Annotated in this window: 55 protein-coding genes (2 of these 55 cut by a window edge); 26 read left to right on the top strand and 29 right to left on the bottom strand. The window is 39.3% G+C overall.

What is annotated here, in order from left to right; all coding sequences use genetic code 11:
- Together J8L73_RS09360 and J8L73_RS09355 are read left to right on the top strand one after the other, a co-directional pair.
- Positions 1–93, top strand: the 3' portion of a protein-coding gene (locus J8L73_RS09360; protein WP_211016506.1) for a hypothetical protein. 969 nt of this gene lie to the left of the window's left edge; only the last 93 of its 1,062 coding nucleotides appear in the window; the start codon falls outside the window, past its left edge; its stop codon occupies positions 91–93.
- A 51-nt stretch (positions 94–144) separates the two neighbouring features.
- Positions 145–1,209, top strand: a complete 1,065-nt coding sequence (locus tag J8L73_RS09355) for a hypothetical protein (RefSeq protein WP_211016504.1) — start codon at positions 145–147, stop codon at positions 1,207–1,209.
- 35 nt (positions 1,210–1,244) lie between these two features.
- On the opposite strand, the gene ttcA is transcribed toward J8L73_RS09355, so the two are convergent.
- The 11 genes from ttcA to ccoN form a co-directional block, all read right to left on the bottom strand.
- On the bottom strand, positions 1,245–2,159 hold the full coding sequence (gene ttcA / locus J8L73_RS09350) for a tRNA 2-thiocytidine(32) synthetase TtcA (protein ID WP_211016502.1): 915 nt from the start codon (positions 2,157–2,159) through the stop codon (positions 1,245–1,247).
- A 103-nt stretch (positions 2,160–2,262) separates the two neighbouring features.
- Positions 2,263–3,189, bottom strand: coding sequence for a universal stress protein UspE (uspE, locus tag J8L73_RS09345; RefSeq protein ID WP_211016500.1), 927 nt, complete (start codon positions 3,187–3,189; stop codon positions 2,263–2,265).
- Positions 3,190–3,295: 106 nt separating this feature from the next.
- Complete coding sequence (locus tag J8L73_RS09340) at positions 3,296–4,033, bottom strand: FNR family transcription factor (RefSeq protein WP_211016498.1); 738 nt, start codon at positions 4,031–4,033, stop codon at positions 3,296–3,298.
- A gap of 68 nt (positions 4,034–4,101) precedes the next feature.
- On the bottom strand, positions 4,102–4,773 hold the full coding sequence (locus J8L73_RS09335) for a sulfite exporter TauE/SafE family protein (protein WP_211000476.1): 672 nt from the start codon (positions 4,771–4,773) through the stop codon (positions 4,102–4,104).
- Positions 4,766–4,933: a cbb3-type cytochrome oxidase assembly protein CcoS gene (gene ccoS, locus J8L73_RS09330; protein ID WP_002963071.1), complete on the bottom strand. Its 168-nt coding sequence runs from the start codon at positions 4,931–4,933 to the stop codon at positions 4,766–4,768. Before ccoS ends, J8L73_RS09335 begins: the two co-directional genes overlap by 8 nt.
- On the bottom strand, positions 4,930–7,305 hold the full coding sequence (locus J8L73_RS09325) for a heavy metal translocating P-type ATPase (protein ID WP_211016495.1): 2,376 nt from the start codon (positions 7,303–7,305) through the stop codon (positions 4,930–4,932). Before J8L73_RS09325 ends, ccoS begins: the two co-directional genes overlap by 4 nt.
- An 8-nt stretch (positions 7,306–7,313) precedes the next feature.
- The gene (locus J8L73_RS09320) at positions 7,314–7,805 is read right to left on the bottom strand and encodes a FixH family protein (protein ID WP_211000478.1); all 492 of its coding nucleotides are present in this window, start codon (positions 7,803–7,805) and stop codon (positions 7,314–7,316) included.
- Positions 7,806–7,946: 141 nt separating this feature from the next.
- Positions 7,947–8,981 carry a cytochrome-c oxidase, cbb3-type subunit III gene (gene ccoP, locus J8L73_RS09315; protein ID WP_211000479.1) on the bottom strand — a complete coding sequence of 345 codons (1,035 nt, stop codon included), beginning with the start codon at positions 8,979–8,981 and terminating at the stop codon, positions 7,947–7,949.
- Entirely contained in the window at positions 8,978–9,163 is a 186-nt protein-coding gene (locus tag J8L73_RS09310) for a CcoQ/FixQ family Cbb3-type cytochrome c oxidase assembly chaperone (RefSeq protein WP_004588824.1), read from the bottom strand. Before J8L73_RS09310 ends, ccoP begins: the two co-directional genes overlap by 4 nt.
- Before the next feature lie 6 nt (positions 9,164–9,169).
- Positions 9,170–9,844, bottom strand: coding sequence for a cytochrome-c oxidase, cbb3-type subunit II (gene ccoO, locus J8L73_RS09305; protein ID WP_058549800.1), 675 nt, complete (start codon positions 9,842–9,844; stop codon positions 9,170–9,172).
- 12 nt (positions 9,845–9,856) lie between these two features.
- Positions 9,857–11,290 (bottom strand): cytochrome-c oxidase, cbb3-type subunit I, encoded by a 1,434-nt coding sequence (gene ccoN / locus J8L73_RS09300; RefSeq protein ID WP_058549680.1) that lies wholly within the window; start codon positions 11,288–11,290, stop codon positions 9,857–9,859.
- Between the two features lie 341 nt (positions 11,291–11,631).
- Between ccoN and J8L73_RS09295 the strand changes: the two genes are divergently transcribed.
- From J8L73_RS09295 to J8L73_RS09285, 3 genes are all read left to right on the top strand, one after another.
- Positions 11,632–12,057 carry a hypothetical protein gene (locus J8L73_RS09295; RefSeq protein WP_211000480.1) on the top strand — a complete coding sequence of 142 codons (426 nt, stop codon included), beginning with the start codon at positions 11,632–11,634 and terminating at the stop codon, positions 12,055–12,057.
- Positions 12,058–12,635: 578 nt separating this feature from the next.
- Positions 12,636–15,323, top strand: a complete 2,688-nt coding sequence (locus tag J8L73_RS09290) for a TonB-dependent receptor (protein WP_211016493.1) — start codon at positions 12,636–12,638, stop codon at positions 15,321–15,323.
- Between the two features lie 104 nt (positions 15,324–15,427).
- Positions 15,428–16,780 carry a hypothetical protein gene (locus J8L73_RS09285; RefSeq protein ID WP_211000482.1) on the top strand — a complete coding sequence of 451 codons (1,353 nt, stop codon included), beginning with the start codon at positions 15,428–15,430 and terminating at the stop codon, positions 16,778–16,780.
- A gap of 71 nt (positions 16,781–16,851) precedes the next feature.
- Here J8L73_RS09285 and J8L73_RS09280 read toward each other — a convergent pair whose 3' ends face one another.
- From J8L73_RS09280 to J8L73_RS09245, 8 genes are all read right to left on the bottom strand, one after another.
- The gene (locus J8L73_RS09280; RefSeq protein ID WP_211016491.1) at positions 16,852–17,103 is read right to left on the bottom strand and encodes a DUF3862 domain-containing protein; all 252 of its coding nucleotides are present in this window, start codon (positions 17,101–17,103) and stop codon (positions 16,852–16,854) included.
- A gap of 19 nt (positions 17,104–17,122) precedes the next feature.
- A complete protein-coding gene (locus J8L73_RS09275) occupies positions 17,123–17,959 on the bottom strand; it encodes a peptidoglycan binding protein CsiV (protein WP_211016483.1) in 837 nt (278 codons plus the stop codon).
- Positions 17,959–21,432 (bottom strand): transcription-repair coupling factor, encoded by a 3,474-nt coding sequence (gene mfd / locus J8L73_RS09270; RefSeq protein ID WP_211016481.1) that lies wholly within the window; start codon positions 21,430–21,432, stop codon positions 17,959–17,961. Before mfd ends, J8L73_RS09275 begins: the two co-directional genes overlap by 1 nt.
- A gap of 70 nt (positions 21,433–21,502) precedes the next feature.
- Complete coding sequence (locus tag J8L73_RS09265) at positions 21,503–22,396, bottom strand: carbon-nitrogen hydrolase (protein ID WP_211016479.1); 894 nt, start codon at positions 22,394–22,396, stop codon at positions 21,503–21,505.
- Complete coding sequence (locus J8L73_RS09260; protein WP_211016477.1) at positions 22,393–23,448, bottom strand: agmatine deiminase family protein; 1,056 nt, start codon at positions 23,446–23,448, stop codon at positions 22,393–22,395. The genes J8L73_RS09265 and J8L73_RS09260 overlap by 4 nt, the downstream gene beginning before the upstream one ends.
- Before the next feature lie 57 nt (positions 23,449–23,505).
- Positions 23,506–24,114, bottom strand: a complete 609-nt coding sequence (locus J8L73_RS09255; protein ID WP_211016475.1) for a PilZ domain-containing protein — start codon at positions 24,112–24,114, stop codon at positions 23,506–23,508.
- Between the two features lie 367 nt (positions 24,115–24,481).
- Positions 24,482–25,249: a haloacid dehalogenase type II gene (locus J8L73_RS09250; RefSeq protein WP_211000489.1), complete on the bottom strand. Its 768-nt coding sequence runs from the start codon at positions 25,247–25,249 to the stop codon at positions 24,482–24,484.
- The gene (locus J8L73_RS09245; RefSeq protein WP_211000490.1) at positions 25,249–25,899 is read right to left on the bottom strand and encodes a peroxiredoxin-like family protein; all 651 of its coding nucleotides are present in this window, start codon (positions 25,897–25,899) and stop codon (positions 25,249–25,251) included. Before J8L73_RS09245 ends, J8L73_RS09250 begins: the two co-directional genes overlap by 1 nt.
- Positions 25,900–26,020: 121 nt before the next feature.
- On the opposite strand from J8L73_RS09245, the gene J8L73_RS09240 reads away from it, so the two are divergent.
- Entirely contained in the window at positions 26,021–26,908 is an 888-nt protein-coding gene (locus tag J8L73_RS09240) for a LysR family transcriptional regulator (protein WP_211000491.1), read from the top strand.
- Here J8L73_RS09240 and J8L73_RS09235 read toward each other — a convergent pair.
- The gene (locus J8L73_RS09235) at positions 26,888–27,403 is read right to left on the bottom strand and encodes a DUF2937 family protein (RefSeq protein ID WP_211000492.1); all 516 of its coding nucleotides are present in this window, start codon (positions 27,401–27,403) and stop codon (positions 26,888–26,890) included. The genes J8L73_RS09240 and J8L73_RS09235 overlap by 21 nt on opposite strands.
- 108 nt (positions 27,404–27,511) lie before the next feature.
- Between J8L73_RS09235 and J8L73_RS09230 the strand changes: the two genes are divergently transcribed.
- The 3 genes from J8L73_RS09230 to J8L73_RS09220 are packed head-to-tail and all read left to right on the top strand — an operon-like array spanning position 27,512 to position 32,199.
- Complete coding sequence (locus J8L73_RS09230) at positions 27,512–28,078, top strand: RNA polymerase sigma factor (RefSeq protein ID WP_211016473.1); 567 nt, start codon at positions 27,512–27,514, stop codon at positions 28,076–28,078.
- Entirely contained in the window at positions 28,075–29,154 is a 1,080-nt protein-coding gene (locus J8L73_RS09225) for a FecR domain-containing protein (protein WP_211016471.1), read from the top strand. Before J8L73_RS09230 ends, J8L73_RS09225 begins: the two co-directional genes overlap by 4 nt.
- A gap of 9 nt (positions 29,155–29,163) precedes the next feature.
- Entirely contained in the window at positions 29,164–32,199 is a 3,036-nt protein-coding gene (locus J8L73_RS09220; RefSeq protein ID WP_247659611.1) for a TonB-dependent receptor, read from the top strand.
- Between the two features lie 221 nt (positions 32,200–32,420).
- On the opposite strand, the gene J8L73_RS19300 is transcribed toward J8L73_RS09220, so the two are convergent.
- The 7 genes from J8L73_RS19300 to J8L73_RS09185 form a co-directional block, all read right to left on the bottom strand.
- Entirely contained in the window at positions 32,421–32,669 is a 249-nt protein-coding gene (locus J8L73_RS19300; protein ID WP_247659610.1) for a biopolymer transporter ExbD, read from the bottom strand.
- 357 nt (positions 32,670–33,026) lie between these two features.
- Entirely contained in the window at positions 33,027–33,470 is a 444-nt protein-coding gene (locus J8L73_RS09210) for a PA2169 family four-helix-bundle protein (protein WP_211000495.1), read from the bottom strand.
- Between the two features lie 178 nt (positions 33,471–33,648).
- Positions 33,649–34,587: a LysR family transcriptional regulator gene (locus J8L73_RS09205; protein WP_211000496.1), complete on the bottom strand. Its 939-nt coding sequence runs from the start codon at positions 34,585–34,587 to the stop codon at positions 33,649–33,651.
- 19 nt (positions 34,588–34,606) lie between these two features.
- The gene (gene aceK / locus J8L73_RS09200; protein WP_211016469.1) at positions 34,607–36,325 is read right to left on the bottom strand and encodes a bifunctional isocitrate dehydrogenase kinase/phosphatase; all 1,719 of its coding nucleotides are present in this window, start codon (positions 36,323–36,325) and stop codon (positions 34,607–34,609) included.
- Between the two features lie 196 nt (positions 36,326–36,521).
- The gene (locus J8L73_RS09195; protein WP_247659609.1) at positions 36,522–36,989 is read right to left on the bottom strand and encodes a DUF4124 domain-containing protein; all 468 of its coding nucleotides are present in this window, start codon (positions 36,987–36,989) and stop codon (positions 36,522–36,524) included.
- Between the two features lie 98 nt (positions 36,990–37,087).
- Complete coding sequence (locus J8L73_RS09190; protein ID WP_211016465.1) at positions 37,088–38,584, bottom strand: DUF3413 domain-containing protein; 1,497 nt, start codon at positions 38,582–38,584, stop codon at positions 37,088–37,090.
- 5 nt (positions 38,585–38,589) lie between these two features.
- Positions 38,590–38,802, bottom strand: a complete 213-nt coding sequence (locus J8L73_RS09185; RefSeq protein ID WP_002961475.1) for a DUF1414 domain-containing protein — start codon at positions 38,800–38,802, stop codon at positions 38,590–38,592.
- Between the two features lie 62 nt (positions 38,803–38,864).
- On the opposite strand from J8L73_RS09185, the gene yejK reads away from it, so the two are divergent.
- The gene (gene yejK / locus J8L73_RS09180) at positions 38,865–39,881 is read left to right on the top strand and encodes a nucleoid-associated protein YejK (protein WP_211016463.1); all 1,017 of its coding nucleotides are present in this window, start codon (positions 38,865–38,867) and stop codon (positions 39,879–39,881) included.
- A 443-nt stretch (positions 39,882–40,324) separates the two neighbouring features.
- On the opposite strand, the gene rne is transcribed toward yejK, so the two are convergent.
- Entirely contained in the window at positions 40,325–43,606 is a 3,282-nt protein-coding gene (gene rne, locus J8L73_RS09175; RefSeq protein WP_211016461.1) for a ribonuclease E, read from the bottom strand.
- Positions 43,607–44,379: 773 nt separating this feature from the next.
- Here rne and rluC point away from each other — a divergent pair.
- Together rluC and J8L73_RS09165 are read left to right on the top strand one after the other, a co-directional pair.
- Positions 44,380–45,339, top strand: coding sequence for a 23S rRNA pseudouridine(955/2504/2580) synthase RluC (gene rluC / locus J8L73_RS09170; protein ID WP_058549705.1), 960 nt, complete (start codon positions 44,380–44,382; stop codon positions 45,337–45,339).
- Entirely contained in the window at positions 45,336–46,001 is a 666-nt protein-coding gene (locus J8L73_RS09165) for an HAD-IA family hydrolase (protein ID WP_211016459.1), read from the top strand. The genes rluC and J8L73_RS09165 overlap by 4 nt, the downstream gene beginning before the upstream one ends.
- A gap of 1 nt (position 46,002) precedes the next feature.
- On the opposite strand, the gene J8L73_RS09160 is transcribed toward J8L73_RS09165, so the two are convergent.
- Positions 46,003–46,608 carry a nucleoside triphosphate pyrophosphatase gene (locus tag J8L73_RS09160; RefSeq protein ID WP_211016457.1) on the bottom strand — a complete coding sequence of 202 codons (606 nt, stop codon included), beginning with the start codon at positions 46,606–46,608 and terminating at the stop codon, positions 46,003–46,005.
- Positions 46,609–46,739: 131 nt separating this feature from the next.
- Here J8L73_RS09160 and yceD point away from each other — a divergent pair, with 131 nt between their 5' ends.
- The 14 genes from yceD to J8L73_RS09090 all read left to right on the top strand — a co-directional run.
- Positions 46,740–47,264 carry a 23S rRNA accumulation protein YceD gene (gene yceD, locus J8L73_RS09155; protein WP_058549707.1) on the top strand — a complete coding sequence of 175 codons (525 nt, stop codon included), beginning with the start codon at positions 46,740–46,742 and terminating at the stop codon, positions 47,262–47,264.
- A gap of 9 nt (positions 47,265–47,273) precedes the next feature.
- Complete coding sequence (gene rpmF / locus J8L73_RS09150) at positions 47,274–47,444, top strand: 50S ribosomal protein L32 (RefSeq protein ID WP_008109865.1); 171 nt, start codon at positions 47,274–47,276, stop codon at positions 47,442–47,444.
- 12 nt (positions 47,445–47,456) lie between these two features.
- Positions 47,457–48,494 carry a phosphate acyltransferase PlsX gene (plsX, locus tag J8L73_RS09145; RefSeq protein WP_211000504.1) on the top strand — a complete coding sequence of 346 codons (1,038 nt, stop codon included), beginning with the start codon at positions 47,457–47,459 and terminating at the stop codon, positions 48,492–48,494.
- Positions 48,495–48,548: 54 nt separating this feature from the next.
- Positions 48,549–49,475, top strand: coding sequence for an ACP S-malonyltransferase (fabD, locus tag J8L73_RS09140; protein ID WP_211016455.1), 927 nt, complete (start codon positions 48,549–48,551; stop codon positions 49,473–49,475).
- A gap of 11 nt (positions 49,476–49,486) precedes the next feature.
- On the top strand, positions 49,487–50,233 hold the full coding sequence (gene fabG, locus J8L73_RS09135; RefSeq protein ID WP_211016453.1) for a 3-oxoacyl-ACP reductase FabG: 747 nt from the start codon (positions 49,487–49,489) through the stop codon (positions 50,231–50,233).
- A gap of 250 nt (positions 50,234–50,483) precedes the next feature.
- Positions 50,484–50,720, top strand: a complete 237-nt coding sequence (gene acpP / locus J8L73_RS09130; protein WP_002962377.1) for an acyl carrier protein — start codon at positions 50,484–50,486, stop codon at positions 50,718–50,720.
- A gap of 270 nt (positions 50,721–50,990) precedes the next feature.
- Positions 50,991–52,229, top strand: coding sequence for a beta-ketoacyl-ACP synthase II (fabF, locus tag J8L73_RS09125; RefSeq protein WP_211016451.1), 1,239 nt, complete (start codon positions 50,991–50,993; stop codon positions 52,227–52,229).
- Positions 52,230–52,287: 58 nt separating this feature from the next.
- Positions 52,288–53,103 carry an aminodeoxychorismate lyase gene (pabC, locus tag J8L73_RS09120; RefSeq protein WP_211016449.1) on the top strand — a complete coding sequence of 272 codons (816 nt, stop codon included), beginning with the start codon at positions 52,288–52,290 and terminating at the stop codon, positions 53,101–53,103.
- Positions 53,097–54,083 carry an endolytic transglycosylase MltG gene (gene mltG, locus J8L73_RS09115; RefSeq protein ID WP_211000508.1) on the top strand — a complete coding sequence of 329 codons (987 nt, stop codon included), beginning with the start codon at positions 53,097–53,099 and terminating at the stop codon, positions 54,081–54,083. The genes pabC and mltG overlap by 7 nt, the downstream gene beginning before the upstream one ends.
- Before the next feature lie 7 nt (positions 54,084–54,090).
- Complete coding sequence (gene tmk / locus J8L73_RS09110) at positions 54,091–54,717, top strand: dTMP kinase (protein WP_211016447.1); 627 nt, start codon at positions 54,091–54,093, stop codon at positions 54,715–54,717.
- Position 54,718: 1 nt separating this feature from the next.
- Positions 54,719–55,633 (top strand): DNA polymerase III subunit delta', encoded by a 915-nt coding sequence (locus J8L73_RS09105; protein WP_211016445.1) that lies wholly within the window; start codon positions 54,719–54,721, stop codon positions 55,631–55,633.
- Positions 55,634–55,641: 8 nt separating this feature from the next.
- Positions 55,642–55,968, top strand: coding sequence for a PilZ domain-containing protein (locus tag J8L73_RS09100; RefSeq protein ID WP_058549716.1), 327 nt, complete (start codon positions 55,642–55,644; stop codon positions 55,966–55,968).
- 97 nt (positions 55,969–56,065) lie between these two features.
- Positions 56,066–56,845, top strand: coding sequence for a YchF/TatD family DNA exonuclease (locus J8L73_RS09095; protein ID WP_138683901.1), 780 nt, complete (start codon positions 56,066–56,068; stop codon positions 56,843–56,845).
- Between the two features lie 4 nt (positions 56,846–56,849).
- On the top strand, positions 56,850–57,671 hold the 5' end (the start) of the coding sequence (locus J8L73_RS09090; protein ID WP_211016443.1) for an alkaline phosphatase D family protein. Its footprint extends 1,035 nt past the window's final position; the window shows 822 of its 1,857 coding nt (coding positions 1–822); it begins with the start codon at positions 56,850–56,852; the stop codon falls past the right edge of the window.

Raw genomic sequence — 57,671 nt, 5'->3', positions numbered from 1 at the left:
ACAGGAACTTGGTTTTGGAAAAAGCAGTATCGCTATATAAAAGACTCAAATAGTAAAAGTGCGTCAGCACTTATTTATAGTGTGATCCCATAAAAATAAATAGCGTGCAGTGATCTGCACGCTTTAAAGGAATATTTAATACTTATGAAGAAATTTTACGCAGTGGCGTTAATTATCAGTATAGCTTTATATACTTTATGGTTTGTTAACCAAAGTGGGGAAACTCTAAACGATGAGCAAAAAAAACAGTTGGTTTATCAATCAGCTGTAGCTACTGCCCCTGTGCCTAGTAAAGTAATTGCTATTGATTTACCAAAAAATAAAAAAATAGAGTCAAAAAAACAAGTTGCCTTTAATGAAGATTTAACACACGCGGCAGAGCAAGTGGTTATGCAATATGAAAGCGCCCTTAAATATCCGCCTTACTCTCAACCTTTAAACCCGCATGATGAAGACCGTTTAAAGCCAAATCAATTTTACCCTGTAATAAGCCCAATTAATGAGTCTGACAATGAAGCGCTTACCCTGAGCTTAAAGCAATATAGGTATGTTTACCCAGAAGAAATTAAGTTGAGTGTAAGTGCTACTAACTTAACTAAAGTAAACGTTGAGTTATCAAATACAGATACCAAAGAAGTGCTAAATACTTACAAGGGCTCAGCGCGACAAGGCGAGGCTATTGTTACTTTTAAAGCTAAAGAAGACTACCCACGTAATTTACAAATATTTGTTGATGCCGATATAGCAGGGAAAAAAGTACCAGTAGTCGCGCAGATTCAATATATGCCGCCTAGTGCCACGTTAACAGGGTTCGAAAGTGCTTATCCTCAAAATGAAAATATGCTTGTGCCTGCAAATTTAACTGTAAAAAAGAGTGGTCTCTATCGTGTAAGGGCTAATTTATACAGCGGTGACACACCTCTTGCACATTTAGTGGCTAAAGAGCGTCTGTCTATGGGGAGCCAAAGCGTAACCTTAAAAGCGCATTGGTCGGTGTTACCGCAGGGTATTACTAATATGCACTTAAGTGACTTTGTGATTGAGAGAATGTCACCAAGCCCGGGTGAGCTTAATAGTTTTGGTAATATTGAGGTGAGTATGTTTGAAATCACTGATTTTGCATACGATAGCTTGCAACAATTACCGTATCAGGCAAATAATCAAGAAAAGCTAAGTTTAGAGTTTCTACAAGGATTAGCTAAGGGTTAAAAAAAGGGCTTAAAACAAGCCCTTTAATTTGTAATTTAGCTTAAATTTATAGTAACTACATCAGCTTGAGCTGGCTGGTCATCGTCAGTATTTATAGGCACTTTTGGAATATCTGGCTTATCTAGCGCAATATCACCACCATCTATTACTTCACCGGTTTTTAGGTTTTCAAAATCAAATAATTCAGCATCAGCTAAATGAGAAGGCACTACATTTTGCATTGCTGTAAAAATACTTTCTATACGGCCTGGGTGTTCTTCGTTCCACTTAACAAGCATGTTTTTGGTGTGCTTACGCTGTAAGTTTTCTTGTGAGCCACATAAGTTACACGGAATGATAGGGTAACCCTGTACAAAAGCATATTGGCTTATGTCGGCCTCTTTGCAATACGCCAATGGACGAATAACCATATGCTCGCCATTATCGCTCATTAATTTAGCCGGCATACTTTTAAGCTTGCCACCGTAAAACATATTTAAAAAGAGTGTTTCGATCATGTCATCGCGGTGATGGCCAAGTGCTATTTTAGTCGCGCCAAGTTCTTTTGCCGTACGATATAAAATACCGCGACGTAAGCGAGAGCAAAGTGAGCACGTTGTTTTACCTTCAGGGATTATATCGGTAACAATGCTGTAGGTGTCTTCTTCGACAATTTTGTATTCAATATCAAGTTTATCAAGATACTCAGGCAGTACATGCTCAGGAAAGCCAGGTTGCTTTTGATCGAGGTTTACCACGAACAAGTCAAACTTAATTGGCGCTACACGTTTAAGGTGCTGAAGCATTTCAAGCATGGTGTAGCTGTCTTTGCCGCCTGATAAACACACCATGATACGGTCGCCTTCTTCAATCATATTGAAGTCCATAACGGCTTGACCAGTTTGGCGGCGTAAACGCTTTTGAAGCTTATTTAAATTAAATTGAGCTTTAGCTTGATCTGAATGTGACAATTACGCCCCCTTGATAAACATACGCAAAGTTAATTGCTAAAAAGAAAGGGGCGTATTATATACCCAAGTACTATGGGTATTAAAGCGCTAGTTAAGGCTTTGTTTAACTTTTGGCAAGAGGGCTAACATAACCGTCTGGTTTTAATGCAAGTACATCGCAATCTAAACTATCAATTACATGCTCTGCGGTGTTACCCACTAAAGCCGCGCTTAAACCAGTACGTCCAACAGTGCCAATAACCACTAATTCGCTATTTAAACGTTTAGCTACATCAGGAATTACGTCCTCAGGTAGGCCTTCTTCAATAAAACATTGCTCTGTCGTTAAATTAAAGTCGTTAGCAAGCTGTGTTGTAGATTCAATGTGATGTTTTTTTACTGATTCGTTATAAACACCCGGGTTAAACTCGGGTATTTCTATCGCAATATTTACAGGTGTTGCTGGGTATGCATTAACTAAGTTAAGTTTTGCGTTTGCCAGTTCACATAAAAACTGCGCATCTTTAATAATGCGCTTATTAAGTGCAACGTGTTCATCATTTTCGCTTACAGCATTAATAGCAGCTAAAATATTACCTTCTTCTGGCCACGCCATTTCTTTTACGAACAACACTGGAGAGGGGCATTTACGCACTAAATGCCAATCAGTAGGAGTAAATATAACTGATTTAAGCGCGCCGTGCTGATGTGTGCCTTTAATGACTAGGTCAAAGCTTTGCTCCATAACGGTATTAATAATGGCTTCATAAGGGCGGTTATGCCAAACCACTTGGGTATCTATATTGATATTTTTGTAGGGAGAGACTAAGTCAGTGAGCCACAGTTCACGGTCTTTTAAAACGGCGCTTCGCATGGCTTCTCGTTCTTCACCGGAGAGCATGGTGGTCATTTCGTAAGAGAAGTCGTAAACCGTCATAAAGGCGGTAATACTTGCGCCGGACTTCTTAGCTAGCTCAATTGAGCGAGATAAGCCGTGCTGATCGTCTTTGGTAGGATCGACAACCGCTAAAATGCGTTTTATGGTGTTCATGAGCTACTCCTTAGTTGAAGTTCTGTATTTAGTGTAACGCATATACAAAACAGTTAAAGGGGTAGCACATAAATTGTTGTTCTAAATCAAAGTTGCAGTGAGGTTTTTAACAAGGCTTAACGATTGCCGCCGCTTTAGCGAGTGCGTCATTATCTAAAATAGTAATAAATTTACCTTCAACTTTGATTAAATCAGCTTTTTGGAAACGACTTAATAATCGACTAATGGTTTCAACAGTTAAACCTAAGTAATTACCAATTTCGCCACGAGTCATGGTAAATCTGAACTCTTTGCGCGAAAAGCCACGTTCACCGAAACGCTCTGAAAGATTATAAATAAAACTGGCTAAGCGCTCTTCTGCCGATTTTTTATTAAGCAGTAATAGCATTTCTTGATCGTAGGTAATTTCGCTGCTCATTAAGCGCATTATTTGCTGGCGTAACTTAGGTAATTTACCAGCGAGTTCATCAAGGGTATCAAATGGAATTTCGCATACCATAGAGGTTTCTAGTGCCTGAGAAAAGCTTTGGTGAGCCATTTTACTTATCGCATCAAAACCAACTAAATCACCCGCTAAATGAAAGCCAGTAATTTGCTCATCGCCTTGCTCTGAGAGTGTATAAGATTTAAATGAGCCAGAACGTACAGCGTAAATAGCCTGCAAAGGTGCACCAGATTCAAATAAATAGTCACCTTTATGCAGTGGTTTTTTTCGCTCAATAATTTCGTCAAGCTTATCCATTTCTTGGCCATTTAACGAAAATGGCAGACATAACTGGCTTATACTGCAATTATTACAGCTAATAGCACAGTTACTTTTAGCGCGACTTTGAGAGAAATCCATAATTTAATCCGTTTTAGTTATTATATACACTGAGGCAAATAAACCTTCAAGGCTGATACATTCTAAGATTAATGTACTAGCTTGTCGGTTGCAATAATCAATAAGTAGATACCATACCAAATTATAACGCTGCCTAATACAATTCGGGTCCATGGATGATTTATTATGCTGTTGAGTTTTTGAGCCGCTAAACCCAGTGTGATCATGGCTGGAAATGTACCAAGCGCAAAACATAACATTACAATAGCACCATCTAAGGCGGTTGGGCTCGTCATTGCCCACGTGAGCGCAGAATAAACCAAACCACACGGAAGCCAGCCCCATAATGCGCCATAACCCAATGCTTTAACTGTTGAGTCAACAGGCATTAAATATTTATTAAGCTTAACAATATGTTGCCAAATAAGTGTTTTACCTATTTTCTCTAACCACTGCAATGTAGGCCCTAAGCGCATTATATAAACGCCTACTAGTAGCATAAAAATTGCGGCAATAAATGAAAGCGTGATAGAAAATGATGTGTTTTGTTTAGCAAACTGACTGCTTATACCTGCAACGAGTGCGCCTGCAACCATGTAGCTTAATGCTCGCCCAATATTATAAGCGAATGAGTAGGTAAGTGTTTTTCGCTTGTTGCTGGCTAATTGTAAAGAGCTTGCAATACCTCCGCACATAGCAAGGCAGTGGCCGCTACCAATTAGGCCCATTAAAAAAGCGCTAATATAAAGAGGGTCAATCATTACTTTTGTTGTGCTGCTCTTTATCGTCTTCAAACAAAATACTGTGACCTTGTTTGTTTAAATCAGAAAATTGCTCGCTTTTAACAGCCCAAAAAAATACGCCAATAGCAATAATGACGAACAATATAGCAATGGGGATCAAAATATAAATTATGCTCATAACTTTAAAAGCCTTAGTGAATTGCTAATAACAATGATTGAGCTGGCAGACATTCCAATAACGGCCATCCATGGAGCAACAAGGCCAAGAGCTGCCAGCGGCAATATTGATGCATTATACAACAAAGACAGGGCAAGGTTTTGCTTAATAATACGCCTAGTTTGCTTAGCCACATTTAATAGGTGATCAATTGACGCTAAGTCACTATTTAGCAGTACAACATCAGCACTATTTTTAGAAATATCAGCGCCGGTTTCCATCGCAATAGATAAATGGGCACTGGCAAATACGGGGCTGTCGTTAATGCCATCACCGACCATTGCAACCACCTCATTTTGCGATGACCACTGCTCTACAGCAGTTTGTTTATCTTTAGGTGAGAGGCCTGTTTGCACACTTTCAAGTTTTAGCTGCTTAGCAATTTTTTGCCCTGCATCTGAAGCATCACCCGTTAGCATATGGCAGCTTAAATTTTGCGACTGCAAAGCGCTAATAAGTTTTGTTGCATCACTTTTTACTTTATCAACAAAATAAAAGCGCGCGACTACCTGTTTGTTTATGTACAAACTGGCTTGGGCGTTGGTTTTTTTACTTTCAAACCAGCCGCTTTTACCAATAGCATAATGGTTAGCTTCATTTTGTGCGCTAATACCAAGGCCGGGATGCACCTCTATATTATTTAAATCATGCTGAGCGGTGGGGTATTCATTAAATGCACTCGCTATAGGGTGCTCAGAGTAACGCTCAAGCTGAGCCGCTATTTTTAAAACATCAGCTTTGCTGTAGTTTTCATCAAGTATATCTACCGCGTCGAGTGTAAATTTCCCTTGGGTAAGCGTGCCTGTTTTATCAAAAGCAAATAATGTTAGTTGTGAGAGCGTTTCAAGTACATGCGCTTGCTTTATCAATATGCCTTTTCGGGTAAGTGTTGCAACGGCGCAAGTAAGTGCGGTTGGAATAGCTAGACTCAAAGCACATGGGCAAGTGGCAACTAGCACCGAAATAGTGATCCAAAATGCGTGATCAGGGTCTATTTGATACCAACCAATAGCAGTTATCGAGGCAAATATAAGTAAAGATGCAATAAACCACTGAGCTACTTTATCAGTTATCTCCACTAATTTAGGGCGCTTAGTTAACGCATTGTGTTGCAGGCGAATAATTTGGTTTAAAAGCGTGTTTTGGCCAATTTTATTAATTTTTATTTCTATTACGCCATCGTGATTAACGCAGCCCGCATAAACATTGTGACCAATAAATTTAGTAACGGGTTGATGCTCGCCGGTCATCATTGACTCATCAACTGTTGTTTTACCTTTAACTAACTCACCGTCGGCTGGAATAGTTTCACCCGCTTTTATGAGTACTATATCGTTTAGTTTTAGTTTTTTTGCCGCAATAATGTGCTCATTACCGTTTACATCTAGTGTGCGGGCAGTAAGAGGGAGTAGTTTTTGTAAGTTAGCTGTAAATTCACTGGCTTTTAATCGGGCTCTAAATTCTAAGTATTTACCTAGCAATAGCAAAAAGGTAAACATGCAAACCGATTCAAAATAAACTTCGCCCACTTGCATAAACGTAGCATAGCAACTTGCCCCATAAGCTCCAAAAATAGCAAGCGATACGGGTAAATCCATGTTGAGTTGTTTGGCTTTCAAACCATTAATGGCATTAGTTAAAAAAGGTAGCGCGCTGTACAAAATAACCGGTGAGGCAAGCACTAAGCTTATCCACCTAAAATATTGCTCAAAGTTGCTATCCATTCCTGAAAACATGCCAAAGTACATGGCAAAGGCAAACATCATTACTTGCATGGTCATTAGCCCAGCAACACCTAAGCGACGAATATACGCTTTAGCTGTTTGCTGTTTTTGTTGGGCTTCTGTATCAGCTTGAAACGGGTAGGCTTTGTAGCCAATTTTAGCCAAAGAGGTAATGATTTTGCTCAGTGGTGTGTTTGTTTTATCCCACTGGATCATAGCGCGATTAGTTGAGGTGTTTACGTCAACGCGCTTAACTGTTTTTAGGCTTAGTAATTGTTTTTCGATAAGCCAGGCACACGCTGCACAGGTAATGCCCTCAACACTTAATAATACTTCAGAGATGTTGTCATTTGTGGCTATAAACTCATCTTGTATGTCTTCATTGTCGTAGCTTTTTATGAACGCGAGTTGCTCTGGTACTAATTGCTCTACTTTACCGGCTCGAACAGTGCGGTATTTGTAGTAGTCGGTCATGCCTTGATCAACAATGTTTTGCGCAACCGCTTGGCAGCCAATACAACACATTGGCTGTACCATGTTATCTATAATAACAGCTGCACTAAACCCTTTAGGCACACTTTCAAGGCAATGAAAGCAAGAAGTACTCATATTTATTACTACTTATAATTAGGCGTAACTAACAAAGGCTGCTCTGTAGGAAGTGTGATGTTTTCTTTTAACTTCCAGCTGCCATCTATAGGTTCTATAAACACAGAGTAGGCGCCCGGCGTGTAGTTTTCGAGTAGAGCTGTAAATTCTTTATTAGCATTTGCAGTTAGTGTAGCGGCAAAGTCATGGGCTTTAATGGTGCGATGATAAAATGATAATTTTAACGCAGGTACATTACTATAATCGCCTTTAGTGAATTTAAAACTAACACGTTCATCAGTCACATTAAGCTCACCATGTAAAAATAGAGCTTTGGCTTTTTCAAACTTAGTAAGCTCTAAATTAATAGCTTTACCTTTTTTATAGTAATCATCTACCACCATATCTGGGCCATTGCCCACAGCAGTAATAATTAATGTTATGCACCCAATAATGGCCGCGAGCGGGAAAAAGATTAAAAACCAAGGCCAAAAATTTTTATACCACGGAGTAGGTTGCATAGTTGCTCTAAAATTAGTTTAGGTGGGGCTATTTTATAGCAAATATTTGTAAAAGACTAAAAAAAAGCCTCCGACTGGAGGCTTTTTTGATCTGGATTAATCTATTGAAATAAAAAGATTAATTATTGGTTAACCCAATGTTTACTGATCTTGCGATAAGCTGTAAACATACGCAGTTAACAAGTGAATTTTATCTTCACCTAAAATGTCTTTCCATGCTGGCATAACACCGGCGCGGCCATGGTTAAGCGTTTCTTCAACAGCGCGTTGAGAGCCACCATATAACCAAATGTTATCTGTTAGGTTAGGTGCACCAAACGGAAGGTTATGTGCAACCGACCCTTTACCATCAGCACCGTGACACGCTGCACACATGGCAAACTTAGCGGCACCAGCGGCTGCATCTTTTTGGTTAACAGTACGACCTGAAAGGCTTAAAACATGAGCCGTCATTTCTTTAACGCCTTGCTCACCAAGTGCAGCGCCCCAAGAAGGCATTGCAGCTATACGACCATAAAGAAGCGTTTCTTTAATTTTGTCAGGTGAGCCACCGTATAACCAATCTTTATCAGTTAGGTTAGGGAAACCAGTTCCACCACGGGCATCAGAGCCATGACACTGAGCACAGTTTTGCGAAAATAAGCGCTGACCAATTTCAAGTGCTAATTGGCCATCTGTTTGCTCGTGTTTATCACCATTTTCAAGAGCAACTTGCTGCGCTGCATCACCTTCAAATTTAGAATTAACTAAATCTAAAACGGGTACTTGTGCAAGTTTGTTGAAAATAGGACCAAAACGCTCTTGTGCAGCCTCATACTCTTTATCAAGTTTAACATAGCGGCCTTCTTCAGCAGCTAGTTTTGTTGCTTCTTTAGACTCAGCTAAAGAGGTAATACCTTGGTTAGAGCTGGTCCATTTACCTAAACCTTCCCAGTTACCTAAACCTGGGTAAGCTGCAAGATAATATACAGACCATATGAATGTCGCAAAGAACATATATGTCCACCACTTTGGTAGTGGATTGTTCAGCTCTGTAATACCGTCATATTCATGCCCACAATCTTCACCTTCTTTTACGCCAGCATAGTTTTTAAGGTTCCAAACTAATAAGCTAAAGATGATAACTAAACAGGCTAGGGTTAAAACAATAACCCAAATACTCCAAAAGCTAGTCATTTTTCAGACTCCTTTTCCTCGTTAGAGAGTGTGTTGTTATGTTTTTTTTCATCTTCAAAAATGGCATTAGCAGCGTCATCAAAACGATTTTTGCTACGTTTGCTGTATGCCCATACAACAATCACAATAAACAATACTAAAATTACCAGAGTCAAAATGCCTCTGTATGTTCCGTAATCCATAATTTTTTACTTCAAGTGGGTGCCAAGTTGCTGTAAATACGCGATCAAGGCTTGCATTTCTGTTGCGCCTTCGCCGTTATTCATAGCGTTAACTTTTTCAACATCTGCTTGAAGCTCTTCGTCGCTGCCATAACCTAAACCCGGGTGTTTAGGGTTTTCAGGGTTGATAGCAAAAGTATCACGGAAAATTTGTAGTTTTTTCAGAGTTAGGCTGGTATCAACCGTTGTCTCTGCTAACCAAGGAAAACCTGGCATGTTCGACTCAGGAACCACGGCACGTGGGTCAACTAAGTGTGCATAATGCCAATCGTCCGAATAACGTTTACCTACACGAGCAAGGTCAGGACCAGTACGTTTAGAACCCCATTGGAAAGGGTGATCCCATACTGACTCGCCAGCTACAGAGTAGTGACCGTAACGCTCAACTTCGTCGCGAAAAGGACGGATCATTTGTGAGTGACAGTTGTAACAACCTTCACGTACATAAATGTCTCTGCCTTCCATTTCTAGCGCGTTAAGTGGGCGCAGGCCTTCAACAGGTTTAGTTGTATCGTCTTGGAACATTAGCGGAGTAATTTCAACTAATGCACCAAAACTAATAGCAAAAACAGTCAGAATAGCCATTAGGCCAACGTTCTTTTCTACTATTTCATGTTTGTTTTGTGAATTTTTATTGCTCATCATCTCACTCCGTTATGCTAATTGTGCTTGCGCGTCTAACTTCAGTGATTCTTTTTCAGCTGAAATTGTACGGAAAACGTTATAAGCCATAACTAACATACCTGTTACGATGAATACACCGCCTACAAAACGCATAATGTAGAAAGGATGCGACGCTTCTAAAGACTGAACAAAGCTGTACATTAATGTACCGTCAGAGTTAACTGCACGCCACATTAGACCTTGCATTACACCAGAGATCCACATTGCAACAATGTAAAGTACAACACCTACCGTGTGTAACCAGAAATGGGTATTAACCAATTTAACGCTGTACATACGACCTTGTGCGAATAACGCGGGGATAAGGTGGTAAATAGCACCGATTGAGATCATAGCAACCCAACCTAGTGCACCTGAGTGTACGTGGCCGATTGTCCAATCTGTGTAGTGAGATAACGCATTTACAGATTTAATTGCCATCATTGGGCCTTCAAACGTAGACATACCGTAGAAAGACAATGAAACAACTAAGAAACGAAGAACTGGGTCGGTGCGAAGCTTATGCCAAGCGCCAGACAGCGTCATGATACCGTTAATCATACCACCCCAAGATGGAACGAATAAGATAATAGACATAACCATACCTAAACTCTGCGTCCAATCAGGAAGTGCAGTGTAATGAAGGTGATGAGGACCAGCCCAAATATATAATGAAATAAGTGCCCAAAAATGAACTACCGATAAACGGTATGAGTAAACTGGGCGGCCAGCTTGCTTTGGTACAAAGTAATACATCATACCTAAGAAACCAGCAGTTAGTAGGAAACCTACAGCGTTGTGACCGTACCACCACTGAACCATTGCATCTACCGCACCTGCGTAAATAGAGTATGATTTAGTTAACGATACTGGTACTGCCATGCTGTTTACAATGTGAAGCACTGCAACAGTAATAATAAAGCCAGCGTAGAACCAGTTAGCAACATATATGTGCGACACTTTGCGCTTAATTAAAGTACCAAAAAATACTATTGCGTAAACTATCCAAACCACTGCGATTAAAATATCGATTGGCCATTCAAGTTCTGCGTATTCTTTTGAGCTAGTAATACCAAGAGGTAAAGTGATTACTGCTAGTACAATAACTAACTGCCAGCCCCAAAACGAAAAGGCGGCGAGTTTGTCTGAGAAAAGACGCGTTTGACAAGTACGTTGAACGACGTAATAAGACGTCGCAAAAAGTGCACTGGTACCAAATGCGAAAATTACTGCGTTCGTGTGTAACGGACGTAGTCGAGAGTAAGTTAACCATGGTGTATCAAAGTTAAGTGCTGGCCAAGCTAATTGGGCAGCAATCAGAACCCCAATACTCATGCCAACGATGCCCCAAATCACTGTCATAATAGCGAATTGGCGTACAACCTTATAGTTATACTCAGTTTGTGATGCTACTGTTTGGCTCATTTTCTGGCTTCCGCTGCAATAAATGCGTTTAGAAATGAATTACCCACTTTAAAAAAGTGGGGCCTACTATTTTTCTCAAGCGTGTTACCTAAAACGTTCAAAGCGTGAATGCTTCAGAAAACAAACTCGAGAAACCCTTATTTTTTGCGGGTGAAATGATAAATTTTTTGGCCTAAAAAAGATAGGTCAATTACATAAAATTATGACATCAATCAAACTTTGTGAGCTTGTTGTTTATTTTTTGATACAGTTTGTGCCTAATTTTCACTAATAGTAACACTCACACTTGTTATTTATAGTCGTGATTATTAGTATTTGCTTTTCTTTGGTGCGACATTGTTATGCTTATATATAGGTTAAGTTTATTTACAGCGTTGATTTTTATATTAACAGCGTGTGATTTTTCTCAAAGTTCAGGCGGCAAATTACCTAAAAACGCCGAATGTGAACCTAATCTGCCTTGTACTTTTTCAAATGGTGTTAAAGTATGGTTAAGTGAGCGAAGCCTTTCACCAGAGACTCCATTTACTATTTTTAGCGACTTACCTGCAAACATACAAATTGAAGATGCCAAGCTTAAAGGCATCACTATGTATATGGGCTACATTCCACAATTGTTCAAAAAAAATAATAATGTGTGGCAAAGCAATACGATGGTTGGTATTTGTTCAGAGCAAAACATGTTGTGGAGCTTAGAGCTAGTAGTAACAAACAACGCCACAGCACAAGTCGACACTCTCAACTATTATTTTTATGTCACTTACTAAATTTTATATTCCCTATACTGTACGTTTTTTACTTTATTAAGATCATTAAAACTCAGTGTCTGATTTAAATCTATACAATTTTCACTCGTGGTAAAAGTAACCCTAAAAAGTTCAATTTTTAATTGCCGCTGAATAAAAAACAAATCCAAAATTCCTTCCTAAGTAACCAATTAAGACTATTTAACCACTTTCTATGCATAAATATGGTTAGTAATTAACATATAGTTTTACGCTTTTAATAATCTGCTGTGATCAAGTTGTTAATTTGTGTGGTTTTGGCTCTAAACCCGCTTGATTACACTTAATTACAAAGTTGTTTAGTTTGATTTCAACTGTGTTTTTTATGTTTCATAACTAAAGTACCTTTTTGTTATATATGGGTATTTATTAATTAACATTGAAACATCATGTAACCTATGTACCTAAAATGGTTGTTCCGTTTTATCGTGTGTTATAAATTACACTACCGTTAAGTTTTCGTTCAGTTAAAGGCACCTAAGTTGCCCCCCTGACTCACTATTATAATAAAAAGTGAGCATTACCAATTAAGGTAAATTTCCAACAAGTAGGGTTTATTCATGAAAAAGTCAACTCTTGGTTTAGCTGTAATTGCAGCATTCCCAATGTTCTCAAGTGTGCAAGTTCTAGCCGCTGAAGATTCAGCACAAGCAATCGAAAAAATTCAAGTAACGGGTTCTCGCATTAAGCGTTCTGATATGGAAACCGCTAGCCCAGTTACGTTGATTGGTGCAGACGAAATCAGAGCTTCTGGTGCCACATCAGTTGATAGCGTGCTTCAACAAATGACTGCTACCGGTGGTGCAATGACTAACCCGGGCGTAAATAACGGTTCTGGTGGTAATGCATCAATTGACTTACGTGGTTTAGGTTCACAACGTACTTTAGTACTTGTAAATGGCCGTCGTATGATCAATTCAGGTACTGGTGCGGCTTCTACAGTTGATTTGAATACTATTCCAGTTTCAATGATCAAGCAAATTGAAGTACTTAAGGATGGCGCATCTGCTGTTTATGGTACAGATGCTGTTGCAGGTGTTGTAAACATCATTCTTAAAAACGACTTTGAAGGTCTTGATCTAAACGTTAATTCTGCAATGACATCAAAGCATGATGCTTCTGAAACGTCTATAGATTTCACTGTTGGTACTTCGTTCGATAAAGGTAATATCGTATTCGGTGCACAGTACACAAACCGTGGTGAAGCTAGTCAAGGTGATCGTGGATTTTCAAATTGCCCATTATTTGAAGGTGAAAACGGCCTTTTCTGCGGTGGTTCTTCGTTCAGTGAAGGCGGCCACATTTATAACGTAAACACTGTTGGCATAGCCAATAGCGATGGTGAGATTGAGCAGAAAGGTATAGCAAACGACAGTGGTTTAAGCAATCGTGGTGGTAGCTTACACCGTTTTACTGATGAAGCCGATGCTTACAACTACGCTGAGCAAAGCTATTTATATACACCAATGGAACGCTTAAATATTACAGGTGTAGGTACTTATGAGTTAAGTGATGACACTAGCCTTTTCAGTGAATTTACCTACACAAAACGTTGGTCTGAGCAACAGTTGGCACCACAACCAATTAATTTTGGTTTTACGTATGATGCAGCTATGGGCAATAGTTTATTAGGGCAAACGTATGACGAGCGCCAAGTCGTTGATGGTGCATTTGTAGAAGATGCAGATGGTAATTATGTAACCTCACCTACTAATTATGCTTATGGCGATGAAATTAGTTACCGCCGACGCATGACTGAAAGCGGTGCACGTGGTTTATCACAAACAGTAGATACTGTACGTATTGTTGTTGGTGCAGAAGGCGTTATCAGCGATTACTCTTGGGATTTCTCAGCTAATTTCGGTCGTAACGACTCTGTGGATAAACTAAGCAATCTTCATAACGTTTCTGCTATTAATTCAGCTATTGCCGATGGTACGTTTAATCCATTAGACGAAGCTGATTGGGCTCTTTCAAATGTACAAGATTACATTTACACGGAGCAGAATTCAGGTGGTAGCCAGTTATTTATTTTAGCTGCTTCACTTTCTGGTGAAATGTTTGAAATGCCAGCAGGTTATGCAGCATTTGCTGCAGGTGTTGAACATCGTCAAGAAAAAGCATGGTACACACCAGACTCAATCGCAGCACAAGGTTTAGGTAACGATCCACGCGTTGACGCTACTAGTGGTGGATTTGATGTAAATGAAGCTTATGTTGAGTTTGCAATTCCGTTGCTTGCTGACGCAGCTTTTGCTGATTCAATTGACTTTAGCGCGGCTGTTCGTGCGTTTGATTACAGCACATTTGGCTCTGATGAAACGTGGAAACTTGGTTTAACTTGGCGTGTAAACGACGAATTAATGCTACGTGGTGTTCGTTCAACAGCATTCCGTGCTCCTACAGTAGATGAGCTTTACTCTGGTAACGCTCCATCTTACGAGCAAGTTAGCTATCCAGGTGCAGATAGCCAAGCTGAAGTAACAGTAGGCGGCAATATAGATTTGACACCAGAAGAAGCAGATACGCTTACTGTTGGTGTAGTTTATGAGCCGCAGTGGTTTGAAGGTTTCTCAATGACTGTAGATTACTACGACATTGAAATCGAAAATGCCATTTCTACCTATAATAATCAATATGTTGTTGATCAATGTATTGGTAATGCTAACAGCAGTACTAATGCAATTTGTACAAGTACTTCTGCTGTATTCCAAGCTGATGGTCGTATTGTTTTCAATAACCAACTACGTAATATTGGCTCAGAGAAAACATCTGGTGTTGATTTAAATCTTACCTATGCATTTGAAGCGTTGGGCTTAAGCTGGAAGACAGGCCTAGATACAACTTATTTAGACGAATATGTTGTTGATACTGGTGCTGTTGTTGATTACTCAGGCTTCATTACTGGTGGTGCCGGTGGTTATGCAGATATTAAATCTAACTTTAACTTAAACGTTAAAGGTGATAATTGGGATGCAACATACGAAGCACGTTATATTGCAGGAATGGATAGCTTTGCATGTATTGGAGACGATACTTGTTTAGCACCTACAACTCCTTCTGTTGTATATCATGACATTAGTGCTTCATACATGATCAACGACGTATTAACGGTTTCTGCAGGCGTTAATAATATGTTTGATAAAGAGCCGCCATATTACTCAGGTAATAACGACTCAAATACTGACCCGTACACTTATGACACATTAGGTCGCCGTTTATTTGCTGGTATTAATATTAAGCTATAATCAGTATTTAAACCATATTAAGGCTCAGTTTGTACTGGGCCTTTTTTATTGAACAAAACAAAGGAGACAAGTACACTTAAGCGTATTATTAGAAGGAGAACTGATTGTTAAAGCAAGACGAAAACTTATCTTTTGTCATTGAACCAGAGCTCAGCCCGCGTGCCGAGCAGCGTATTGATCTGTATTTTTCTATTCCCAATGAAATGGGTATAAATCCGCAAACCCTCACTGAAGAATCTTACTTTAATAACAATTTTAAATCACACTTAGCCTATAACGCTAACAATATACACTTACCCTTAGTAAGAAGCCGTTTTGTTAGTAAAAATAAGGGTGAACAGCAAGATTACCGACAAAACCTTAATTTGTTTTGCTATCAGGTTCGCTTAGCGCTTGATGCTGATATACGTGATGCACTTAAAATTAATGATGTTGAAGATTTTTTCCAGCGTGCTATTGAGTTATTTGGGCAAAGTGAAGGGTTACTCAAAAAACTAAGGCGTTATACCCCTGATGATGAAAAACTGATCCCATTTTTCACTAACGCTGATAATTACTTAAGCTGGCATGTAGAGCAGTCATTTTTAAAATTATTAGACGAGGGTCCACGTAGTAGTGACTTTGCAAAAGAACGTAACGATTTACTGCAGTTTTGTAAAAATGAAAATAATTATCGTGGCGAAAAAAACTATAACTCCGAAACCACATTACAAGATGCAAACCGTATAACTAATAAAATGCGCCTGTTACAACGTCTAATAGAGCATGGCGTTATTTTACAGCGCCAAACACGGTTTCTTAATAGCTACCTCAAACGTTTGGTTAAAGGTACTGTGACTGCGGTTATTATGGCATTTGTAATGGTGGTTATTTTAAACGCTCGCTCAACCTTTACGGAGGTCACTGCCACGCTAATATTAATCCTAGGAGTTATTTATGGACTACGTGAGATATTCAAAGAAGATATAACACGGGTTATTTGGCGGGCTATTGTACGTGGCCGACCTAAGTGGCGTTTTAGTTTCAAAAACAGTATTAGCAAAGATAAAATTGCGAGTCAGTTTATTTGGCTTGAATATGTGCGCTTTAAAAATATACCGCAAGAAGTTAAATCAATTTTTTCAAAACGTCGACAGCAAAATAAGCAAGCTGCGCAGTGGCTGCACTTTGCAAGTGAAACGCGAGTAAGTGCAAAAGAGTTTTTACCAGGGTACGATACTCTCCAGCAAACATTACAATTTAACTTGGCGCCTTTTGCACGTTATTTAAAGCGTGGGGAAGGGAAGTTATATCACTTAGATAGTAATAAAATATCTAAACAGGGGGTAGAGCGGCGTTATCAGTTAAATATGGTACTTGTATTAACTGAGGAAGATAAAAAGCTTTACCAGCGCTATAAAATAACGCTAAACCGCAGTAAAATCATAAATATAGAACTTATTTACTCTAAAAAATAGGTTTATAGCCATACATTAAAAAAGGGGGATAGATAAAATCTATCCCCCTTTTTAAATTGTTAAAGCGTTATTTATTTAGCCAAACCATGCTTGCTATATAACGTCACTTTGTCTGAAACAAGTGTAATTTCGATATTTTTAGACTCGTCGCCCCATACACAGTTTGTGTGCAGTGTTTTTTCAACACAGTTACCAGCACTGCCTAAAATGGCTTCTACTTCAGTTTTGTCCATGCCTACTTTAATTTTTTCATAGCTTTCTAGATTTACTTTAGAACACGCGGCAAGACTTAGTGTAGCTGCGATGATAAGGAGTTTTTTCATTGTTATATCCTACTTAGTATTAATGTTTAAATTTTCTAATTTGGACAATCATGCCCATGCGAGGGTGATCAAAGTAATGTACTTCGCCACTTATTACACGTCTAAATTGTGAAAAGCGGGCTGATTCTATCTCGCCGTTTTCTAGCTTATGGCTAATGTCAAAATTAGCCGTAATGTATAAATAATGTCGTAAATGTATTTTAAATAAACCATCTAGCTCCCACTGCACATTTGCATTATCAGGGTCGTCGAATAGCGCTGGTTGCGTATTTAATAAACTTACAAAATCGGGGTTTGAATAACTAGGAATAGCATTGATGTCACTTTTAATGTGTTTGCCTGCTATTAAATGCATGCTCGGTGCTCGTGATTTACTGGCGCCTTCAAAGCGCCATCCAGTATGCAAAATAGGTGTTAATCCTTTTCGGTCGAGCTGACGCAGCTGAGTTTTAAACTTTAATTGTTCAGGTGCTAACAAATAGGTTTGCTGCATATGATCTTGCGCTGCTACTTGTGGCGTAACAGGTAGCTCATCATAACTTTGCATGTAATCAGTGCTATCGTCGCACACGCCAGACTGCGGGTTTGAGTTAACCAATGAATCGGTAAAAGAGTGCTTTTGAAAACGCACGTCGCCATCTATACATGCTTGCATTGCCTGCTCTGTATAAAGAGGTGTCATTAAATCTAGACTGTTTTTATCTTCAATAGCGTCGTGTTTAAGCGTAAAGTCCTCTTGTAAGTATGGCGCAGGGCGCTGCTTAAATACGAGTACTTCAACTTCAAACCAACGTTCTGCAAATGCAGTGCTGCTAAATAAGCAACATAGAACAATAAGCGATTTTTTTAGCAACATTAATGGCTAACCTTTTTTTCGAAATCTGCAATCATTGCAGTGACCATTTTTAAGCGTTCGCGAGCGTTAGCTTCACTAATTGCGAAGCGCAGTTTATTTGCGCCATCCATTTTGTACACCTTAGGTGCACTTTGTATCAAGCCAATGATGAAGCTAGGGTTAACTTTAGTGTTTTGACTAAACTCAAAATAGCCCCCCTTAGGATTAGCTTCAATTTTTGTTATACCTAAATTACTCGCTTGCATTTTAAGTTGTTGCAAACTAAATAGATTTTTAGCAGCGTCAGGCAGTAACCCAAAGCGGTCTATTAGTTCTACCTGTAATTCATCCATATCAGCAAGACTAGCACAACTTGCTACGCGCTTGTACATGCCAAGACGCGCATTAACATCATGAATATAGTCATCTGGCAGTAATGCAGGGAGTTTTAAATCTACTTCTGTTTGTTTTTGTAATAGGTTTTCAAGGGTTGGTTCTTTGCCTTCACGTAGTGCATTTACGGCTTGTTCAAGCATTTCCATGTATAAACTAAAACCAATAGTTTGCATTTGCCCTGATTGATCGTCACCTAATAACTCACCGGCACCGCGTATCTCTAAATCATGAGTTGCTAGTGCAAAGCCTGCACCTAAATCTTCGAGTGACTCTATAGCTTGCAAGCGTTTTGATGCATCTTTAGATAAAGATTTAGGGTCGCCCGTTAACAAATAAGCATACGCTTGGTGATGGCTTCGTCCTACACGTCCTCGTAATTGGTGTAGCTGAGCAAGGCCAAGTTTATCGGCTCTGTCCATAATAATGGTGTTTGCAGTGGGTACATCTATACCGGTTTCGATAATAGTGGTACACACCAGTACGTTGTATTTTTGGTGGTAAAAATCAGCCATTATTTGCTCAAGTTCTTGCTCGCGCATTTGCCCGTGAGCTGAGGTCACACTTGCTTCTGGCACCCACTCACTAATTTCTTGAGATACACGCTCAATAGTTTCTACATTGTTATGTAAAAAGTATACTTGGCCACCGCGTTTAATTTCGCGCAAAATAGCCTCTCGTATCAAGTCACTATCTCGTTGGCGCACAAACGTTTTAACAGCTAATCGCTTAGCTGGCGGGGTCGCAATAATAGATAAATCACGCATACCACTCATCGCCATATTCAAAGTACGAGGTATTGGCGTTGCAGTTAATGTGAGTATGTCTACATCAGCACGTAGCGCTTTAATTTTTTCTTTTTGGCGAACACCAAAGCGATGCTCTTCATCAACAATAAGTAAGCCTAGGTCACTAAAATTAATGTCTTGCTGGATGAGTTTATGGGTACCAATAACTATATCTAACTTACCATCAGCCATTTTTTCAAGAGTGTCTTTTTGCTGCTTGGTTGAGTTAAAGCGCGAAAGTACACCTACTTCGATTGGAAAGTCAGCAAAGCGGTCTTTAAAGTTTTCATAGTGTTGTTGCGCAAGCAAAGTGGTAGGCACTAATACAGCAACTTGCTTGTTATCGTTAACAGCCACAAAAGCAGCGCGCATGGCTACCTCTGTTTTACCAAATCCTACATCACCACATACTAATCGGTCCATGGCTTGCTTTGATTGCATATCGCCAAGTACCGCTTCTATTGCATTACGCTGATCGTCGGTTTCTTCAAACGGGAAACTGTCGCTAAATTGACGATATGATTGTCCATCAAGGCTAAATTTATTACCCGGTTTGGCTTGTCGCTGAGCATAAATATCAAGCAGCTCTGCTGCTACGTCTCTTACCTTTTCAGCTGCGCGCTTTTTAGCTTTTTCCCACGCGTCTGAGCCTAATTTGTGTAGCGGGGCACTGGCTTCTTCACCCCCTGAGTAACGGCTAAGCATATGCAGCGCTGATACTGGTACATAGAGTTTAGCTTCACTGGCGTAGGTGATAGTGACAAACTCAGTAATAACACCTGCGGCATCTATTGTTTGCAGCCCTTGGTAGCGGCCAACACCATGATCTAGGTGAACAATAGGTTGACCTTCTTTAAGCTCGGCTAAGTTGCGTATAAGTGCATCTTGGCTTGCTTCGTATTTGTGTTTACGACGCCTGCGCTGCGATACTTTAATACCTAATAATTCTTGCTCGGTGATAATAGCAAGGCTTGGCTTAGTGCCAAGGACCACACTTTGCTCAAGCGGGCTTACAATTAAACCTACGTCGCTGTCGCTTTTTGTAAATTGCTCTAGCGTGTCAAACTCTTTAAATTTAATGCCACTTGGTTTTAATACACTTAATAGTGATTCTCGTCGTCCGTCTGACTCAACACTTAGTAAAATACGGCCTTTGTTCTTTTTTTGCTGGGCAACGTAATTTATAAATGCACCATATGGTTCGTGTTGTTTGTGATCAATACGAATGGCAGGTAATTCACTAACGCTTAGATTTTTATTGCCAGCTTTAGTGCCAAGCTTAGCGAGTGATAAACGAATACGAGAAAACTCACCTAAGTTAGAAAACAACTCATTAATTGGCTGATATAACTCTGTTGGCTCTAACAATGGGCGTAGTGGATCTACTCGGCGATTTTCGTAGCGGACATTTACGTCGTGCCAAAAGTTATCTGCAGCATGCTCTAAATCGCCAAGTTGCATTACTGTGGTTGTATCTGGCAAGTAATCAAAAATAGTGGCGAGTTTTTCAAAAAACAAAGGCATGTAGTATTCAATGCCAGCAGGCCAAGTACCTTTACTCACTTGCATGTAAACAGAGTCTTGCTCTGAGCTTGCACCAAACTTTTCTCGGTAATTTATTCTAAAGCGTTCTACGTCGGCTTCGTTTGTAGGAAATTCGTGAGCAGGAAGTAATTCAATTTTATCTACTTTTTCGTCAGAGCGCTGGGTTTCTACGTCAAATAAGCGAATGGTATCTAGTTCGTCATCAAAAAAGTCGAGCCTAAATGGGTGCGGGCTACCCATAGGGTATAAATCAACAATAGAGCCGCGAATAGCATACTCGCCGTGCTCCATAACTTGTTGTACATGTAAATAACCAGCTTGCTCTAAGTTGCTGCGCAAATTATGAGTGTCGAGTTTATCGCCTACTTTAAAGTTAAGAGTAGAGCCGTAAATAAATGAAGCAGGCGCAGTACGAAGCATTAATGTAGATACAGGAACAATTAAAACGCTTTGTTTTTCGTTTTTAAGGGTATTAAGTGTGGCTAAACGCGCTGAAATTATATCTTGATGCGGAGAGAAGTGATCGTACGGTAAGGTTTCCCAATCAGGAAAAACCATGACCGGATTATCGGGTAATAGGTATTCAAGCTCTGTTTCAAGGCGCAAAGCACTTGGCGTATCAGGTGTTACAATTAAAACCAAGTCATCTTGTTGTTTTACGCCCTCAGCAATGGCAATACTTAAACCACTGCCACTAAGCTGCCCCCATTGAATTTTATCTTTTTGAGATTTTACCCACGGCAAGGCTGCCCATTGCTCAAACGCCATTTATTACTCCATTTATAATTTGGCGCTTAATACATAAGCGCCATAATATTATTTACCCAGCGCAGTTTACTTAGTCTCGGTATATTTTTGTTAGGTCTTGGTAATGATCAATTCTGCGGTCGCGTAAATACGGCCAGATACGTCTTACGTTTTCTGAGGCTTTTTGATCAAGTTCTACCACTAATATTTTTTCATCAGTGTTATTGGCCTCTGCCAATATTTCACCTTGGGGGCCTGCAATAAATGAGTTGCCCCAAAATTGAATGCCCTCACTTTGTGCACTTGGATCGCTTTCATGGCCTACACGGTTACAGCTAATAACAGGTACACCATTAGCAACAGCATGCGCACGCTGAACAATAACCCATGCATCTTTTTGACGAGTCTGCTCGGCGCTATCATCACGCGGATCCCAGCCGATTGCAGTTGGGTAAATTAAAATTTCAGCACCAGCCATTGCCATTAAGCGCGCTGCTTCCGGGAACCATTGGTCCCAACAAACTAATACGCCTAATTTACCTACAGAGGTTTGAATAGGCTCAAAACCTAAGTCACCTGGGGTAAAATAAAATTTCTCGTAAAAACCAGGGTCATCAGGAATGTGCATTTTGCGGTATTTACCAGCAATGGTGCCGTCTTTTTCAAGGACTATAGCGGTATTGTGATATAAACCTGTTGCACGTTTTTCAAACAAGGAGGCAACAATGACTATCCCAAGCTCTTTGGCAAGCTCGCCTAAGGTATTGCTACTTGGGCCCGGAATTGTTTCAGCTAAATCAAATACGTCTACGTCTTCTGTTTGGCAAAAGTAAAGGCTGCGGTGTAGCTCTTGTAAAACAACTAGCTGTGCCCCTTGCTGAGCGGCATCGCGAATTCCGGCAATTGATTTTGCCATATTTTGTTCTGCGTTATCGCTGTTAGATTGTTGTACTAAGGCTACATTTAATTTTGCAGGGCTTATCATTGTGCTGCTCCAGCTAAAAATCCACGAGGCAGTTGCATGGTAATACAGTGCAAACTGCCAAATTGTTCAATAATAGGTTGGCAATTAATGCCAATAATCTCATGCCTTGGATACGCCTTTTGAATTTGCGACAGAGCAAGTTCATCATTGTCATCGTTATAAGTAGGTACTAGTACCGCGTTATTTATAATTAAATAGTTAGCGTAGGTTGCAGGCAAACGCGTATTTTCATTATCGTACGCTGCTTTTGGCCAAGGCAATGCAATTAGAGTATATGGGGTGTCATTTGCTGTTTTAAAGCTCTTTAGCTGTTTTTCCATCGCGCTTAAGGCGCTAAAATGTTCATCATTTTCATCATCACACTTTACATATACCAGTGTGTTATTAGGGGCAAAACGTACTAAGGTATCAATGTGGCTATCGGTATCATCACCCGCTAAATAGCCATGATCTACCCATAAAAAGTCGGTAGCGCCCAAATGGCTTTTTAAAAGGGTCTCTATGTCGTCAGCTGATAAATCAGGGTTACGGTTTTTATTGAGTAAACATTCGCTAGTTGTAAGTAAAACGCCGTGTTCGTTTATTTCAATACCACCGCCTTCAAGCACCATATCAACGGCTTGATACTGGTTATTTGTACTGCTAAGCGCTTTTACCAAGCTTTTGTTAATTTGATTATCAAGTGTGCTTTCAAACTTATTGCCCCAACCATTAAATGTAAAATCAACCACGTTTAGCTCAAGTGGATTGTTTATTGATGCACACGTTAAAGGGCCATGATCGCGTGCCCAAGTATCATTTGTAGGGGTAACTACAAAATGAACACGGCTTAAATCAATTGAGGCGTTTTTAAGCAGCGCTGTTATGCTAATTTTTAATGCTTCACTGTGGGCAACTATTACAAGCTGTTGTCTGTGCGTTATCTGTTTTGAAAGCTCAACATAAACGGGTTCTACACGTGCTAAATTATCAGCCCAATCGGTGTCTTTATGCGGCCAAGTTAGCATTACAGCATCTTGCTCAGCCCATTCTGGTAAAAGTCTAAAGTTCATGAAATTTTGATACAAATTAAGGTGTCGCTAGTTTAGCATTTTACGTAAATATGTCAGCTAATTATCACTTTTTGGCTCAGCATTAACTTGGTCAAGTTCTTGGCGTTTTTTTAGTTGGCGTGTTTGGGCGTGTAAGCTTGCTCTTACTACAAGCTCTTGGTCGGTAGTTCTGATTGATGTAAACAGCATAGTGTATTGATAATGTTCATTATCTTTTTTCTCAACAGCAACTATCTCAGTGTAACAATACACTGCAGACGCTTCGTGGTGCAAAAATAGCTTTGTTCTAAACGCTTGGCCAATTGAATAAACGTCTGAGGAGGTAAAGCGAATACCGCCACCGCCATAGCTGTCACATTGAATGGCACTATCTTGTGCTTGCTCAGAGGCTAAAATATGGCTCATAATTAAATCAATTTTACGAGACTGCGCTTGTAAAAAGACGGCTAGTTCTTGCGCAACATCACCTAAATTTCTAAGCGGGCGTAATGAACTCTGCTCAAGCTCGCTTACCTCATTAGCTAATCTAAATAGGGGAGGGATGTCGTCTTCAAGTTCAAGCTGTGTTTTGGGAACCTGATTGTCAGATACCGCGAATAAATTCACTCTTATACTTTCATTTATTTGAAAATACTCTTCAAACTCGCTTAACCTTTGGCTTTTCATAACTGTCTCCACTACGCATTAACTAACACTAACTTTGGATACTAAATCCATATTAAGAAGCTATTTAAAGCGATAATTTTATTGAATTTACTCTGACATTTTCCGCAATTTCACTTTATTTACACTGAAATGTATTAAGTTAAGAAGGTATATTTAAATATCATTATAGTTCAATATGTTAGTTACATCCTTAACCAATTTCAGGCTAATTAAATAGTAGCGTTATGAGGGAGAAATTACTAGCAGTTAAAAATAGTAAATACATTGATTGGCCTATACTTTGATAAGCAAGTTTGCCCAAAAAAAGCGGCCAATGTCATCCTGACATCGGCCGCTTGGGTATTGATTAATTAGCGTATAAACGTGCTTACTTAAGTAGAGCGACTAATTCATGTAAATCTTTCACAACGTGATCTGGTTTTTTTGCAAGTGGGTAAAGTGCTTTACCTGGGCGTGCAATAAACGTAGTTTGTAATCCGGCTTCTTTAGCGCCTGCTACATCCCAACCATGTGCTGCTACCATCATTGCTTCATTTGGCGCTACATTTAACTTTTTAAGTACCCACTCGTAAGCACGTAAATCTGGTTTGTATATTTTAATATCTTCAATGCTGTAACGTGCGTCAAAGTAAGACATTAAACCAGCGCTTTCAAACTGTGCCTTAACACCTTTGTTTGAAGAATTTGTAAGGCTTACTAACTTATAGCCCTGTGCTTTAAGTTTTGCCAGTCCTTCTTTAACATCGTTATGTGGTGGGAGTGTTAAAAGCGGAGTAACAATGGCTGTTTTTGCTTGTTCACTTGTTATGTCTATATTGTTGTTTTGTGCCACCATCATTAGCGATGCCACACCAATTTGACCAAAATCATGGTAACTACCGCTTACTGTATCTACTAATGAATTGTGCAACATGGTAGAAAACCATAAAGGCAATAAATCTTCACGGCCGCCTAGGGCTTTACCAATTGAGGTACGCATTGATGTTAAATCAAGGAGTGTTTCGTTCACATCGAAAATAAGTACTTTAGGTTTTTCTTGAGTTTTCATTTCATCAGCCATCGCATAGCCAGAAACTAAGCTTGAGCCGACAAGTAGTGAAAGAGTAAGGTTTTTTAACGATTTTAAAATAGACATTAATTTTGCTCCGATTCGAGTGCTGCCATAATATCAATAGGCTCTGCACGTAGGGTGTAGTCTTCGTTTAAGAATGCGTAAGTAATAACACCTTCTTGGTTAATTACGTATGTAGCGGGTAGTGGTAATTTAAAGCTTTTATCACCGTAGTAGTGCTCAAAATCAATTCCAAACTGTGTATAAAGTGCTTGAATGCGCTCATCGAGTGTAAACAATAAGCCAAACTGCTCTGCTACTTTATTACTCACATCTGACAGTACATCGAAATCCAGTTCATTTTTTTGTGTAGTTGAGAGCGTTTCATCTGGCAGCTGTGGTGAGATAGCAATTAACTGGGCGCTTTGTGTTCTAAATTGTGGCAAGTAATTATTAAGTGCTTTTAGCTCTAAATTACAATAAGGGCACCAACCACCACGATAAAAGCTAACTATTACTGGGCCTTTATTCAATAAATCATTAAGCTCAATATTTTCACCTTTGTGATTTACTAAGCTAAAGTTTTCTACCTTTGCACCAATTTGTAAGGCGTTATCTTTAATATGCTGAGCAATAAGCTCCTCATTTGTTGTGTCCATTAATGCGAGTACATCAGCAGGTAATTTTGCTTCTTTTTGCACATTGTATGCATCTATTTGTGCTTTTAAACTCATTACTAAATCTCAAATTAAAACATATTGCGATTATGTGTGTTCTAGTTATTTAAATAAACATTGCAAAACTGAAAGCTTCATTCGAAAATGTTAAACATTGAAAACATACCTAAGCTAGCCAATGTATAATTTAAGTGACCTAGAAACCTTTATTGCTGTGGTAGAAAATAAAGGGGTATTAGCTGCAGCGCGTGAGCAGCGACTATCACCCGCAACTGTAAGTCATAGGCTCAGTAAACTAGAGCGAGAACTTGCCACTGTTTTAGTATTTAGAGACAGTAGGAGAGTTAGGTTATCCCCAGCTGGAGAGTTATTTTATAGCCGAGTGGGGGCAATAATAGAAGCTTTACACGACGCTGAGCACAGTATTGGTGCCCGAAGCTCATCGGTAAGTGGGTTGTTGCGCGTTACTATGCCGCCTTGGATTTTTTCAAAATATGTAATGCCAAAACTGACTGAATTTGAAAGTAAGTATCCACAACTTAAACTCGACTTTCTAATAACCGATCATTTTGTAAATGTTGTGGATGATGCACAAGATGTAGCGATACGAGTGGGTGCATTAACTGACTCAGGACTGCTTTCTCGTAAACTAGTGAATAATAGCCGTTTACTTTGTGCCGCGCCTAGTTATATAAAAAAGCATGGAATGCCTACAACGCTTGCGCAACTAGAAAAGCATTACTGGGTATGCTTACCTTGGCAAAGGCAACTTAAGTTATTTGATGAGCAAGGTGGTATAAATACGTTTAATGCAAAAACACGTTTTACTATTTCTAATTCAGATAACATGACGCAGGCGGCCATTTCTGGCCATGGTATTGCTATAAAATCAAAGATAGCGATAGATGAAGAACTCAAAAGTGGTGCGCTGGTTGAAGTTATGCCACAGGTTATGGCGCAAAGTGACGCACCTGTTTGGTTTTTACGCCCACAAAACAGTTTAACAACCCGTAAAACAGATGTGTTTTATGAATTTATGAAATCGCTATTCGTTAGCTGCGAATAATTTATTATATCCGCGCGTTAACCCTAACATAAATAAAAAACCAAATAACTCAGCAAGCACTGCAATTATAATGGCGCTAATAACTGCCGCTATTATTGAGTCTTTTTTTAGTATTATCTGGCCTTCAAAGCGCTGCCATACTTGTTGCTTTATATCGTTTAAGCTACTCGTGAGAGTAAAAATGTAAGGCGATTGCTCAAATTGTTTAACCGCTGACTCAAGAGATTGCTGGCGCATGTTAAGCATGCTGATATGTTCAGCGCCTTTACCAACAATGTCATCCCCTAGATTTTTATAGTGTTTTATTAGCTTGTTTAAATCATTTTTAAAGTATTTTTTGGCATCATTTTTAAACGGAGAAATTGCGTTATTTGCTTCAATTAATTGCGCATTAAGCGCTTGCCCAAAATCGGTCACAAAGGCCGGAATTTGTACCCCTAGCAGCAACCCGCATGCAAAAAAACTAAGCCGAATATAATCTAAAAATTTACTCATTTATCTTCTTATCCATTTAAATAACCCCAAATTAACATTTGAGCTTGTTTTTATGTCAAAAACTCGTAACCTATCGGTAATAAAAATAACAACAGGTGCGTGTTAAGGATGACGAAAAAAGTAAAAGTTACGTCAACATTTGTTGATATTTCAAAGCAACTAAAACGCTTTGTGTCGCGTATAGTTCAGCCCGACGATGTAGAAGACATTGTGCAAGAAACCTTTATAAAAAGCTATGAGGCTGATTTAAAACAAGACATCCAGTTTACCCGCAGTTATATGCTTAAAACAGCAAAGCACTTAGCACTTAACCATATTGCTAAATGGGACAACAAATTTAATGATTCGTTAGAGCACGATAACGAATTACCCGTATTACTCAAATCAATGCAGCTTGAAGATGAATACACATCTAAAGAGCGCTTTTTACTTTTTTGTAGAGCTACAGAGCAATTAAGCTCGTCTATTCGCAAATGCTTTATATTAAAAAAAGTCTACGGTATGAGCCAAAAAGAGATAGCAGAACAAATGCAGCTAAGTCAAAGCACTGTTGAAAAGCATATTGCAAAAGGATTATTACAGACCACGCTTTATATGCGCGAGCATGAACACAGTGGTGAAATGCGCCCTAAAGCACAAGCTCATCCTATATCAGTGGGGAGGGTTGCAGAATGAGTAATGTTCATCAATTTAATTCAAAAGATCTTATTTTAGAAAAATCATGTGATTGGATAAGCGCCATTGATAGGGGGTTAACCGATGATGAAAAAGAGCAATTTAAATTATGGATGATGCAAAGTACAGCTCACCAAGATGCTATTTATGAATTAGCCCAATTGTGGGATGAATTATCTGTATTAAATGAGTTAAGTAATTTATTTCCTCACCATAACAGCGCTAAAGAATCTAAAAAGAAGTGGATGTTTTCATACTCAATTGCTGCAAGTTTATTTGCTGCATTAATGGTGTGTAGTTACTTATTAATTAATTTAGAAAGCGGGTATAACCAGGAGCAGGCTAGAATAAATTACACCAAAATATATAAAACTAAGGTTGGTGAGCAGGCCACTTATGTACTGCCCGATGGCACCATAGTACAGCTTAACACCAATAGTTTACTAGAAGTTGCATATAGTAAAGGACGCAGACAGTTGTTACTAAGCAAAGGGGAGGGGCGTTTTAATGTAGCAAAAGACGCAACACGTCCGTTTAGTGTTATGGCAGGTGATAAAAGCTTTACGGCACTTGGCACGGTGTTTAATGTGCAGCGCAACACGTCATCAGATTTAGAGCTTGTGGTGACCGAGGGCAAAGTTATGATTACTGACCCTAGCGTAGCAGTTGAAGCGAACGACTTTAAAGATTATCAGCAAGCAGATAATAGCAATCACAAAGTACGTCAAATTAACGCCAATATTGTTATCTCTGGCGAAAAAGCAATTATAGAGCAAAGTGTTACTAAACCTATTACTCAGCTTTCGATGGGTGATGTTCAACGTGATTTAGCTTGGCAAAATGGCATGCTTATTTTTAATGGTGAACAACTGAGTGACGCACTAAATGAAGTTAGTAGGTACACTTCGACTCGATTTGAGTTGTCGTCTGATGAGTTGGCAAGTATCAAAGTAGCCGGTGTTTTTAAAGCGGGAGATGTTGAAGGTTTATTAGAAAGCTTACAAACTAATTTTTCGATTGAACATGAGCGTTTAGGTGAGCATGTAGTAACGCTAAAACACCATACAAAGTCATAAGTAGACGTTATGCACATCAAATTAATGTTAGCTAAAGTTGCAACTATAAATACAGTAAGTAAAAAAAACATTAAAAAAAAGAAAGCATTTAATAGAGGATTTCTGTTTGTCAGCTGTTTATATAAGTTGCGCAGTAACCAAACGCATTTATTGAGTGGTTTAAGTGTGCTTGCTCCAGCTTTATTTAGCTTAAGTGTGCAAGCTGCAACTCAAACTACTGGGCAAATGGTGCAATTTGATATAAAAGCGCAGCGAGCAGATAAAGCCTTAATTGAATACGCTAAACAAACTGAGCAAACCGTGGTTTTCTCCTTTGAGTTAGCGAAGCAGTATAACGCAAATTCGGTTTATGGATTTTACACTCAGTTAGATGCACTTGAAGCATTACTAGGTGGGACTGAGCTCGATGCGGTTGTTGATCAAAATGGTTTACTGAGTATAAAACTCAAACAAATCAACAGGAATGATAACAACATGATGAAGCTTTCAGCGGTCAGTGCAGCAGTATTACCAGCTTTACTTGCAGCAAACTCGCAAGGTGTAAATGCAGCAGAAGAAGTTGCTCAAGAAAAAATCGAAAAAATTGCTATTGTTGGTAGCCGCGTAGCGGGCCGTTCAGTAGAGGATTTACCTGTCCCAGTAGATATTTTAAGTGCCGAAGCACTTGAAAATACAGGCCAAACAGAAGTTGGCCGTATGCTGCAATCTATTGCACCTTCATTTAACTTTTCAAGTTCGTCAATTAGTGACGGTACCGATGCATTAAGACCTGCAACATTACGTGGTTTAGGTCCAGATCAAACACTCGTATTGATCAACGGTAAACGTCGCCATCAAGCAAGTATCATTCATATTAATACATCGGTAGGCCGTGGTACTGCGGGTACCGATATGAACGCTATTCCAGCATCGGCTATTAAACGTATTGAAGTACTTCGTGATGGAGCTGCAGCACAATATGGTTCTGATGCTATTGCGGGTGTTATTAATATTGTACTTAAAGATGCGAGCGAAGGTGGCAAAGCGGCCATTAATTACGGCGAGTATTCAGAAGGTGATGGCGAAACAATTAACATTGATTTCAACAAGGGCTTTGCATTAGGCGATGATGGTTATTTAAACACCACAATTAATTATCGTGACCGCTCGCCTACAAACCGTGCAGGTTTACATGGCTCATGTCAGTTTTACGGCTGTACTGAGTTAAGTGATGGCACTTTACTTGCCGGTGATCCGCGTGAATTAACGGTTGATAGAGACACGTTTAGAATAGGTGATGCAGACTCTCAGCAATTTGGCTTAACCATTAATACGGGTTATGAGTTAGGTGATGGCGAGCTTTATGGCTTTATTACGTACTCAACGCGTGATAATGAATCAGCAGCATTTTTCCGTCATAATGCAAATGCGGGCGGTAACCCTGTATTACAAGACAATGATGCGACTATCCCATTAGGCTTTTTGCCAAAAATTAATACAACAATTGATGATGTGTCATACAACTTTGGTTATAAAACTGAATTTGATAACGATGCTAGCTTAGATTTGTCGTACACATACGGTGAAAATAGCATTGATTACACAACAAGCGACACAATTAACGCCTCTTACGCTAACTTTTTACGTTACGATCAAGGCTTAAGCGCTGCAGATATCCGTACTACTATTCCTCGTGAAGCGTATGCTTATGGCATGGAATTATCACTGCAAACAATCAATATTGATTTTACTAAAAACTTTGATGATTACTCACTTGCTATGGGTGCTGAAATTCGTACTGATGAGTATCGAATTTTAGAAGGCAGTGAATATGCATATCGTGATTACGACACATTAAATGGAGTTAGTATTTATAGTGGTTTGAGTGGCGGTGTAGGCTCTGAAGATGCATCTGGCGGTACACAAGGGTTTGGTGGTTCTTCTCCTGCATCGTCAGTTGATGAGTCACGAGATGTAATTTCGTTTTACCTAGATGCGGAAACTTACATTATTGAAGATGTTATTTTATCGGGCGCACTTCGCTACGATAACTACAAAGGCTTTGGTGACACTGTAAACTTTAAACTTGCAGGTAATTGGGCTGTTACTGACGATATTTCATTACGTGGTGCATTAAGCTCTGGTTTTAGAGCGCCTTCAATGCAGCAATTATACTTTAATAACATTAGCACACAGTTTGTAGTTGCAGAAGATGGTTCTTTAGTTGCTGAGGAAGTAGGTACATTTAGAAATGACTCTACACTTGCACAAAGTTTAGGTATTCCAAAACTAAAAGAAGAAAAATCGCAAAACCGCAGTTTAGGTATTGTTTACAACGTAACAGACAGCATTAATGTAACTATTGATTACTACTCAATTGATATTGACGACCGTATTGTAATTAGTAACCGTTTAGGCAAAGGGCTTTCTTCAAGCTTAGATGCTGCACTACTTAGCTCAGGCGCAGGCGCTGGCCAATTTTTCTTAAATGGTGCAGATACTGAAACTTCGGGTATCGATTTTGTTGCAACATGGAACACCGAAGGTTTTGGTGGCACCCTTGATTTTACCCTAGCGGCTAACTTTACTGAAACTGATGTTGTATCGTTATTTACGCCATCAGGCTCAGGCCTCGAAACAGTGCCAGTAGAAGATGTATTCTCTGATCAAGAAATTTCGATTATTGAAGAATGGCAACCAGAGGATCGCATTAACTTAAGTGCGCTTTATCAACGTGATGATTGGACAGTAAACTTATCACTTAACCGTTTTGGCGAGTACACAGTGGAAGATGGTGGTCGCCAAACTTACAGCGCAGAAATATTAACTGATGTTAAAGTTAATTACTTTGTTACTGAAGATTTATCGGTAAACATTGGTGCAAACAATTTGTTTGACGTATACCCAGATAAAAACGAAATTGGTAACTCTCGCTCAGGGACTATTGTAGATGCAAACGGCAATACGATTGTCAGCAGTTCAGGTGTATTTGAATACTCACGTCGCTCAGCGCCATTTGGTTTTAATGGTGCGTACTACTATGTAGGTGCAGAGTACCGCTTTTAATTAATAACACTCCCTTTCGTTATTTAACTCAAAGGGCCGCAAGGCCCTTTTTTTGGTTTACCATCAATGTATAACTACATTATTTAGATACTAAGCTAATAGTGTAATCTTCATACTCTTTAATATTATCCATTACTCTCATTAATGTATTATGTTTACTATTTTCGTGAGCCTTAATAAGTACAGCACTTACTTTGTATTTAGCCGCAAACATCGCAAGATTATTGGACACTTGTTCTAAGATTTATTAATCTGCCAGAAAAATACACCGCATTATGTTCATCAATATTAAAAGTGGCACTTTTAGTTTGTTTATTGATGGTGGGTTTATCAAATGGTCGTTGTATTTCAATGGCCATAGGTTTAACAAATGATGTAGTAACAATAAAAAATATCAATAAAATAAATACGATATCTAACATTGGTGTCATATCTACATCAGCATTATTTTGAGCTGTTTTATTTTTCATATTGGACCTTAACGTTAATCAAATGCTGCGGCGCCACAGCAAGGAATTAGGTACCTGTTACTAAAACTAGCACAGTAAAAATAGAGTGTGGTTAAATAAATATTCTATTAAAGTTAATAGTTTGTATTGGTAATGTGTGTTTATTAGGGGGTAATTAGAGCTTATTGCTCTTTATTAATTTAAGTATGTTGAATCTAGGTGAGTTTAATCTAGGCGCGGGATTAGAGTGTAATGAGCTAATAGTTGCTTCTACATAATTGGAATAAGAAGCCGAGTAAGGGTTCGTGTTCTGCTCATGCCATTACTTGGCAATAAAAACCCAGCTAAAATGCTGGGTTGTAGTATAGGCTATTGCATTTAGTGTTTTTGCATACGGCTCATTTCAGCATGACAGCTTTGCATCGTTAATAAGGTTTTAGCAAGAGCTGCTTCACAGTCAGCAGGTTGCGGCTTATCCATTGCAGTTTTAATTTCGTCAAGCGTCTTATCCTCAACTTCTTCAAGCTCTTTTACGTATGTACTATCGTTATGCGAGCTAAAAGTTGTTAGCAGTGATGTATAAGCACGTCTTGCTTCAACGGCAAAAGATGAGCCGTCTTCTCGTTCACCTTTTTCGTTAATTGCATAAGGTTGTAAGCGTTCTACACTCACTTTTCGGGCATCTATCATACGTTGAAAAAGTGCACCAATAGCAGGGTCTTCTACCTTCTCTTGTGCTTTTTGATAAAAATCGATGCCGCTGTTCATAACTTGGATGATGTCAGTAATATGATTTACTTCTGTTCCTTGATGGGTGTTCATAATGACCTCTTTTATTAAATGAATGTATCGTTCAATTTAATAAAAGCAAAGCACGTTCCAATGTTTTTTATTTTATTTAACTGCTTGATATGCAATGGTTTAAATGGGTTTTATGGATTGCTAGGCTTAGGTGAGTAGATCAAACCTAGCAATTTTTACATTATGTCGTGTAATAAGGTTATTTAAGCTCTTCAGCTACTTCGGCTACTTTTTGACGAAGCCAAATATGGCTAGCATCACGATGTAAAAGCGGGCTCCAAATCATATCCAGCTCAAACGGCGGGATAGGAAACGGTGGCTCTAATATTTTAAGGCCCGGATCATCTAAATAAATATTAGCGGCTTTTGAGGGTAAGGTTGCAATTAAGTTTTTCTCTTTCGCTAGGTGAATAGCTACATGGTAATTACGCGTAAAGGTGGCAATGTTGCGATGTTTTCCAAAGTGAGCGAGCGCTTCGTCAACCCAACCTAGTTTTTGAACATCTTTAGGGTCCATACCCACACCTACACCAAAACCTGTTTTACTTACCCATATATGGCGAGCTTTTAAATAGCTGTCGAGACTGAAATTTTCAATAATTGGGTTATCTGCTTTTACCAAGCAACAAAAGCTGTCTTTCCATATACGTTTATGGTGAAAAGATTGCGGTAAATTTTCAAAGCGATTAATAGCCATATCTACTTTACCATTTTCAACATCATGAAACGTTACATCACTGGGTGTAAGTATATCTAAGGTTGTATCGGGGGCTTCTTCATGTAATTTACTTAAAAGCTTTGGCGCTAGTGTACTGGCTGCGTAGTCGCTCGCCATTATTCTAAACACACGTTTACTTTGGCTTGCTTCAAACTCGCGATTAGGCGCAAGGGTTTCTTCAAGGGTCATTAGTATGCCACGAATAACCGGTTGAAGTTCAATAGCGCGCTCAGTAGGTACCATACCATCGCTAGTACGTACTAAAATGGGGTCGTTAAATAAGTTACGTAGACGTTTAAGCCCATTACTCATTGCAGGTTGCGTTATGCTTAGCTGATTGGCAGCACGCGTTACGTTGCATTCTCGTAGTAATGTGTCGAGGTAAACCAGTAAATTTAAATCTATTTTACTTATATTCATTGTGTGTGTCCTTTAGCGCTTACCAGTGGTGAATAAAGCGCTGTGCTGTCGGGTAAGGGTAAATATGACTTACCTGCCCATTTTTTATATTTTGTTGTGCTTGCTTCCAATAACTAACATCTATTAGTTCTGGGTGAGTGCTGAGTAAAAACTTTTTATACATAGGGTTTGGCATTACAAATGTACAAAGTTGCTCTGGAAATACATCTTGTGGAGCAACAGAATAACTTTGCTCATCGGTTAAGTAATCGTCGTAGCTTTTGGCCTTTGGTAGGGCTCTAAAGTTCATATCTGTTAAGTATTGAACTTCATCGTAATCATAAAAGATAATGCGTTTATGCTTACTAACGCCAAAGTTTTTTAAAAGCATATCACCGGGAAAAATATTAACGGCAATCATTTCTTTTAACGCTTGGCCGTATTCTTCTATTGCGTCAGCCGCGCTTTCTTCGCTGGCACTTTCTAAAAACAAATTAAGCGGTGTCATGCGTCTTTCTATATAAAGATGCTTGATGATCAACCAATCGCCTTCGATGATCATAGATGAGCCTATTGTTTTGTGTAACTGCTCAAGTAAATTACTATCAAAACGCGCTAAAGGAAATACGACGTTAGAGTACTCTATTGTGTCGGCCATTCTGCCTACGCGATCATGACTTTTTACGAGTTGATAACGCTTTAGAACAGTATCACGGCCAAAAGGTTTGCTCTCGCTAAATTTATCTTTTATTACTTTAAACACATAACCAAAGGAGGGGAGAGTAAACACCATCATCACCATGCCAGGTGTGCCGGGGGCAATAGTAAACGTGTCATTTGAGTGTGACAAGTGGCTTAAAAACTCACGATAAAACTCTGTTTTGCCTTGTTTGTGAAAGCCTATTGCGTTGTAGAGTTCGGCCAATGTTTTATTAGGCATTAACTGATTTAAAAAACGCACCAACGCAGAAGGCGCATGTGTTTCTACCATAAAATAAGCACGAGCAAAGCCAAAAACAACTCGCATTTGAGATGATTTAGTTAAGAGCGCATCTAAATAAAGACCGTTATCTCCATCATGTAATACGGCAATAATAAAAGGCTGAACACCACTTTGTGACACCACACGGCCAACTATATAAGCTGCTTTATTACGGTAAAAAGGCGTGTGTAATATATCAAAACGCATTTGCCAAGGTTGATGGTGAGTATCAGGTGCTTGTTTATAAAATGCTTTTACGAGCAGGCGAATATCACGCTCTAAATTGACAAAGGGAGCTTTAAAATCAAAGTGATTAATAATGTGTTTTATTGTCGGTTTCAAACCCTCAACAACTGGGAAGTAAGTTCTATACTCGGCTTCAACAGGCACTGATGGCGCATCTTTTAATGAGGCCTCAACAAAGATAAAATCATTATGAAAATAGCGCCTATGGTACAGTCTGCAAAATACAGAGTTATAAAATGTTTCGGCTAATTCAGCTTGAGGATGAAAGGATAAATATTGCTGGTATGCTTTTTTTACATTTAGCCAAAGTGTTTCATCGAGTTGCTCGGTTGGATTTTGTTGTTTTAATATGTGTGTAGTTTCGTTAACACGATCATCATAATAACTTATGCGTAAACGGCTAATATCATTAATTGCTTGCCAATCTTGTTGAGCAAAAGCCATCGGTGCTTTAGCTGTTATTTTTTGAAATAGCTGATAGTGCTTTTTAAAGCCTGTTAAAATTAGCTCTGCAATCTGGCGTGGTTGCATATCAACTCCTTAATACATCGTAGAGCTTATACTCTACTGTGTTAAGGGTATGTTATTTTTAGTTTAAAACCAAGATAAATTCTAAGTAAGCTAGGTGCTGCTAAATGATCTTCCTGCAATTTACTCTTTTTATTTTTTACTCAACATTACGAATAGCTGCTGTTATAGTGAAATAACCAAAACAGTTTAGCCATATTTATTGGTATCGAGCTATTTTCTTTTCGAGGTTTTTAATATGTTTTGTAATCGCTGCAACGTCTTTTTTGTAATTTTGATTAATTACTTTTAGTTTTTTGGTTATATCTTTAGTAATCCGTTTTTTATCATCTTCAGCTAATATATGATTTAGCCGCTCTTGCTGTTTGTATTCAGCACGCTGCTTTTCTCTATCGAGTATTGCCAGTTTATGGTTATTACTTCTAAGTTCTGACTCTAAGCCAGATAGCAGCCTTTCGCGTTCTAGCTCATTTAACTGCTTAGTATAATCAATCTTAGGGCCTGAATATTGGTTACCAGTAGTACTTACTTTATAGGTAGTGGCTTTATCATCACAGGGGAATTGAGAAAACGTAGTTCCATGTTCGGTTACGCATTTATAATAGGTTGTATTGCCTAGGGCGCAAAAGCTAGTAAATAGTAAAGAGCAGTATATCAATCGAATCATTGCGTCCATCCCTGTGAGTTTTACACGTTAATTAAACAATATAAAACTATAACCTAGCTTACTGTTATAGCAAGCTAGGTAAGAGCGATCGCTTTAAGTTATTGAGTAAACGCTTTGAGCTTTTTAATGCTTTGCACTAAAAATGGGATGTCTAAACCTTGCTCAATAGAAAAGCCTTCTGCGGCTGATATATTTTTAAAATTACCGTCAGAATCTATTAAAGTAATTCTGTCTTTTTTATACGCAATTACGACGCCTTGTGAGTAATTAACGCCCATATCGTCTTTTTTCTTGTATAGGTTTACACCAAGCATTGTTTGTTTAGCGATTGCTTTACAATTTAAGTATTGGCCAACACTTGTTGCAATTAAATCACTGGGTTGAATAAGCCCGTCAACCTTAGAAATACGCTTATCTGAGCTGTATAAAGTTGACGTGGTAACTACCTCTGCTTTATCTCGAGCTAGGCTAAAGGCAAAAACATGTGTGTTATCATCTTTTATAGCAACCTTATCGTTACTTTTAATAATGCGTATCGCACTTGAGTTATGAGCCTGGTCATTAACAAAGCTTAATTCTTTAACGCCATCTACCTGAATGCTTCGGCGTTGGCTTTGCCAGGCAGGTAATGTTTGCTCATTTAATATTGCTGCTTTATAAAAGGCGGGTAAGCCATACACTAAGCTAAATAAAGTGTCGTCGTGATTGGTTGGTTGTAAAAATTGTTCTGTTTTGTGCAAATTTTTGTTGTTAGCAACAAATACAGCTAATCCTTCATTGTTATCAAATACAAAAATATCAACATTGGCCCGTGTGTAATCTGCGCACTTTTCGAGTGGGGCAGGTAATTGATAACTAATGTTTTGGTTATTTATTTTAACATTATGTGCTTGTTTATAGCTTTCTATATCGAGTAAGTCATTCTTAGCGAGTAAGCTTTTAGCCGTTGTTGGGTAAGAAAGCGGTAACACATTATCTTGCTTTGTTACGTCAAACTTTAAGTTTGCATCAGCCCAAATATGAATACTGTGGCTAAGTGCAAAACACACAATTAAAGACGATATGGCATAACGCGCAAATTTGTATTGTTTTAAACGTGCAAGGTGATGCCATGTATAGTTACTTACTACAAGTTGAAAACCTAAAATAAGTAGTACAATTCCACCGGCTAAAATAGTAGTTAATGCCGGTGAGCTAGTTAAACGGTGCCATAACAAAGAAATAATTTCTGGCAAAGCTGAGCTACTTAAGTGGTAACCTAAATTAACATAAACATAGGCATCTAAAGTAAGTAACGATGCGCCAACAGTTGCTATAACTGCTGCCATACCGCGTATATGTTTAGGGTATGGGAATATTAAACTAAGCGGAAATACCGTCAGCACAAACGCTAAAAAGGCGATAAAGCTAGTATGGCTTAGCCATGTTACTAGCATATAAGTAATGCCTATAAAGCTTGATGGTGGCGAGTCTGCAAATAAATAGCTTAAGCTAATTAATAGCGCTAAGCCAATGTTGGCAAAGGTAAACCAATGCCCCCAACTTAATAACTGACTAGCCTTTGATGAAAATTGATTGTGCTGCGATAAATTCATAGACTTTATTTAACCGACTGCGCGAGTGCTTTTGCAAAGTTCTCGGTTACGGCTTGTCTTTTCCCTGTTGGTACATGCTCTTTTAGGATATGCGTGATAGAATTTCCTAAACACATAAGACTTAAATCAACCGGCGCATTGTGTTTAGTTAGCACATCAATAAGCTGATCGACGATTTGTTCTACTTCTTCATTAGAGTATTTTGATAAGATTGGCATCAGTTGGTTCAATAAAAGAGTTATATTCCCGTATTTTAACACCAGAGGCGTGAAAAACAAAGATGACAACAGACGTTAAAAAACTAGTCGTTCATTATGTAGACAAAAAAGACGACGATACGCAAATTCACCTTCGAAATGATGAGATGGTTATTAACGATAAAGTAGCCGTTTTTATCGAACAATTACATCATGCATACAATGGTAAGCCAGGTAAAGGTTACTGTGCTTTTAGTGGTGATAAAAACAGTGTTGTAGCATCTGCAATGCAAAGCTACCGTAATGACGAACTAGGTTTTTGGCATATGACCGAGCAAGCGTCTACTGTTTTAAAAGAAGAGCTGGATAAATATGCATTTAGTGAAACAGGTTATTTAGTTTTTTGTCATTACCAGTATGTAGCTACTGACTACATGCTTATTGCGATGATCAATATCAAAGAGCATTACTCAATGACTTCTGAGCTGGATTTAGCCGCATCTCGCCATTTAGATATTTCGCGTATGCAATTAGCTGCGCGCATTGATTTAACAGCCTGGGATACACAAGCAGAAGATAATCGCTATATTTCGTTTATTAAAGGCCGTGCAGGGCGCAAAGTAGCAGACTTCTTTTTAGACTTTTTAGGTTGTGAAGAAGGCATTGATCCTAAGCAGCAAAGCCAAGTTATGTTAAGCGCAGTAGAGGATTACTTATCTGAGCAACAATTTGATAAATCAGAAAAAGATGATTTACGTAAACAAGTTTTTGATTACTGTAACGACTGTGTAACTACCGGTGAAGATGCGAACGTAAGCGAGCTTTCGGCTACCCTTACTAAAGGTGATGACAGCCCATTTGATAGTTTTTGCAAAGAGCAAAGTTATGATTTAGAAGAGTCATTTCCTGTCGATAAAAAAACAGTAACCAGCATGGTCAAGTTTTCAGGTTTAGGCGGCGGGGTAAGCGTAAGTTTTGAGCGAAAACATTTAGGTGAACGTGTAACTTATAACGAGGCAACAGATACACTTGTAATAAAAGGTATTCCGCCAAATTTAAAAGATCAGTTACAGCGCTTTATGGAAAATGAAAGCGAGTAAACTCATTTGTCCTAGTTAAAGTCGATTTAAGAGCGTGATATTTATATCACGCTTTTTTATTGGCTGTAATTTAGCTTTATTCTCGTTTTAAAAGCGTAGCGTCTATTAATATTTTTGTGAAAAAAAACTATTTACGGGCTTTGCCCGTTACGCTAACAAGTTGTGCGCCTTCCGGTTAATATTATTTACGGTGTTAAAGTTTGGCTGTACGCGTGAAGTAACGCTGTTGTTTATTTAATTTTTGCTAATAAAACCATTTAAAAATCTATTGGACTAAGACGAAGTGAAAGAGGAATAAACAAGAAAACACACGCTATGGTTTATTGGCTACGCTTTTTCAAATTGGCTAGCTTTATTACTACTCATATATAAGCCAGTAGGTATTAAAACAAAAAAGCCCCGCTATTTGTTAATAGCGGGGCTTTATTAATGAGTGTTAATTATTAATCAGCACTCATTGTTTTTGTCATTGCAGAACTCGCACGACCTGCAGGTTTAACTGACCCTGCACGCAAGCCGCTATCTGACACTAGTTCACGTTTATCGTGAGCCATTGCAACAGATGTGTGTTTAACTTCGCTATCAGCAACCGGAGTAGGCTGAGCCATAGGGGCACTTGCAGCACCTTTAGCTATTACTGTTTTAGCGTTAGCCACGGTTTCAACTTTAGCTGGTTGCTCTGCTGCTACTGGCTCATCAACTTTAGCTGGTTGCTCAGTGGCTACTGGCTCTTCAACTTTAGCTGGTTGCTCAGTTGCTACTGGTTCTTCAACTTTAGCTGGTTGCTCAGTGGCTACTGGCTCTTCAACTTTAGCTGGTTGCTCAGTGGCTACTGGCTCTTCAACTTTAGCTGGTTGCTCAGTTGCTACTGGCTCTTCAACTTTAGCTGGTTGCTCAGTGGCTACTGGCTCTTCAACTTTAGCTGGCTCTTCAGTTACTACTGGCGTTTCAACTTTAGCTGGCTCTTCAGTTACTACTGGCGTTTCAACTTTAGCTGGCTCTTCAGTTACTACTGGCGTTTCAATTTTAGCTGGTTGCTCAGTTGCTACTGGCTCTTCAACTTTAGTTGGTTGCTCAGTGGCTACTGGCTCTTCAACTTTAGTTGGTTGCTCATCTTGAACTGTTTCAACTTTTGCTAAGTCTTCAGCTGCAATAGCTTGTTCAACTTGTTGTGAAGCATCAACAGGCGTTTCTTCTGATTTAGCTTTTAGTTCTGCTTCATACTCAGCGGCAGCTTGATCCGCAACTGGTACAAATGCAGGTGCATCATCAGATTTAACTTCTGTTTCGCCTTCAGGACGACGACGACGTTGACCCGATGCACGAAGGTGACGTGGTGAGCGGCGTGAACGTGTACGTGTTTGACCTTGCTCATCATCAGCATTTACAGCTTCATCAGTAGATTCAACATTTGCCACTTGTTCTTCTTTAACAGGTTTCTCTTCAACTTTAGCTGGTTTAGCTTCAACTGTTTCAGCAGGCGCTTGTGCTTGTTTTTCAACTACTGGCGTTTGCTCTTTAGTTTGCGGCTTATCGGCTACTACAGACTGCTCAGATGTTTGCTCTGTTGTTGTAGTTGCTTGCTCTGCGTTTTCATCTTGTACACGTACTTTTTTACGTACGTTACGACGCTGGCGACGAACTTTAGGCTTTTGCTCTTTTGGTTCTGCAGCTTGAGCAGGCTTAGAATCAGTATCAGTTTTAGCCGTTGTATCTGCTTTAGTTTGATCTTTATCTGCGTTTTTATGCTCAGGGCGTTTACGAGAATTAGGGTTACGACGTCGCTTATTACGATTTTCGTTTCTTTCTTGAGTCTCGTTTGTTGTTGTTGAGTCTGTTTTAACTTCTTCTTCAGCACCTTGGCGCTCGTTGCGAGGTTTTGAACGTGGGTTATTACGACGACGCTGATTGTTATTACGGCGGCGATTATCGTTACCACGACGGTTGTTATTATTGCGAGTTTCTTGCTGTTGTTTCTCAACGGCTGCTTTTTTCTCTTCTTCAGATTCACTCGCAAATAACGACTTAAACCAATTACCGATAGCAGTTAATAAGCCACCTTCAGTTTTAGTTTGTACCGGTGCAGCAGGAGCTTCAGTTTTTGTTGGTGTAGCTTGTGGAGCCGGAGTTGAAGGCATTACAACGCCTTTTAACATTGGCTCTTCACGTACTGGTGCAGAAGGAGACTTAGACATTTCGAATGCTTCTGGCTCAGGCGCAACAACTTGCTCGTAGCTTACTGTTTCAAGCGTTTCGTCTTTACGTAAGCGCATCACTTCGTAGTGTGGTGTTTCCATGTGTTGATTAGGAATAATCACGACATCACATTTATGGTGCTTTTCAATACGGTGAACGCTACGACGTTGCTCATTTAGTAAATAAGCAGCAACAGCAACAGGCACTTGTGCATTTACTTGTGCTGTATTGTCTTTAATTGCTTCTTCTTCAATTAAACGAAGGATAGAAAGTGCAATTGATTCGTTAGAACGAATAGTACCTTGGCCGCTACAACGTGGACATGGGCCTTGGCTTGCTTCACCTAGTGAAGGACGCAAACGCTGACGCGACATTTCAAGTAAACCAAAGCGTGAAATTTTGCCTATTTGTACGCGAGCACGATCTGGTCTAGCAGCATCTTTTAAGCGGTTTTCAACTTCGCGTTGATGACGTGGAGGTGTCATATCAATGAAGTCGATAACGATTAAGCCACCTAAGTCACGTAAACGTAATTGGCGTGCAATTTCGTCTGCAGCTTCTAGGTTGGTATTAAGGGCTGTTTCCTCAATATCGCCGCCTTTAGTTGCTTTAGACGAGTTGATATCGATTGAAGTAAGTGCTTCAGTTGGGTCAATTACAATTGAACCTCCAGATGGTAGACGAACTTCTCGTTGGAACGCAGACTCAATTTGGCTTTCAATTTGGTAATGCGTAAATAACGGCGTGTCACCTTGATAAAGCTTCACACGGCTCATAAAGTCAGGGCGAAAACGCTCAATGTGCGCTTTAGCTTCTTCAAAAACACGTGGTTTATCAATTAGGATTTCGCCAATATCACGACGTAAATAGTCACGTATTGCACGGAAAATTACATTGCTTTCTTGGTGAATTAAAAACGGCGCTTTAGCACTGTCGGCTGCTTGTTTAATCGCATCCCAGTGTACTAATAATGCTTTTAAATCGTAGTTAAGTTCTTCAAACGATTTGCCAACACCCGCTGTACGAACAATTAAGCCCATACCTTTAGGAAGTTCTAGGCGGCTAAGCGCTTCTTTTAGTTCAGTGCGCTCATCACCTTCAATACGGCGAGAAATACCGCCAGCACGAGGGTTGTTTGGCATAAGGACTAAATAGCTACCTGCAACACTGATAAAAGTAGTTAGCGCTGCGCCTTTTTGGCCGCGTTCTTCTTTATCAACTTGTACTATTACTTCTTGACCTTCTTTTATAACGTCGCGAATGTTCGGACGGCCATGGAAAGTATAACCTTGTGGGAAGTATGTACGAGCAATTTCTTTTAAAGGAAGGAAACCATGGCGGTCAGCACCGTAGTCAACAAATGCTGCTTCAAGAGATGGTTCAATGCGAGTGATTTTGCCTTTGTAAATATTGGCTTTTTTCTGTTCGTGACCTGGGCTTTCGATATCTAAATCATAAAGGCGCTGGCCATCAACCAGTGCTACGCGCATTTCTTCTTGCTGCGTTGCATTGATTAGCATACGTTTCATATTGTTACTCTACTTAATTTTTGTCGCTGACATGACGATGTTTTATCGCCTGTTCAGTTGTTCCTATTTTTAGAATATACAGCCTCACGACTGGGTCTTTAACGGAACTGCTCTGTATTTCGTATGCAGTATTTTTAAATGCTGGCAAACAATAGCGTGTAATCACACTATTAAATTCTTTATGGTGCTAAAACTGTCGGCTTTTCAGCTACGTTACACGTTTTACCCAGAAGTCGGCCTGTCATATCAATCTTACTAAATGTCATTCATATTAGGCGCGTAGGGCTCATAAGATGGTGAGCTGGGCATATTTGATGCTTAGCTAATAGCCAGTTTACGAGCAAGAGTCGCTGCCAATGTTAATGAACGCTTATTTATTAGATTTTTTTAGTTCTAAATAAGCTGCTGTACGGTACTACAATAATTGAGCTAGTGCTGAACGACGCGTTTTTACGTCGTCACTATCAGACAAATTATCTGTTCATTGCTTTTTCTAGTACGTTAAAAGTCACTTCATGTTCAAACTTAAGCAGCAATATATTACGCGCATTGCTGTTAATTGATCGCACGTGTTAACTGAGGAGGCATAAAAGCTTTGGAAAACTTAACTCGGATCTGTATGATCGGCTACCCAGAATGTGCATCACGAATCTTTTAATGTGTTAAAAAGCACCGTTGTTATTTGCAAATACTAAATATTTGCGCTGCTGATTATCCCACTATTTTTACCGTGTTAGCAACTAAATTATTTTACTTAAATCAGTGATTAGGCAATGTCAGAAAAAACCGGCTTACAAGTATCTTTTGTTACAATCAACGAAGACCATTTAGGTCAGCGTATTGATAACTTTCTTATTACCCATTTAAAAGGGGTGCCTAAAAGCGCAGTTTATAAAATTCTTCGTAAGGGTGAGGTACGTGTAAACAAAAAACGTATTAAACCTGTTTATAAGTTACAGCTAGACGATGTAGTGCGTATACCACCTATTAGAGTGTCGGAGCGTGAAGAGTTTGTACCCTCTAAACTAGATAAAGTGACTCGCCTTGAAGACGATATTTTGTTTGAAGATAAATACCTTATTGTAATCAACAAACCTTCGGGTATGGCAGTACATGGTGGTAGTGGTTTAAGTTATGGCCTAATAGAGGCTTTGCGTGCACTTCGCCCTGATGAGCGCAGTCTTGAGCTTGTACACAGGCTAGACCGTGATACGTCGGGTTGTTTATTAATTGCTAAACGCCGCTCAGTATTAACAGCATTACATGAACAGTTACGCGAAAAAACGATGGAAAAAAACTACTGGGCGCTTGTAGAAGGTCAGTGGGATTCTAAAACTAAAAACGTAACAGAGGGTTTGCGTAAAAATACGCTTAAATCGGGCGAGCGTGTAGTACGAGTAGATAATGTTGAGGGTAAACCTTCGCATACTCGCTTTAAAGTGCTTGAGCGTTTTAACGATTGTTCACTTGTGCAGGCATCACCAGTGACGGGTAGAACGCATCAAATTCGTGTGCATACTCAATGTAAAGGTCACCCTATAGCGTGTGATGATAAGTATGGCGATCAGGGGTTTGATGAATCTATGCGTAAAGTTGGCTTAAACCGTTTATTTTTACACGCGCACGATTTAAGTTTTTACCACCCTAAAAATGAAACTACCATGCGTATAGAAGCGCCTTTAGATAAAACGCTTAAAAATACATTATTAAAATTACGAGATGCAAAACAGTGATAAAAGCAACGCCAATTAAAAAATATAAGCTGGTTATTTTTGATTGGGATGGCACGGTAATGGATTCAGTTAGCAAAATAGTTAACTGTATTCGACAAAGCGCTTTGTCGCTTAATATAACGCCGCCAAGTGATGATGCAATTAAAAATATAATTGGTTTGTCGCTTGAACGTGCTATTGACGTTTTATTTCCTGAGCAGATAGAACAGCATAATGCTTTAGTTGAGGGTTATAAGCATCAATACCGTATTGATAAGACCCCAACGCCCGTTTTTGATGGTGTTGCAGATGTACTTAACGCCTTACAAGAGCAAGGAATAATATTAGCTGTTGCTACAGGCAAAGGGCGAGGTGGACTAGAGCGCTTACTTGATCAAAGCCAGCTTAGGCATTTTTTTAGTGCAACACGTACAAGTGATGACGCACAGTCTAAGCCATCGCCAGATATGCTTTATCAATTATTGCAAGAACTTGGCGTAAGCGCCGATGACGCTGTAATGATAGGTGATACAAAAATTGATATGGCAATGGGCAAAGCCGCAAATATGGACCGAATAGGGGTTACCATGGGTGTACATAATGCCCAGCAGCTAAGTGAGTTAACACCTGTTGCAACTGTTGATAATTACCAGCAGTTGCAACAGATATTACTCAGTAAGTAATTTAATTTGCTTGAGGTGTTTGAGTCGCTAATACATCAATACCAAACTCAGCTAATAATTGACTGAGTTTAATTAGCGGTAAGCCTATTAGGCTATTAGGATCGTCCCCATTTAATTTTTCAAATAAACAAATACCTAACCCTTCACTTTTAAAACTCCCTGCACAGTTATAGGGCTGCTCGGCATCGCAGTATGCTTCTATTTGCTCATGGGTGAGTGCTTTGAAAACAACTTCAAATGGTTCTATTACTGTTTTTATTTTATCTTCAGCAATATCGTAAACACAAAGGCCAGTTAAAAATGTTACAGTATTGGCGCTAAATAAAGATAACTGCTTTATGGCGTTTTGCTTATTATGTGGTTTACCTAAAATTTGATTATTAAACACGGCGACTTGGTCGGAGCCTATAGCTAAACCTTGGTCAAAGTGATTAATTGCAGCACGTGCTTTTAATTCACTTAAGCGTTTTACTAGCTGCTCAGGCGTTTCGTTTGCTTGTGGTGACTCGTCAATATCGGGCGAAAATGATTCAAATGGTAGATTAAATTTTTGTAATAAAGACTGCCTAAAAGGTGAGCTTGACGCTAATATAAGTGGGTACTTCATGAATTACTTTCCTAATGAAAATCAGTTTGAGTTAGGATAAATCAGATCCGTAAGTAAAACACGTGAAAAACTACCTGAAAATGGTTTTTTACTTTGACTAACCAATTAACTATCTATATGATGCAGCCCCTATGCAAAAGGTGAAAATTCCCATCACTCTTCATCCAGGCAAAGCAGCGCAGCACCGTTTATCGTATGACGGAATTGTACCGCTTGAAAAACTTACTCGTTTAGAGAAAGTTGTGCAGGAAGAAGTAGGTGAAATAGCGGTAAAAATTCATTGCAAAAACGACGACCAAGGTTTAGTTGTGATTCGCGGCAATTTGTCCACACACGTAACTGTCACTTGTCAACGTTGTAATGGTGATTTAGGGTTGGATTTGGTTCAAGATTTTGTTTGTTCGCCAGTAGGTGAAGATACAGATTTAGATATTTTTCCAGAAGACTACGATGAAGTAGCACTTGATGAAAATGGTGAAATTAACGTTTTTGATTTAATTGAAGACGAACTGATTTTAGCAATTCCATTAGTTGCCACTCACAACGAAGCTTCATGCAGTTATTCAGCAAAGCCTGCCAGCTTTGGTGTGTTAAAGGCGGAAGATGATAAACCTAATCCATTTGATATTTTGAAACAACTTAAGAAAGACTCTTAGGAGAAGACTATGGCTGTACAAAAAAGCAAAAAGTCTCGTGCAAGACGCGGCATGCGCCGTTCACACGATGCGATCAGTGGTCCAACTTTAACTGTAGACCAAACATCTGGTGAGACTCATCGTCGTCACCATGTGACTGCAGATGGTTACTACAAAGGCGTTCAAGTAATTTCTAACTAAGAGATTGCTTTTATGCTGACTAATCTAACCATAGCGTTAGATATGATGGGGGGCGATTATGGCCCCCGTTCATCTATCCCCGCTGCCGTTTGCGCAGTAAATGCTCATGCCAATTTAACGCTTATATTGTGCGGTAACGAGCAAGTAATACAAAAAGAACTCGACTCTCTCGATTCTTTATCTCACCCAAGACTCATTATTCGCCACTGTAGCGAAATAGTTACTAATGCCTGTGAACCTGCCATTGCTGTGCGTTCAAAAAAAGACTCTTCTATGCGTGTTGCCCTTGATTTAGTTAAATCAGGTGAGGCTCAAGCGTGTGTTAGCTCGGGTAATACCGGCGCATTATTTTTTATGGCGCATTATGTATTAAAAATGCTGCCAGGCGTTAAGCGTCCAGCATTAATATCTGCGGTGCCTACCGAGCAAGAAAACCCTGTTTATTTACTCGATTTAGGCGCAAATGTGCACTGCGATGCAGAAGTATTGTATCAGTTTGGCATTATGGGCTCAGTGGTTGCTGGGCAAGCTCTTGGCTGCGAAAACCCCAAAGTAAGTTTACTAAACATTGGTGCAGAAGATATAAAAGGCCATGAAGGTATTAAACAAGCCGCGCAACTTATGCAGCAAAGCCCCCATATTAATTACACTGGATACAGTGAAGGCAGTGATATTTTTTCAGGCAAGGCTGATGTAATCGTATGTGAAGGGTTTGTTGGCAACGTTGCATTAAAAACCTGTGAAGGTATTGCTAAACTTATTATGAATAAGTTTACAAAAGCCCTTGAAAAGCACTTGGTTTACAAATGCATGGCCTTTATTCTTAAGCCCGTTATAAAAAAACTCTATAATAGGGTGAACCCCGACCAGTATAACGGTGCTTCTCTGGTAGGATTGCGCGGTATTGTGGTTAAAAGCCATGGAAATGCATCAGCTAAAGCATTTCAAGCAGCAATCGATGAAGCGGTAAAGGAAGTTGAACGCCAACTTCCAGATAAAATAGCCGCAATTTTCGAAAAAACACATTCTAATGATACGGCGGCCAATTAAATTTTAGGTGCCGTATTAATTACCTATTTTTTGTTTAATTAAAAAGAGCAAAGTATGGCACAAAAAATTGCACTTCTATTTCCAGGTCAAGGCTCTCAAAGCGTTGGCATGTTGAGCGAGCTATTAGAAAGCTCAGATATTGTAAAAGCAACATTTGCAGAGGCGTCGAACGCATTAGGTTACGACCTTGCTGCGCTTGTGCTTAATGGCCCAGAAGAAAGCCTTAACCAAACTCACCGTACTCAACCTGCATTATTAACTGCAAGTGTGGCTATTTACCGCCATTGGTTAGGAGCAAATCCTGATGCAGAGATTGTAATGGCAGGGCACAGCTTAGGTGAATATTCGGCTTTAGTATGTAGTGACGTTGTAAGCTTAGGTGAAGCGGTAAGGCTTGTTGAAAACCGTGGTTTATATATGCAAGAAGCAGTACCTGCGGGTGTAGGCTCTATGGCTGCTATTATTGGTTTGGGTGATGATGAAATTAAAGCTGCCTGTGAGCAGTCGGCGCAAGGCGAAGTTGTTTCTCCAGTAAATTACAATTCACCAGGGCAAGTTGTTATTGCAGGGCATAAAGCAGCGGTAGATAGAGCATCGCAAGCATGTAAAGACGCAGGTGCAAAACGTGCACTACCTCTTAGTGTAAGCGTACCGTCGCATTGTGAGCTAATGAAACCAGCGGCAGAAAAACTGGCTAATGATTTAGCTGCTTTAACATTTAATACACCTAAATGTGATGTAATTAATAATGTTGATGTAAAAGCTGAAAATACAGCGGATGCAATTAAAGATGCATTGGTACGTCAGCTATACAGTCCAGTACGCTGGACAGAAACAGTACAAGCATTAGTTGCACAAGGTGTAACACAAAGCTATGAGTTTGGCCCAGGGAAAGTGTTAACCGGCCTTGCAAAACGAATTGATAAAGCAATGATTTGTGGTTCAGTAAATGATGCCGCGTCAATCGATGCTGCTAAATAAGAGTATATAAAATGTCTAATTTATTTTCTTTAGAGGGCAAAGTTGTCCTAATTACAGGTGCTAGCCGTGGTATTGGTAAAGCAATTGCAAATACACTTGTAGCACAAGGTGCAAAAGTAGCAGGTACTGCAACAAGTGAATCAGGCGCAGCTAAAATTAGTGAGTATTTAGCTGAAAACGGCAAAGGTTATGCATTAAACGTAACTGATCCTGCTTCGATTGAGACAACACTTGCCGCGATAAAAGCTGACTTTGGTGATGTTGATGTACTAGTAAATAATGCGGGTATTACTCGCGATAATTTATTAATGCGTATGAAAGATGGTGAGTGGGAGGATATTATCGACACTAATTTAAGTTCAATCTTTCGCTTATCAAAAGCAGTATTACGCCCAATGATGAAGAAAAAGAACGGTCGTATCATCAACATAGGTTCAGTTGTGGGCACTATGGGTAATGCAGGCCAAGCTAACTACGCTGCTGCAAAGGCAGGCGTAATTGGTTTTTCTAAATCACTTGCACGTGAAGTTGCATCTCGTGGAATTACAGTAAATGTAGTGGCACCTGGTTTTATACAAACTGATATGACTGATGATTTAACCGATGATCAAAAAGCAGCTACGCTTGCTAACGTACCTGCAGGTCGTTTAGGTCAGCCAGATGAGATTGCAGCAGCAGTGTGTTATTTAGCATCTGACGCAGCTGCGTACGTATCAGGCGAAACTTTGCATGTAAATGGCGCGATGTACATGGTTTAATAACCAACGTACTTACATTGACACTCAATTAAGTTAAGTAAGTTACCTCAAAAAGATTGAATTTTTTGTGATCTTGCTTTAAACATACTTGAAATCGCTGTGAAAATAAGCGATAAAAGACAAAACACACACTCAGAGGTTTGACCAGACAATTATTTATGGTCAAATCATTGAATCAGAGAATTATGCGGCGTAAACTACGCCGCAATCTGAAAATAACGCATTGGCGTTTTTAATAAAGGAAAGAAGAATGAGCGATATCCAAGAACGCGTAAAGAAAATTATCATTGAACAACTAGGTGTTAAAGAAGAAGAAGTTAAAAACGAATCTTCTTTCGTAGATGACCTAGGTGCAGATTCTCTTGATACTGTTGAACTAGTTATGGCTCTTGAAGAAGAGTTTGACACTGAGATCCCAGATGAAGAAGCTGAGAAGATCACTACAGTACAAACTGCTATCGATTACGTTACAGCTCACGCTGAGTAATTAATTGCAAGTTAAAGGCAGCATTCGCTGCCTTTAATTTTTATATCCAAACCACCTCAAAGTTCATGATTTAAACTCGCCTTTTTAATCCTTAGTACATGTATTTTAATAACACGTGCTTGATAGAGTTTGAGACTCGCACTTTGAGGTCGCTTGGGTATGAATTCCCTTTGTAATACCAATAGATTTAAACTTAGTAAGTTAAACGGCTTACTTAAATAATAATATTTTAATCAATTGGTGAAAAATATCCCTTATTGGAGGCAAACCGTGGCTAAACGTCGAGTCGTCGTAACTGGCTTAGGAATGTTGACGCCGCTAGGTAATGATGTTCAATCAACCTGGCAAGGCTTATTAGATGGTAAAAGTGGTATTCAAACAATCACACACTTTGATACATCAAAATTTGGTACTAAATTCGCTGGTTTAATCAATGACTTTGATGCAACTGCATACATGTCAGCAAAAGATACCAAAAAAATGGACTTGTTTATTCAGTACGGTATTGCGGCGGGTGTTCAAGCCTTTAACGATTCAGGTCTTGAAATCACAGAACAAAACGCAACACGTATTGGTGTAGCAGTTGGCTCAGGTATTGGTGGTCTTACACTTATTGAAGAAAACCATATCAAGTTGCTAAACAGTGGCCCGCGTAAGCTTTCTCCATTTTACGTACCTTCTACCATCATAAATATGATCTCGGGTCATTTATCAATGATGCATGGGCTTCGCGGTCCTAATATCTCTATTGTTACAGCCTGTACTACAGGTTTGCATAATATCGGCCATGCAGCGCGCATGATTGCTTACGGCGACGCCGATGCAATGGTTGCCGGCGGTGCTGAAAAAGCGTGTACACCAATTGGTATGGGCGGCTTTAATGCAGCACGTGCTCTATCTACACGTAACGACGACCCACAAGCCGCGTCTCGTCCGTGGGATAAAGACCGCGATGGGTTTGTACTTTCAGACGGTGCGGGTGTTGTTGTAGTTGAAGAATACGAGCACGCTAAAGCACGTGGCGCTAAAATTTATGCAGAACTGGTTGGTTTTGGCATGAGTGGCGACGCATACCACATGACCTCACCACCAGAAGACGGTGCAGGGGCTGCACTTGCTATGCAAAATGCATTAAACGATGCGCAAGTAAACGCAGAGCAAGTTGGTTATATCAACGCACACGGTACATCTACCAATGCTGGCGATAAAGCAGAGACCGCAGCTGTTAAATCTATTTTTGGCAATGCCGCTAAAGATGTAATGGTAGGCTCATCTAAATCAATGATGGGTCACTTATTAGGTGCTGCAGGTTCGGTTGAATCGATTATTTCTATTTTATCGTTAACGGATCAAAAAGTGTCGCCAACCATTAACCTTGATAATCCAGATGAGGGCTGTGATCTAGATTACATAGCTCATACCGCACGAGATGCAAAGCTAGACTTTGCCTTATGTAACTCATTTGGTTTTGGCGGTACCAATGGCTCGTTGCTATTTAAAAAGGTATAATCTTTTTAACAACGAACCAAATTATAAAAGCTCAGTTGTTTAACTGGGCTTTTTTTATATGCCAACACACATGCAAACAATCATAACAACAGATCAAAATAGTACCTTAAGCACACAAGATAGAGGCTTAAATTACGGTGATGGTTTTTTTACTACAGCTAAAGTTGTTGATGGTAAAGTACAATACTGGGCTTACCATAAAGCACGTTTAACTGAATGCGCGCAAAGGCTTGGCTTTCCTAATATTAATTTTATTGAGCTAGAAGAGCACATAGGCAATTACATTCAATCATGTAAACTAAATGTGCTTAAAATTGTGGTTACTCGCGGTGAAGGCGGGCGGGGCTATAATCTACCAGCAAAGTGTAATTTAACTATTTTACTTAGTGTTGCTGCCTATCCCCAACATTATTTGAACTTACATCAAGTTGGTGTAAACCTAGCAATAAGCCCTATTAAGTTAGCGGCGCAGCCTTTACTTGCTGGCCTTAAAACTCTTAACCGTTTAGAGCAAGTACTAATAAAAAAAGCAATGCAAAGTCAACACTGCGACGATGTTATAGTGCTTGATTACAATAACAATGTAATTGAAGCCTCAGCGGCTAATATATTTGCGATTAAAGACCAACGTATTTTTACACCACAGCTTGACGAGTGCGGGATCAAAGGGGTTTATCTACAATCGTTATGTGATAAATTAACTGTCGAATTTAAAGTGGTTAGCATCGCAGATTTAATAGAGGCAGACGCAGTATTTATTTGTAATAGCTTAATGGCGGTCATACCGGTTAAAAGCATTGAGTCGCGTATATTTGATGTATCAAAAAGTCAGTTGCTATTAAAAGAATTATTAGCCAAGGAGGCTAAGTGTTAAAAGTTATTTTATCGGTAGTATTACTTGCCATTGTTACCACAATTGTAGGATATCAGCAGTTACAAGCGACTATAACAAGCCCTTTATTAGTCTCTACGAATACCCATTTTGAAGTGAAAAAAGGTACAGGTTTTAACCAGTTGTGCAAACAATGGCAAGTTAAAGGCTGGGTTGAAGACTGCTTGCGGTATCAAGTCGTTGCTAAGTTAGATCCCACCCTGACTGATTTAAAAGCTGGGCTCTATGAACTCACTTCAGATAGTGTGATCAATAATATAAAAAAAATTAATCAAGGAGAGCAAGTCAGCTTTAGTTTTACCATTATTGAAGGGCAAAACTTACGTGAAGTGCTAAACACTGTTAAAACAGCAACTAACCTACAAAACGATTTAAAAGATGATGCGCTAAGTATGCAAATCCTCGACAGTGATATGTATTTAGAAGGCTGGCTATTCCCAGATACTTATCACTATCATAATAACGACACAGCAAGCAGTGTATTAAAACGTGCAGCGCAAAAAATGCAGCAAGTGCTAGATGATGCATGGCAAAAACGCAGTGACGATTTACCTTACGATACAGCCTATAAAGCGTTGATAATGGCCTCAATAATAGAAAAAGAAACCGGCCTTGCCAGCGAGCGCCCATTAATAGCCTCAGCCTTTGTAAATAGATTAAATACGAATATGCGCCTGCAAACCGATCCTACTGTCATATACGGAATAGGCGCTGATTTTGATGGTGATATTAAAAGTAAAGATTTACGCGATTACACGCCATATAACACGTATCGTATTAATGGCTTGCCGCCAACACCGATAGCAATGCCATCTAAAGCTGCTATTTTAGCCGCAGTGAACCCGCCGCAAAGTGACTATGTATACTTTGTATCAAAAGGCGATGGTAGTCATCAATTTTCAACCACATTAAAGCAGCACAATGTGGCAGTTAACACTTATATATTAAATAAAAAGAACTAACTTTTTTATGAAACCAAAATTTATAGTAATAGAAGGCCTTGAAGGCGCGGGTAAATCAACAGCGATTTCGCTATGCCAAGACTTTTTAAATAAGCAAAAAATAGACTTTATCAATGTTCGTGAACCAGGTGGCACACCATTAGCTGAATCATTACGTACGCTTGTAAAAGCTGAACACAAAGAAGAAATCGCTTTTGAAACTGAGCTTCTTATTATGTATGCGGCGCGCTCGCAGCTTATGCATAACGTAATTAACCCGGCCCTTGATAAAGGCCAGTGGGTACTTGCAGATCGCCACGATTTATCGTCTCAGGCATATCAAGGTGGAGGACGTGGTATTAGCGCTAATACACTAGCCTCACTTTCGTCTATGGTATTAAAAGGGTTAAAACCCGATTTAACTATATATCTTGATATAGACCCAGTAATTGGCCTTGAGCGTGCTAAAGGACGTGGCGAGCTTGATAGAATCGAGCAAGAAGCCATTGAGTTTTTTCAGCGTACGCGTATGCGTTATATTGAGCTTGCAAATGACGACAATACAATAAAAACAGTAGATGCAAATCAAAGTATCGATAAAGTACATCGCAATATAACTAACGTGCTACATACGTTTTTTGAAGGCTTAAAATAATATGGCATTGCCATGGCTACATGATACACAAGCTCGCTTAGCGCAAAGCTTTCGTGCAAATCGATTTCATCATGCGCAATTATTTTGTGGGCCTGTAGGCGTAGGTAAATTTGCACTTAGTGATGAGCTTGCCAATGCACTTTTATGTCAAAATATTAATCAGCAAACAACGTCTGATAGTAGTTTACTCAAGCCTTGTGGGCATTGTAAAAGCTGCTCATTAACACTTGCGGGTAATCACCCTGATAAGCGGTTAACGCAAGTTGATGGCCAAAGTATTGGTGTAGATGATATACGCGGTATTAGTGATTTTATGAATCATTCAGCGGCGCAAAATGGTAATAAAGTCGCGATTATTGAAAACTGTGAAAAAATGACGGTTGCTGCGGCTAATGCATTATTAAAAACGCTTGAAGAACCAACCAATAGCCGCTTTTTAATCTTAACAACAAGTCAGCAAGCTCAGTTGCCAGCCACTATTTTAAGCCGCTGTGCTAAAAGTGAGGTAAAAGTAACAAATACAGCACTTGCAGAGCAATGGCTACAAACGTTAGAAATCCCGCATTATAATTGGCTTACTCTTTTTTATAACCAACCACTACAAATAAAAAAGTGGCAAGAGCAAGAACAGTTAAATAATATTGATACACTTTATAAGTTTGCAACTGACTTTAAACAAAGCCATAATTTCAATGCGTTAGTCGATATAATAAATAAGCAGCCAGAGCTAGTACGCATATTTACGCTGTTTTTAAGTGAGCAGTTAAAGCAGCAGCTTTTACAAGGGATGAGTTTTGACTCTTATCAAAATGCACAGCATGCATTAGCGGAGTTTTTACAAAATAATATTCAAGTACTTGGCCTTAATTTACCGCTTGCTGTATCGCGATTAGCATACACGTTACGCAATCAATAGGATTTATCATGCAAGAGCTTTTAGTAGATATAGATGATTTAGATGAGTTGTATAGTTGTTACATGCCTTATTTAAAAAAAGGTGGCCTATTTGTGCGTACTAACATGCGTTACGAAGTAGGGCACTCTTTGGCGCTTCGTGTAACGTTACCCGATGCCCTAGAGGACGACGTAGTAACGGGCAAGGTTGCGTGGATCACCCCGCAAGGTGCGCAGAGCTCTAATCCACCAGGGATAGGCATTAGCTTTTTAGATGATAAAACAAACTTAAATGCTAAAATCGAAAAGCTATTAGGGACTATGTTAAACTCCGGTAATCCTACGTATACCATGTAGTTTTAAGCATATATAAGTTTATTCCATTTCAACTTTATTGAGCTGTTAGTGCTCTTTAATAAGTAACTTAAAACCAAAAAACAATACAGGCCATATAGTGATTGTAGATTCTCATTGCCATTTAGATCGTCTTGATTTTGATAAACTAGATTTAAACCTTGACCAAGTGCTGGATAAAGCACGTGCAAAGCAAGTTGAACACTTCTTATGCGTGAGTGTAACGCTTGACCAATTCCCAAGCATGCTTGATAAAATAAAACACTACGATGATGTTTCAGCTTCATGTGGTGTACACCCGCTTGATCAAAAAGACGCGCTTAACAAACAGCAATTAATCGATTTAGCTTCGCACCAAAAAGTGGTCGCTATTGGCGAAACGGGGCTTGATTACTACTACTCAAAAGATACGCATGCAGTTCAACAAGCAAGTTTTGTTGGCCACATAGAAGTAGCAAACGAATTACAAAAGCCTTTAATAATCCATACTCGCGATGCGCGAGAAGATACAATCAATTTAATGCGAGAACATAAAGCAGAAAATTGCGGTGGCGTACTGCATTGCTTCACAGAAGATTGGGATATGGCAAAAAAAGCGATTGATATGGGCTTTTATATTTCAATATCGGGTATTGTTACTTTTAAAAATGCAGTTGAACTTAAAGAAGTAGTAAAACAAATTCCACTTGATAGGTTACTTATCGAGACTGACTCGCCGTATTTAGCGCCTGTCCCATACCGAGGCAAAACAAATCAGCCAGCCTATGTTGAAGATGTAGCCTATTACATTAGCGAGCTTAAAGGCATTAGCTTTAACGAGCTTGCTAAAGCGACTACCGATAACTTCTACTCTTTATTTAAATTAGCAGCTAAAGGCTAACTACATGATTACTGATACGGTGCTACTTCCTATTTTATTGATGGGGCCAATGGTGCGCCGTGCAGAGCAAACGGGTGTGTGTATTCAGTTTGCCACTTCTAAACCCGCTACCTGCCAAATAAACGTCCTTGAACTTGACTGCTACAGTGAGCAACAAACGGTAGCTTTAGGTGAGCACTTATATTTACACTTTGTAATTATAAAACCGGCAAGTACTATATTCCCGCTTGATAGCCTATTAAGCTACGAACTTATTATAGATGGCAGCTTAGTTGATTTATCCCCTTGGTGTTATTCAAGCCAAACTGCACCTGCATTTGTAATACCTAATAAACTTACAAATATACTACATGGCTCGTGCCGTAATGCGCACCACCCAGCAAAAGACAGTTTGGTGTCTGCAAGCGAGTGGCAAAATACACAGCGCGATAATAACCAAGGCGCTCAGCTTTTATTATTAAGCGGTGATCAGGTTTATGCTGATGACGTGGCGGGCCCCATGTTATTAGTTATTCACCAGTTAATTGACGTTTTGGGTATTTATAAAGAGCAAACCTTAGCGCTTAATCTGCCAGATGATATTAACGATCAGCTTTATAATCGCCATTTATATTTACCAAAAACACCTTGGCAAAAGCGTCCTAAACTGGGTGTTGGCTATTGGCTTAGAAAAGACGAGCCGCATTTCTCTAGTGTAAAAGCCTACAACCACCTCATTCACTTTGAAGAGTACATTGCTCTCTATTTACTAAATTTTAGTGCATTAGCTTGGCAATGTGTAAATATTAAAGAAGCGAGTTACTTAGGTGAAAATTCAAAAAATCAG

It is taken from the genome of Pseudoalteromonas sp. MMG006 (assembly GCF_018101025.1).
GTDB lineage: Bacteria > Pseudomonadota > Gammaproteobacteria > Enterobacterales > Alteromonadaceae > Pseudoalteromonas.
The sequence above is the reverse complement of the archived record's forward strand: the minus strand, read 5'-3'. Positions and strand labels throughout refer to the sequence as shown.

What these genes read in the sequence shown, in the direction of transcription:
- J8L73_RS09355 (WP_211016504.1), top strand. Translation starts at nt 145, where the DNA reads ATGAAGAAATTTTACGCAGTGGCGTTAATTATCAGTATAGCTTTATAT.
- uspE (WP_211016500.1), bottom strand. Translation starts at nt 3,189, where the DNA reads ATGAACACCATAAAACGCATTTTAGCGGTTGTCGATCCTACCAAAGAC.
- J8L73_RS09340 (WP_211016498.1), bottom strand. Translation starts at nt 4,033, where the DNA reads ATGGATTTCTCTCAAAGTCGCGCTAAAAGTAACTGTGCTATTAGCTGT.
- J8L73_RS09335 (WP_211000476.1), bottom strand. Translation starts at nt 4,773, where the DNA reads ATGATTGACCCTCTTTATATTAGCGCTTTTTTAATGGGCCTAATTGGT.
- ccoS (WP_002963071.1), bottom strand. Translation starts at nt 4,933, where the DNA reads ATGAGCATAATTTATATTTTGATCCCCATTGCTATATTGTTCGTCATT.
- J8L73_RS09325 (WP_211016495.1), bottom strand. Translation starts at nt 7,305, where the DNA reads ATGAGTACTTCTTGCTTTCATTGCCTTGAAAGTGTGCCTAAAGGGTTT.
- J8L73_RS09320 (WP_211000478.1), bottom strand. Translation starts at nt 7,805, where the DNA reads ATGCAACCTACTCCGTGGTATAAAAATTTTTGGCCTTGGTTTTTAATC.
- ccoP (WP_211000479.1), bottom strand. Translation starts at nt 8,981, where the DNA reads ATGACTAGCTTTTGGAGTATTTGGGTTATTGTTTTAACCCTAGCCTGT.
- J8L73_RS09310 (WP_004588824.1), bottom strand. Translation starts at nt 9,163, where the DNA reads ATGGATTACGGAACATACAGAGGCATTTTGACTCTGGTAATTTTAGTA.
- ccoO (WP_058549800.1), bottom strand. Translation starts at nt 9,844, where the DNA reads ATGAGCAATAAAAATTCACAAAACAAACATGAAATAGTAGAAAAGAAC.
- ccoN (WP_058549680.1), bottom strand. Translation starts at nt 11,290, where the DNA reads ATGAGCCAAACAGTAGCATCACAAACTGAGTATAACTATAAGGTTGTA.
- J8L73_RS09295 (WP_211000480.1), top strand. Translation starts at nt 11,632, where the DNA reads ATGCTTATATATAGGTTAAGTTTATTTACAGCGTTGATTTTTATATTA.
- J8L73_RS09290 (WP_211016493.1), top strand. Translation starts at nt 12,636, where the DNA reads ATGAAAAAGTCAACTCTTGGTTTAGCTGTAATTGCAGCATTCCCAATG.
- J8L73_RS09280 (WP_211016491.1), bottom strand. Translation starts at nt 17,103, where the DNA reads ATGAAAAAACTCCTTATCATCGCAGCTACACTAAGTCTTGCCGCGTGT.
- J8L73_RS09275 (WP_211016483.1), bottom strand. Translation starts at nt 17,959, where the DNA reads ATGTTGCTAAAAAAATCGCTTATTGTTCTATGTTGCTTATTTAGCAGC.
- mfd (WP_211016481.1), bottom strand. Translation starts at nt 21,432, where the DNA reads ATGGCGTTTGAGCAATGGGCAGCCTTGCCGTGGGTAAAATCTCAAAAA.
- J8L73_RS09265 (WP_211016479.1), bottom strand. Translation starts at nt 22,396, where the DNA reads ATGATAAGCCCTGCAAAATTAAATGTAGCCTTAGTACAACAATCTAAC.
- J8L73_RS09260 (WP_211016477.1), bottom strand. Translation starts at nt 23,448, where the DNA reads ATGAACTTTAGACTTTTACCAGAATGGGCTGAGCAAGATGCTGTAATG.
- J8L73_RS09255 (WP_211016475.1), bottom strand. Translation starts at nt 24,114, where the DNA reads ATGAAAAGCCAAAGGTTAAGCGAGTTTGAAGAGTATTTTCAAATAAAT.
- J8L73_RS09250 (WP_211000489.1), bottom strand. Translation starts at nt 25,249, where the DNA reads ATGTCTATTTTAAAATCGTTAAAAAACCTTACTCTTTCACTACTTGTC.
- J8L73_RS09245 (WP_211000490.1), bottom strand. Translation starts at nt 25,899, where the DNA reads ATGAGTTTAAAAGCACAAATAGATGCATACAATGTGCAAAAAGAAGCA.
- J8L73_RS09240 (WP_211000491.1), top strand. Translation starts at nt 26,021, where the DNA reads ATGTATAATTTAAGTGACCTAGAAACCTTTATTGCTGTGGTAGAAAAT.
- J8L73_RS09235 (WP_211000492.1), bottom strand. Translation starts at nt 27,403, where the DNA reads ATGAGTAAATTTTTAGATTATATTCGGCTTAGTTTTTTTGCATGCGGG.
- J8L73_RS09230 (WP_211016473.1), top strand. Translation starts at nt 27,512, where the DNA reads ATGACGAAAAAAGTAAAAGTTACGTCAACATTTGTTGATATTTCAAAG.
- J8L73_RS09225 (WP_211016471.1), top strand. Translation starts at nt 28,075, where the DNA reads ATGAGTAATGTTCATCAATTTAATTCAAAAGATCTTATTTTAGAAAAA.
- J8L73_RS09220 (WP_247659611.1), top strand. Translation starts at nt 29,164, where the DNA reads ATGCACATCAAATTAATGTTAGCTAAAGTTGCAACTATAAATACAGTA.
- J8L73_RS19300 (WP_247659610.1), bottom strand. Translation starts at nt 32,669, where the DNA reads ATGAAAAATAAAACAGCTCAAAATAATGCTGATGTAGATATGACACCA.
- J8L73_RS09210 (WP_211000495.1), bottom strand. Translation starts at nt 33,470, where the DNA reads ATGAACACCCATCAAGGAACAGAAGTAAATCATATTACTGACATCATC.
- J8L73_RS09205 (WP_211000496.1), bottom strand. Translation starts at nt 34,587, where the DNA reads ATGAATATAAGTAAAATAGATTTAAATTTACTGGTTTACCTCGACACA.
- aceK (WP_211016469.1), bottom strand. Translation starts at nt 36,325, where the DNA reads ATGCAACCACGCCAGATTGCAGAGCTAATTTTAACAGGCTTTAAAAAG.
- J8L73_RS09195 (WP_247659609.1), bottom strand. Translation starts at nt 36,989, where the DNA reads ATGATTCGATTGATATACTGCTCTTTACTATTTACTAGCTTTTGCGCC.
- J8L73_RS09190 (WP_211016465.1), bottom strand. Translation starts at nt 38,584, where the DNA reads ATGAATTTATCGCAGCACAATCAATTTTCATCAAAGGCTAGTCAGTTA.
- J8L73_RS09185 (WP_002961475.1), bottom strand. Translation starts at nt 38,802, where the DNA reads ATGCCAATCTTATCAAAATACTCTAATGAAGAAGTAGAACAAATCGTC.
- yejK (WP_211016463.1), top strand. Translation starts at nt 38,865, where the DNA reads ATGACAACAGACGTTAAAAAACTAGTCGTTCATTATGTAGACAAAAAA.
- rne (WP_211016461.1), bottom strand. Translation starts at nt 43,606, where the DNA reads ATGAAACGTATGCTAATCAATGCAACGCAGCAAGAAGAAATGCGCGTA.
- rluC (WP_058549705.1), top strand. Translation starts at nt 44,380, where the DNA reads ATGTCAGAAAAAACCGGCTTACAAGTATCTTTTGTTACAATCAACGAA.
- J8L73_RS09160 (WP_211016457.1), bottom strand. Translation starts at nt 46,608, where the DNA reads ATGAAGTACCCACTTATATTAGCGTCAAGCTCACCTTTTAGGCAGTCT.
- yceD (WP_058549707.1), top strand. Translation starts at nt 46,740, where the DNA reads ATGCAAAAGGTGAAAATTCCCATCACTCTTCATCCAGGCAAAGCAGCG.
- rpmF (WP_008109865.1), top strand. Translation starts at nt 47,274, where the DNA reads ATGGCTGTACAAAAAAGCAAAAAGTCTCGTGCAAGACGCGGCATGCGC.
- plsX (WP_211000504.1), top strand. Translation starts at nt 47,457, where the DNA reads ATGCTGACTAATCTAACCATAGCGTTAGATATGATGGGGGGCGATTAT.
- fabD (WP_211016455.1), top strand. Translation starts at nt 48,549, where the DNA reads ATGGCACAAAAAATTGCACTTCTATTTCCAGGTCAAGGCTCTCAAAGC.
- fabG (WP_211016453.1), top strand. Translation starts at nt 49,487, where the DNA reads ATGTCTAATTTATTTTCTTTAGAGGGCAAAGTTGTCCTAATTACAGGT.
- acpP (WP_002962377.1), top strand. Translation starts at nt 50,484, where the DNA reads ATGAGCGATATCCAAGAACGCGTAAAGAAAATTATCATTGAACAACTA.
- pabC (WP_211016449.1), top strand. Translation starts at nt 52,288, where the DNA reads ATGCCAACACACATGCAAACAATCATAACAACAGATCAAAATAGTACC.
- tmk (WP_211016447.1), top strand. Translation starts at nt 54,091, where the DNA reads ATGAAACCAAAATTTATAGTAATAGAAGGCCTTGAAGGCGCGGGTAAA.
- J8L73_RS09105 (WP_211016445.1), top strand. Translation starts at nt 54,719, where the DNA reads ATGGCATTGCCATGGCTACATGATACACAAGCTCGCTTAGCGCAAAGC.
- J8L73_RS09100 (WP_058549716.1), top strand. Translation starts at nt 55,642, where the DNA reads ATGCAAGAGCTTTTAGTAGATATAGATGATTTAGATGAGTTGTATAGT.